General features: G+C 70.0%; 50 protein-coding genes and 3 pseudogenes (1 of these 53 only partly in view). 31 read left to right on the top strand and 22 right to left on the bottom strand.

Features of this window, described 5'->3' with window-relative positions:
- From IE107_RS19100 to IE107_RS19065, 9 genes and pseudogenes are all read left to right on the top strand, one after another.
- Positions 1-343 carry the 3' portion of a TetR/AcrR family transcriptional regulator gene (locus tag IE107_RS19100; protein WP_189545017.1) on the top strand. 266 nt of this gene lie to the left of the window's left edge, so only the last 343 of its 609 coding nucleotides appear in the window; its start codon lies off the left edge, out of view; the stop codon is at positions 341-343.
- 42 nt (positions 344-385) lie between these two features.
- Positions 386-973 carry a mycothiol-dependent nitroreductase Rv2466c family protein gene (locus IE107_RS19095; RefSeq protein WP_189545016.1) on the top strand — a complete coding sequence of 196 codons (588 nt, stop codon included), beginning with the start codon at positions 386-388 and terminating at the stop codon, positions 971-973.
- A gap of 109 nt (positions 974-1,082) precedes the next feature.
- Positions 1,083-1,264: pseudogene (locus tag IE107_RS36155) on the top strand (RidA family protein); the annotation flags it as partial.
- A 64-nt stretch (positions 1,265-1,328) separates the two neighbouring features.
- Positions 1,329-1,997, top strand: a complete 669-nt coding sequence (locus IE107_RS19090; RefSeq protein ID WP_189545015.1) for a class I SAM-dependent methyltransferase — start codon at positions 1,329-1,331, stop codon at positions 1,995-1,997.
- A 210-nt stretch (positions 1,998-2,207) separates the two neighbouring features.
- Positions 2,208-2,417 carry a hypothetical protein gene (locus IE107_RS19085; RefSeq protein ID WP_189545014.1) on the top strand — a complete coding sequence of 70 codons (210 nt, stop codon included), beginning with the start codon at positions 2,208-2,210 and terminating at the stop codon, positions 2,415-2,417.
- Entirely contained in the window at positions 2,414-3,145 is a 732-nt protein-coding gene (locus tag IE107_RS19080) for a restriction endonuclease (protein ID WP_189545013.1), read from the top strand. The genes IE107_RS19085 and IE107_RS19080 overlap by 4 nt, the downstream gene beginning before the upstream one ends.
- A gap of 145 nt (positions 3,146-3,290) precedes the next feature.
- Positions 3,291-3,740, top strand: a complete 450-nt coding sequence (locus IE107_RS19075) for a DUF3592 domain-containing protein (protein WP_189545012.1) — start codon at positions 3,291-3,293, stop codon at positions 3,738-3,740.
- 81 nt (positions 3,741-3,821) lie between these two features.
- Positions 3,822-4,493, top strand: coding sequence for a HEAT repeat domain-containing protein (locus IE107_RS19070; protein ID WP_189545078.1), 672 nt, complete (start codon positions 3,822-3,824; stop codon positions 4,491-4,493).
- A 3-nt stretch (positions 4,494-4,496) separates the two neighbouring features.
- Positions 4,497-5,510, top strand: a complete 1,014-nt coding sequence (locus IE107_RS19065; protein WP_189545011.1) for a MerR family transcriptional regulator — start codon at positions 4,497-4,499, stop codon at positions 5,508-5,510.
- A 14-nt stretch (positions 5,511-5,524) separates the two neighbouring features.
- Here IE107_RS19065 and IE107_RS19060 read toward each other — a convergent pair whose 3' ends face one another.
- The 3 genes from IE107_RS19060 to IE107_RS19050 all read right to left on the bottom strand — a co-directional run bounded on the left by IE107_RS19060 (position 5,525) and on the right by IE107_RS19050 (position 8,781).
- Complete coding sequence (locus IE107_RS19060) at positions 5,525-6,502, bottom strand: alpha/beta fold hydrolase (RefSeq protein WP_189545010.1); 978 nt, start codon at positions 6,500-6,502, stop codon at positions 5,525-5,527.
- Positions 6,503-6,866: 364 nt separating this feature from the next.
- Positions 6,867-8,045 (bottom strand): GDSL-type esterase/lipase family protein, encoded by a 1,179-nt coding sequence (locus IE107_RS19055; protein WP_189545009.1) that lies wholly within the window; start codon positions 8,043-8,045, stop codon positions 6,867-6,869.
- A 109-nt stretch (positions 8,046-8,154) separates the two neighbouring features.
- Entirely contained in the window at positions 8,155-8,781 is a 627-nt protein-coding gene (locus IE107_RS19050) for a TetR/AcrR family transcriptional regulator (protein WP_189545008.1), read from the bottom strand.
- A gap of 141 nt (positions 8,782-8,922) precedes the next feature.
- Here IE107_RS19050 and IE107_RS19045 point away from each other — a divergent pair, with 141 nt between their 5' ends.
- Positions 8,923-10,371: an amidase gene (locus IE107_RS19045; protein ID WP_189545007.1), complete on the top strand. Its 1,449-nt coding sequence runs from the start codon at positions 8,923-8,925 to the stop codon at positions 10,369-10,371.
- 131 nt (positions 10,372-10,502) lie between these two features.
- Here the strand turns inward: IE107_RS19045 and IE107_RS19040 are convergent, their stop codons facing one another.
- The 3 genes from IE107_RS19040 to IE107_RS19030 all read right to left on the bottom strand — a co-directional run bounded on the left by IE107_RS19040 (position 10,503) and on the right by IE107_RS19030 (position 13,937).
- Positions 10,503-11,165, bottom strand: coding sequence for a lysophospholipid acyltransferase family protein (locus tag IE107_RS19040; protein WP_189545006.1), 663 nt, complete (start codon positions 11,163-11,165; stop codon positions 10,503-10,505).
- Positions 11,166-11,442: 277 nt separating this feature from the next.
- A complete protein-coding gene (locus IE107_RS19035; RefSeq protein ID WP_189545005.1) occupies positions 11,443-12,399 on the bottom strand; it encodes an SDR family oxidoreductase in 957 nt (318 codons plus the stop codon).
- Positions 12,400-12,524: 125 nt separating this feature from the next.
- Positions 12,525-13,937 carry an aminopeptidase P family protein gene (locus IE107_RS19030; RefSeq protein WP_189545004.1) on the bottom strand — a complete coding sequence of 471 codons (1,413 nt, stop codon included), beginning with the start codon at positions 13,935-13,937 and terminating at the stop codon, positions 12,525-12,527.
- 212 nt (positions 13,938-14,149) lie between these two features.
- On the opposite strand from IE107_RS19030, the gene IE107_RS19025 reads away from it, so the two are divergent.
- The 3 genes from IE107_RS19025 (at position 14,150) to IE107_RS19015 (ending at position 17,380) form a co-directional block, all read left to right on the top strand.
- Positions 14,150-15,133, top strand: a complete 984-nt coding sequence (locus tag IE107_RS19025) for a helix-turn-helix domain-containing protein (RefSeq protein WP_189545003.1) — start codon at positions 14,150-14,152, stop codon at positions 15,131-15,133.
- Between the two features lie 145 nt (positions 15,134-15,278).
- Positions 15,279-16,052, top strand: coding sequence for a GntR family transcriptional regulator (locus IE107_RS19020; RefSeq protein ID WP_189545002.1), 774 nt, complete (start codon positions 15,279-15,281; stop codon positions 16,050-16,052).
- A 35-nt stretch (positions 16,053-16,087) separates the two neighbouring features.
- On the top strand, positions 16,088-17,380 hold the full coding sequence (locus IE107_RS19015) for an MFS transporter (RefSeq protein ID WP_189545001.1): 1,293 nt from the start codon (positions 16,088-16,090) through the stop codon (positions 17,378-17,380).
- A 244-nt stretch (positions 17,381-17,624) separates the two neighbouring features.
- On the opposite strand, the gene IE107_RS19010 is transcribed toward IE107_RS19015, so the two are convergent.
- Complete coding sequence (locus tag IE107_RS19010; RefSeq protein ID WP_189545000.1) at positions 17,625-18,296, bottom strand: NAD(P)H-binding protein; 672 nt, start codon at positions 18,294-18,296, stop codon at positions 17,625-17,627.
- A 243-nt stretch (positions 18,297-18,539) separates the two neighbouring features.
- Here IE107_RS19010 and IE107_RS19005 point away from each other — a divergent pair, with 243 nt between their 5' ends.
- Entirely contained in the window at positions 18,540-19,694 is a 1,155-nt protein-coding gene (locus IE107_RS19005; protein ID WP_308434242.1) for a cytochrome P450, read from the top strand.
- Between the two features lie 336 nt (positions 19,695-20,030).
- Positions 20,031-21,143 (top strand): ABC transporter substrate-binding protein, encoded by a 1,113-nt coding sequence (locus IE107_RS19000; protein ID WP_189544998.1) that lies wholly within the window; start codon positions 20,031-20,033, stop codon positions 21,141-21,143.
- A 201-nt stretch (positions 21,144-21,344) separates the two neighbouring features.
- Here the strand turns inward: IE107_RS19000 and IE107_RS18995 are convergent, their stop codons facing one another.
- Both IE107_RS18995 and IE107_RS18990 read right to left on the bottom strand, forming a co-directional pair.
- Positions 21,345-21,668, bottom strand: a complete 324-nt coding sequence (locus IE107_RS18995; protein WP_444545018.1) for a mycothiol transferase — start codon at positions 21,666-21,668, stop codon at positions 21,345-21,347.
- Between the two features lie 120 nt (positions 21,669-21,788).
- Positions 21,789-22,727, bottom strand: a complete 939-nt coding sequence (locus IE107_RS18990; RefSeq protein ID WP_189544997.1) for a LysR family transcriptional regulator — start codon at positions 22,725-22,727, stop codon at positions 21,789-21,791.
- A gap of 140 nt (positions 22,728-22,867) precedes the next feature.
- Between IE107_RS18990 and IE107_RS18985 the strand changes: the two genes are divergently transcribed.
- Both IE107_RS18985 and IE107_RS18980 read left to right on the top strand, forming a co-directional pair.
- Complete coding sequence (locus IE107_RS18985) at positions 22,868-24,106, top strand: MFS transporter (RefSeq protein WP_189544996.1); 1,239 nt, start codon at positions 22,868-22,870, stop codon at positions 24,104-24,106.
- Positions 24,107-24,231: 125 nt separating this feature from the next.
- Entirely contained in the window at positions 24,232-24,849 is a 618-nt protein-coding gene (locus IE107_RS18980; protein ID WP_189544995.1) for a cysteine hydrolase family protein, read from the top strand.
- 99 nt (positions 24,850-24,948) lie between these two features.
- On the opposite strand, the gene IE107_RS18975 is transcribed toward IE107_RS18980, so the two are convergent.
- The 6 genes from IE107_RS18975 to IE107_RS18950 form a co-directional block, all read right to left on the bottom strand.
- Positions 24,949-25,902 (bottom strand): HAAS signaling domain-containing protein, encoded by a 954-nt coding sequence (locus IE107_RS18975; protein ID WP_229867081.1) that lies wholly within the window; start codon positions 25,900-25,902, stop codon positions 24,949-24,951.
- Positions 25,899-26,237: a PadR family transcriptional regulator gene (locus IE107_RS18970; protein WP_189544994.1), complete on the bottom strand. Its 339-nt coding sequence runs from the start codon at positions 26,235-26,237 to the stop codon at positions 25,899-25,901. Before IE107_RS18970 ends, IE107_RS18975 begins: the two co-directional genes overlap by 4 nt.
- Positions 26,238-26,277: 40 nt before the next feature.
- Positions 26,278-26,463, bottom strand: a complete 186-nt coding sequence (locus IE107_RS18965; protein ID WP_189544993.1) for a hypothetical protein — start codon at positions 26,461-26,463, stop codon at positions 26,278-26,280.
- 201 nt (positions 26,464-26,664) lie between these two features.
- On the bottom strand, positions 26,665-27,411 hold the full coding sequence (locus tag IE107_RS18960; protein ID WP_189544992.1) for a thioesterase domain-containing protein: 747 nt from the start codon (positions 27,409-27,411) through the stop codon (positions 26,665-26,667).
- A gap of 69 nt (positions 27,412-27,480) precedes the next feature.
- Positions 27,481-28,737: an MFS transporter gene (locus IE107_RS18955; protein ID WP_189544991.1), complete on the bottom strand. Its 1,257-nt coding sequence runs from the start codon at positions 28,735-28,737 to the stop codon at positions 27,481-27,483.
- Positions 28,734-29,348 (bottom strand): ArsR/SmtB family transcription factor, encoded by a 615-nt coding sequence (locus IE107_RS18950; RefSeq protein ID WP_189544990.1) that lies wholly within the window; start codon positions 29,346-29,348, stop codon positions 28,734-28,736. Before IE107_RS18950 ends, IE107_RS18955 begins: the two co-directional genes overlap by 4 nt.
- Positions 29,349-29,569: 221 nt before the next feature.
- On the opposite strand from IE107_RS18950, the gene IE107_RS18945 reads away from it, so the two are divergent.
- A complete protein-coding gene (locus IE107_RS18945) occupies positions 29,570-30,259 on the top strand; it encodes a recombinase family protein (RefSeq protein ID WP_189544989.1) in 690 nt (229 codons plus the stop codon).
- 106 nt (positions 30,260-30,365) lie between these two features.
- On the opposite strand, the pseudogene IE107_RS18940 reads toward IE107_RS18945, so the two are convergent.
- Together IE107_RS18940 and IE107_RS35050 are read right to left on the bottom strand one after the other, a co-directional pair.
- Positions 30,366-31,706, bottom strand: a pseudogene (locus tag IE107_RS18940) (type I polyketide synthase); the annotation flags it as partial.
- A complete protein-coding gene (locus IE107_RS35050; RefSeq protein ID WP_373302462.1) occupies positions 31,598-32,419 on the bottom strand; it encodes an AMP-binding protein in 822 nt (273 codons plus the stop codon). The gene IE107_RS35050 and the pseudogene IE107_RS18940, both read right to left, overlap by 109 nt.
- Between IE107_RS35050 and IE107_RS18935 the strand changes: the two genes are divergently transcribed.
- The 3 genes from IE107_RS18935 to IE107_RS18925 all read left to right on the top strand — a co-directional run bounded on the left by IE107_RS18935 (position 32,418) and on the right by IE107_RS18925 (position 35,683).
- Positions 32,418-32,828, top strand: a complete 411-nt coding sequence (locus IE107_RS18935) for a RidA family protein (RefSeq protein ID WP_189544988.1) — start codon at positions 32,418-32,420, stop codon at positions 32,826-32,828. The genes IE107_RS35050 and IE107_RS18935 overlap by 2 nt on opposite strands.
- A 297-nt stretch (positions 32,829-33,125) precedes the next feature.
- Positions 33,126-33,464 (top strand): hypothetical protein, encoded by a 339-nt coding sequence (locus tag IE107_RS18930; protein WP_229867080.1) that lies wholly within the window; start codon positions 33,126-33,128, stop codon positions 33,462-33,464.
- Positions 33,465-33,631: 167 nt separating this feature from the next.
- On the top strand, positions 33,632-35,683 hold the full coding sequence (locus IE107_RS18925; RefSeq protein ID WP_189544986.1) for a phosphocholine-specific phospholipase C: 2,052 nt from the start codon (positions 33,632-33,634) through the stop codon (positions 35,681-35,683).
- 67 nt (positions 35,684-35,750) lie between these two features.
- Here IE107_RS18925 and IE107_RS18920 read toward each other — a convergent pair whose 3' ends face one another.
- The 3 genes from IE107_RS18920 to IE107_RS18910 all read right to left on the bottom strand — a co-directional run bounded on the left by IE107_RS18920 (position 35,751) and on the right by IE107_RS18910 (position 41,434).
- A complete protein-coding gene (locus tag IE107_RS18920) occupies positions 35,751-39,140 on the bottom strand; it encodes a S8 family peptidase (RefSeq protein ID WP_189544985.1) in 3,390 nt (1,129 codons plus the stop codon).
- A gap of 317 nt (positions 39,141-39,457) precedes the next feature.
- The gene (locus IE107_RS18915; RefSeq protein WP_189544984.1) at positions 39,458-40,486 is read right to left on the bottom strand and encodes a helix-turn-helix domain-containing protein; all 1,029 of its coding nucleotides are present in this window, start codon (positions 40,484-40,486) and stop codon (positions 39,458-39,460) included.
- 309 nt (positions 40,487-40,795) lie between these two features.
- Complete coding sequence (locus IE107_RS18910; RefSeq protein ID WP_189544983.1) at positions 40,796-41,434, bottom strand: LysE family translocator; 639 nt, start codon at positions 41,432-41,434, stop codon at positions 40,796-40,798.
- A gap of 237 nt (positions 41,435-41,671) precedes the next feature.
- On the opposite strand from IE107_RS18910, the gene IE107_RS18905 reads away from it, so the two are divergent.
- Positions 41,672-42,427, top strand: a complete 756-nt coding sequence (locus IE107_RS18905; protein ID WP_189544982.1) for a GNAT family N-acetyltransferase — start codon at positions 41,672-41,674, stop codon at positions 42,425-42,427.
- A 445-nt stretch (positions 42,428-42,872) separates the two neighbouring features.
- Positions 42,873-45,890 (top strand): SpoIIE family protein phosphatase, encoded by a 3,018-nt coding sequence (locus tag IE107_RS18900; RefSeq protein WP_189544981.1) that lies wholly within the window; start codon positions 42,873-42,875, stop codon positions 45,888-45,890.
- 85 nt (positions 45,891-45,975) lie between these two features.
- Here the strand turns inward: IE107_RS18900 and IE107_RS18895 are convergent, their stop codons facing one another.
- Together IE107_RS18895 and IE107_RS18890 are read right to left on the bottom strand one after the other, a co-directional pair.
- Positions 45,976-46,503: a DinB family protein gene (locus IE107_RS18895; RefSeq protein ID WP_189544980.1), complete on the bottom strand. Its 528-nt coding sequence runs from the start codon at positions 46,501-46,503 to the stop codon at positions 45,976-45,978.
- Positions 46,504-46,800: 297 nt separating this feature from the next.
- Positions 46,801-47,907 (bottom strand): hypothetical protein, encoded by a 1,107-nt coding sequence (locus tag IE107_RS18890; RefSeq protein ID WP_189544979.1) that lies wholly within the window; start codon positions 47,905-47,907, stop codon positions 46,801-46,803.
- A 223-nt stretch (positions 47,908-48,130) separates the two neighbouring features.
- On the opposite strand from IE107_RS18890, the gene IE107_RS18885 reads away from it, so the two are divergent.
- The 8 genes and pseudogenes from IE107_RS18885 to IE107_RS35045 form a co-directional block, all read left to right on the top strand.
- Positions 48,131-48,328 carry an acyl-CoA carboxylase subunit epsilon gene (locus IE107_RS18885; RefSeq protein WP_189544978.1) on the top strand — a complete coding sequence of 66 codons (198 nt, stop codon included), beginning with the start codon at positions 48,131-48,133 and terminating at the stop codon, positions 48,326-48,328.
- Positions 48,329-48,461: 133 nt separating this feature from the next.
- Positions 48,462-49,991: an acyl-CoA carboxylase subunit beta gene (locus tag IE107_RS18880; RefSeq protein WP_189544977.1), complete on the top strand. Its 1,530-nt coding sequence runs from the start codon at positions 48,462-48,464 to the stop codon at positions 49,989-49,991.
- Between the two features lie 287 nt (positions 49,992-50,278).
- A complete protein-coding gene (locus IE107_RS18875) occupies positions 50,279-53,227 on the top strand; it encodes an AfsR/SARP family transcriptional regulator (protein WP_189544976.1) in 2,949 nt (982 codons plus the stop codon).
- 117 nt (positions 53,228-53,344) lie between these two features.
- Positions 53,345-54,379 carry a 2,3-diaminopropionate biosynthesis protein SbnB gene (gene sbnB, locus IE107_RS18870; protein WP_189544975.1) on the top strand — a complete coding sequence of 345 codons (1,035 nt, stop codon included), beginning with the start codon at positions 53,345-53,347 and terminating at the stop codon, positions 54,377-54,379.
- A 12-nt stretch (positions 54,380-54,391) separates the two neighbouring features.
- Positions 54,392-55,927, top strand: coding sequence for an anthranilate synthase component I family protein (locus IE107_RS18865; protein ID WP_189544974.1), 1,536 nt, complete (start codon positions 54,392-54,394; stop codon positions 55,925-55,927).
- Positions 55,924-56,553 carry an anthranilate synthase component II gene (locus IE107_RS18860; protein WP_189544973.1) on the top strand — a complete coding sequence of 210 codons (630 nt, stop codon included), beginning with the start codon at positions 55,924-55,926 and terminating at the stop codon, positions 56,551-56,553. Before IE107_RS18865 ends, IE107_RS18860 begins: the two co-directional genes overlap by 4 nt.
- Before the next feature lie 286 nt (positions 56,554-56,839).
- Complete coding sequence (locus IE107_RS18855) at positions 56,840-57,154, top strand: hypothetical protein (protein ID WP_189544972.1); 315 nt, start codon at positions 56,840-56,842, stop codon at positions 57,152-57,154.
- A 20-nt stretch (positions 57,155-57,174) separates the two neighbouring features.
- A pseudogene (locus IE107_RS35045) lies at positions 57,175-57,671 on the top strand (anthranilate phosphoribosyltransferase); the annotation flags it as partial.

Raw genomic sequence — 57,671 nt, 5'->3', positions numbered from 1 at the left:
TGTGGTGGCCGCCCTGGCCTCGGTGAGCGAGGCGATCATGTTCGTCTTCGGTGACCAGTCGCTCCTGCGTGATGTCGTGCCGACCGCCGAACCCGACCCGCCGACACCGCACGACCCGGTGATCGAGCTCATCCGCCGCGGGCAGGCCGAGGGGGTGTTCGACGACCAGCTCTCCGCCGAGTGGATTCAACAGGTTCTGTGGGCGGTGTCCTACACCGCCTTCGAGCAGGTCGAGCAGGGCACCCTTGCCAAGTTCGACCTCACCGCGACCGTGACCCGGACCCTGGAACGGGGAATCACCGCCCGAGCCGGCGAACGGGCGGGATCGGAACCGGAGTTGTGACCGGAAGGACGAGTCCGCAGTCATGACCGAGAGGACGGTGCCGTGACGGGTTGGAGCATCGACCTCTGGCTCGACCCGGCCTGCCCGCTCACCCGCCACACCGCGCGATGGGCAGCGCAGATCGCCGAAGAGGTACCGCTTCGGGTGTGCCGGCACGTCATGAGCCTGGCGGTGCTCAACGAGCACCGCGACGACGACCCCGAGGACGACCCGCACGGCTACCTGTGGGTTCCCGCCCGCGTCGCTGCAGCCGTCCGGACCGAGCACGGGCACGGCGCGCTCGGCGCGTTCTACGACGCACTGTGGACCGAGCCCGGCGGCGCCGAGCGGGAGTGGATCGGGGACATCGGCGAGGCGCTGCACCGCAGCGGCCTGCCCACCGCGCTCGCCGAGGCCGGCACCTCCACCGACTACGACGATGCGCTTCGCGCCTCCCACCACGCCGGCGTCGCCCGCATCGACGCCGAGATCGGCACCCCCGTCCTGGCCGTCACCACACCCGACGGCGATCAGCGGTACCTCTTCGGCCCCGTCCTCGACGCCGTTCCCGCGCGGGCAGACGCTGTCCGTCTCTGGGAAGCCGTCCGCCTGGTGGCCGGCGTCCCGGCGTTCCGAGAAATCAAGACGTGACACAGAGGCCCGTGAGTGATCCCGGCCCCCGAGTGACCCCGTGGCCGACATCCGTTCGGCGCGTTCTCGGAGCCGGTGACAACCGCTTCCGCCGCATCATGCCGATGAACTGCCCGACGCTGTGCGCACGTTCGAGCCCTGCCGGTCGGCCCTTCGCCGCGCCTTCGGCGAGGTGCGTCCGGCCGCCACGATGCTCATGTGCGGCCTCGCCGACCCCGCATGAAGATCGCGATCGAGGTGTACGCACGGCGGGTCACCGCGCAACCGCCCGCGCGGTCGGTCGGGCCGTGAACAACGTCTTGGCGCCGACCGCTGTACCAGCCCCAAGGCCCTTGAAAAGTCCTATGGTTGGCTGATGCACACACACCACATTGACCGCCCGGCCGATCTTGACGTGGTACGTGAGTCCTACGACCGGGTGGCCGACAACTACGCCCACATGGTGGTGACGACGGGGGTCGGTGACATCCGTTGCCACCCATGGCTCAAGGCATCGATCGACGCCTTCGCCGACACCGTGGGCGAGCTCGGGCCTGTCCTGGACGTCGGCTGCGGACCCGGAACGGTGACCGCCTACCTCGCCGAACGCGGACTCGACGTGTCCGGGGTCGATCTCTCTCCTCGCATGATCGAGAACGCGCGCCGCCTTCATCCGCAATGCCGTTTCGGCGTCGCTTCTGCCACCGACCTCGACCTCGGTGAGGCGTCCCTCGGCGGCGTACTCGGGTGGTGGTCACTGTTCAACCTCCCCCGTGACGTCCTTCCTCAGGTTCTCGCCCGGTTCGCGCGTGCGTTGAAGCCGGGCGGGCACTTCATCACCGCAACACACGTGGGCGACGAAGACTTCGTGCGCACCGAGGCCTACGGAGGTGTACCCGTCCGTTGGACGACACACAAATGGCAGCCGGAACAACTCGTGGACCTGATCGAGCGGGCCGGTCTGCGCCCGGTCGCCGAACTCCGGCTCCCGGCGGATGAGCAAACCGGTCCGGGTGTGGTCATCATGGCCGAGCGAGCCGGCTGAGGACCGGACGTCGCAAGAGCCCTGTGCAGTGCCCCACCGCACGGTGGACCCGCGCGGTATTCGGCCAGGCTCGATGGCTTTGTGCCATTCGTCAGCAATTTCCCTCCACCGTCACTGAAGCCCGGCTACACAAGAAGGCCGGGGTGGCGTGCTGTCCTCCCGGCTCGGTGCTTGCTCGGTGAGGGCTGATCGTTGGGGAGGTCTGGTCGGTTGCTGACCATCAACGTGGCGGTGCTGCTCGCAGTCGTCGTGGTCTGGCGGCTGCGGCGGCGTACGGAGGCCCGCAGCCGCTTCGACGAGAAGCTGACCGTCGTCATCGTCCTGGCGCTGGGCATCCTGATCGCACCCACCCCGGCAGGCCAGGGAATCCTGAACTTCCTGGGAGAGCTGACGAGCGGCGTCACGCAGGCCAGCCGATGAGCCCCCGCGCGCGCAAGGGGAGGGCGGCGTCGACCCGGCGCCCGTCGGCTCGGCGCCGTTCCCGGAGGCCGGACAAGCGGCGGCAGCGCGCGGTCGACCGGTTGATCGGCTTCCTCGGGGCCGCAGTTCTGGCCGTCGCCCTCGTGGTGGCCGTCGTCAACTGGCTGCTGGTCCACTGGTGGTTCCTGATCGTCATCGGCGTACTCGCGGTGATGACCGGCGGTGGCTGGGTCCACCGGAAGCGGCAGAGAGCGCGGTGGGAAGCGGTCCGCGCGCAGGGCCTGCGGTACGGGCTCTCCCAACTGGATGCCCTGCACCACTCCCGGTTCGAGGAGGCGGTTCGGGACCTGATGCGCCGTGACGGCTGCCGGGACGCCGTCCGGGTGGGTGGCAGCGGGGACCTGGGCGCGGACGTGAAGGCCACCGATCCGGCCGGGCGGCGCTGGGTGATCCAGTGCAAGCACCGCCGCAACGGCCTGGCCGGCTCCGCGGTCGGCACGCCGGATCTTCAGGTACTCAACGGCACCGCCCGCCAGGTCCACGGCGCCGACATCGCGGTGATCGTGACGAACGGCCGGGTCACCGCGCCGGCCGTGGCCTTCGCCGAGCAGCAGCGGCTGCACGTGGTCGACCGCCACACCCTCGCAGCATGGGCGTCCGGCTCACGCCCCTTGTGGGAACTGCTGCGGGCCGTCCCGCCGCCCCGCAAACCGACTTCCTTCTCGTGAGCAGACACGAGGGACGTGGCGGGCGCGGGGCCCGGCCGCCAGGAGAGGCCGTGGCCCAGGGGACGGGTGGTGGACGGTGAGCGGGCGGTGGTGGTCGTGCCGGTTCGGTGCGTGGGCGCGTCTCACCGGAAAGGCTGTGGGCGGGGTGGCCCTGGCGGCTGCGGCGGCGTTTCTCGTCGTCCTGGGGTACGGGTTCGTCCGTGGGGGAATCGACGGGCTGAACGACGCCTCCGCGGTCGCCGCGCGGGGACGGTCGGTCGACGGGGTCGTCGTGGCGAAGGAAAAGGTGGCCGGCCCCCAGGGAAGCCGCTTCAAGCGGATCGAAGTCCGTTTCACCACGGGCGACGGGAGGTCGTACCAGTTCTGGGAAGGCGGCGACGCGGACGTCGGTGACACCATCCGCGTCCACTACGAGCTGGGGCGTCCCGAGACGGCGAGCACCGGCTCCGTGACGAGCAACAGGGTGGGGTACGGCATGCTGGTCCTGCTCGGGCTGGCGCTGGTGATCCTCATGCCGCTCCTGGTGGTCAGGCTCGTCCGGGAAGGTCTCCGCGACATTCGGCGAGCGGCGCGGAAACGGTCGGCCGCAGGATGATGCCTGGCCGTCTCAAGGCCTGGCTCCGCTTGACCTTGACACAGTGACAAGCACTTCACTGTGGCCGAGGAGGCGATCCTGATGATCATGCCGAAAGAGAAAACGAGGACGACGCGAGCGCTCCAGGGGCTGGAGAACAACAGCTCGTCGGTCCGGCTGCAGGCGGCGCTGGCGGTCGGCACGACCCCCGACCCGGGGTTCATCGGCAAGCTCATCGAGCGATGCGCTGTCGAACCCGAGTTCTACGTGCGCGAAATGCTGACGTGGGCACTGACCCGCCACGCGGCATCGATGACGGTCCCGGTGCTTCTCGACGAAGTCCGTTCGGAGCGTGCGCAGGCACGCAGCCAGGCGTTGCACACGCTGTCCAAGATCGGGGATCGGCAGGCCTGGCCGGTGATCACGCCGGCGCTGCTGTCCGATGCCGACGACGAAGTGGCCCGGAGCGCCTGGCGGGCAGCGGTCGTACTGGTGCCCGAAGGTGAGGAGTACGAGTTGGCCGTAGTGTTGGCGACGCAGCTCGGACGCGGCGAACGCGAGACGCAGCTGAGCCTCAGCCGGGCGCTGATCGCACTCGGGGAGGCGATGTTGCCGGCACTGGGCGCCGCGACGACGGATCTCGACCCTCGCGTGCGCGCGCACGCGATCGCCACGGAACGGCTGTGGCGCGACCCGGATGCCGGATTCGAGTTCGCGATCGAGGAGGCGAAGCGCATCGTGGCCCTCGGCGGGGCAGGCGAGGAGGGGCGGTAGGCCGTGTTGATCGGTGATGTCGCGCGGCGGTCCGGGGTCAGCGCCCGCATGCTCAGGCACTACGAATCGCTCGGCCTGGTGCGGCCGACGGGCCGTACCGAGTCCGGCTACCGGGAGTACTCCAGCAAGGACATCGGGCGCATCTTCCACATCGAGAGCCTGCGGTCATTGGGGCTGTCGCTGCGCGACGTCGGACGCGCGCTCGATGACCCCGGCTTCGCGCCCGCGGAGCTCGTCGACGACCTCATCCGTCAGACGCGAGAGCGCATCGCGGCGGAGACGGAGCTGCTCACGCGGCTCCGTCGGATCGGTGCCGCGGAACCCTCGGGCTGGGATGACGTCCTCCAAGTCGTCGCGCTCCTCCAGGCGTTGGGGTCGAAGAGCGCGGGAGCGCGGCAGCGCGCGGCCCTGTCCGCGGCAGACGAGGCCCCCGTGCCGGTGGAAGCACTGGTCGAGGCCGTGCTGAGCGAGTCGGACCCGAACGTCGCCGGAGCCCTTCGTTGGGCTCTGGCGCAATCGGGCGAGGACGGGCCGGCACTGCTGGCGGAGGGCCTCGGCTCACCCGCGGCCGAGGTGCGCAAGCGTGCCGTCCTGTCCATCGCCGAGATTCCGGGCGACGCGGCCACCACGCTGCTGAAGGACGCCCTCACGCACTCCGACATCGTGGTCCGCAGGCACGCGGCTCTGGCGCTCGGGGCACGTGGAGCAGCTGACGCGGTGCCGATGCTCATCGAGATGATCGTCGAGGAGAGTGAGGGGAGCAACGACGTCGACGCAGCCGATGCACTGAGCGCGCTGGCGAGTGATCCCGCGTTGGAGGAGCGGATCGCTACCGGGCTCGTCGACTGCCTCGTCCACGGCACCATGGGATCGTCCGCACGTCGACGGCTGACACAGGCGCTCGCGGAAATCCCCGGGATCCGGGCGTCGCGTGCCCTCGCGGATCTGTCCCATGACGAAGACCGTGCCGTTGCGCTGACTGCCACATATGTTCTCAAGCTGCGCGAGTCACGGTAGCGGAACGAGTGGCCTCAGCAAGGCAGCGCGGCCAGCCAGTCGGTGAGGATCCGGTTGACCTCGGCGGGGCGCTCCTGCTGGATCCAGTGGCCGCAGCCGTCGAGGATGTGGGAGGAGACCAGACCCGGCAGCGTGACCGGGTAGGCGTGGATCGCGTCGGCCAGCCAGGTCGTGGAGGCGTCCAGACCGCCGCCGACGAACAGCGAGGGCTGGGTGACGGGGGCGCCGTCGAAGGCGGCGAGATCCTCCCAGTCGCGATCCATGTTCCGGTAGCGGTTCAGCGCGCCGGTCAGACCGGTGCGTTCGAACTCAGCGGCGTAGAAGTCGAGTTGCTGCTCACCGAGCCAGCCGGGCAGTCGACCGCCGGGAAACCGGTCGCGCAAGGTCCCGCCCCTGCTCACGAAGTGCGGGTCCGGAGCGTCGGCCGCGGGCATGGTGTCGGCGGACAGAGCCGCGTAGAAGCCTGCGAGCCAGCCGCGTACATCGGGTTCGATCTCGGCTTCGGCACGGCCGGGCTCCTGGAAGTACGAGACGTAGAACTCCTCGTCCCCGCCCATCCCGGCGAAGACGCTGGTCGGGCGCGGGCCGCCGGGCGGGGTGTAGGGAACGCTCAGCAATCCCACCGCGCGGAAGACCTCCGGCCTGAGCAGAGCGGAGTGCGCGGCGATGGTGGCGCCCCAGTCGTGGCCGACGACCACCGCCGGCTCCTCGCCCATGGCGTGCACCACCGCGACGTTGTCCTCCACGAGATCGAGCATCCGGTACGCGTGTGCCGCAGTGGGCTTGGAGGAGCGGCCGTAGCCGCGCACGTCGATGGCGACCGCCCGGTATCCCGCCGCTGCCAGGACCGGCAACTGATGGCGCCAGGAGTACCAGGACTCCGGGAAGCCGTGGATGAGCAACACCAGTGGCCCGGTTCCCTGTTCGGCGAGGTGGATCCGGCCTCCCGGCGTAGAAACAGAACGTTGCGTGATCTCCGAATGCTGTGCCATGCGTCTCCTCCAGGACCGCTGCTGTACGCCAGGACCGGCCCCTGCGCCGTGCCGTGGCTCTGCACCGATCATGCGCGAGACACCGTAAAAGGAACGAGTCCGTTTGCTGATTCAGCAAGTCTGGCCCGTGAGGCCGCGCAGGCTGCACTTCGGCCGTCGGGCGCCGAGCAGCAGCCTGTCCGAGCCGGCCAGGATCGAGGACGGGGCCGCCCGGCAAACGGGCGGCCCCGTCCTGCGGGTCGGGGCCTGGGGCCGGATGACGTACCGGCTGTTGCCTCGATGCGGAGCCGGGTGAGATACCGATGCGGTGTCTCGCCGGTGGGCCCCTCGACCGACCTGGCACCAGCAGGTCAGCCGGTCCCGGTCAGCCGTTCCCGGTTGCGAAAGGGCCGCCTTCGCCGAACGCCAGCCGCCCGAAGTTCTCGCCGATGCGGCGGTGTCCCGCCGGATCGGGATGGACCTCGTCGGGCAGCGGGAATTCGGCGTAATCCTTCTCGCCGTACAGGTCACGGCCGTCGAGGTAGTGCAGATTCGGGTCGTCGGCCGCCCGCTGCTCCACGATCCGGGCGAGTTCGTCGCGGATGATGCTGAGGGTCAGGCGCCCGGCGGCGCGTTCGGCAGGATCGCCCGTGGCCCTGAACCGCAAGGTCCCCTTGTCGAAGTCGGGCGCGAGGGGGCCGGGCGTGTCCTCCTGGACCGGGCACAGGAGGGGGGAGACGACCAGCAGCGGCGCGGTCGGATGCCCCTCGCGGATGGTGTCGAGGAAGCCGTGGACCGCGGGTATGAAGGCGCGCAGGCGCATGACGTCGCTGTTGACGACATTGATGCCGATTTTGACGCTGATCAGGTCCGCGGGGGCGTCCCGCATCGCTCGGGCGGTGAACGGGTCGAGCAGCGCGCTGCCGCCGAACCCCAGGTTGACGAGCTCCACTTGACCCTGGGCGGCTGCCAGGGCAGGCCAGATGGCGGTCGGACGAGTGGCGTTCGAGCCGTGGCTGATGGAACTGCCGTGGTGCAGCCACACCCTGCGCCCGCTGTCCGGCGCCTTCTCGATGGGCGCGTCGGTGCGCAGGGCGATCAGTTCGGTGATCTCCGTATGCGGGAGCCAGATCTCGACAGCTTTGTCACCTTCCGGGAGACCGACGAACCGGGCGGTGCCGGAAGGCCCCTCCGACAGCTCGGAGGACTGGGTGACCATGTCGGTGATCGTGCGTACGTTTCCGCCGGCCACCGTGGCCCGGGCGGCGAGACGGCCATCGACCAGCAGGTCGTACACGCCGTCCGCGGGGGCAGGGAATCCTCGGTAGACGCGCTTGGTGGGCAGCGTGTCCAGTTCGATCGTGGTCGCCCGGGTGCGGAAGACCAGCCGCACACCGGAGGGCTGGGCCTCGGCCACGGACAGCCGGTCGTCCGGGATCTGCCGACGCGCCCGAGCGGGCAGCCGATGCGGCAGCAGGCCGTGCGCGGTCTCCTCCACGTCGAGGAAGCCGCGCAGGAGGTCCGCGGTGACGGGTGTGGTGATCGTGTCGTGTTCGGTGTTCATGACCTCAGCCTGTTGATCAGGATTTCCGGAAGTTCATATGCGCCGGTGCGCGGCGGGGCGGAGCGTCCTCGGCGGTGCGGAAATCGCCGTCCGCCCGGCCGCCCACCGCTCAGTCGGTGCTCGCCCCGGATGCGCCGGGGGAGGGGCGGTGGCGGTCAACGACCCCTTCGACGATTCTCATCAGTCGGTCCCCCGCCTGATCGATGCTCCCGTTCTGCGTGCTGACCTGTGCGCCTTCGAGTACGAAGGTGATCTCGGCCGCGGCCTGCTCGGGGTCGGTCAGCCCGGCCTCGGCGCACATGCCGACCAGCCTGCGGGTCTGGCGGGCCTTGTGCTCCTCGATCACTTGCCGGGCCGGATGGGAGCGATCGGGCAGCTCGGCGATGGAGTTGATGAACGGGCAGCCCCGGTGCGAGATCTCCGGCAGTCCATCGGCGATGAAGCGGGCCAGGCCCAGGATCTGCTCCCGGGGCCGGCCGGGGTGCGCGGCCTCGACCCGGTCGAAGGCCGCCTGGTAGTCGGCGGCGACGATCCGCAGCCACTCCGCGACCAGCGCGTCCTTGGTTTCGAAGTGCCGGTAGATCGCCATCTTGGTGGTCTCGGCCTTCTCGGCGATCGCCTGGACGCCCACCCGCCGGATTCCCTCGCTCTGGAAGAGCTCCTCCGCCGCGTCCAGGATGCGCTCACGAGGCGGCAGTTTCGCCACCCTGCTCGGCCTGCTGACGGTCGATGCCATGACTGCTCCGTGACGTCCGGTCGGTAGGAGCCTCCCACCGTCTGCTACGGTACCAGTCCGTTCCATGTGATACCGATGGGTATCGTTGGGTACTGAACGGTATCGCTACGGGTATCGCTCTTCTTTCCGTCGGGAGTGACAGTGAGGATTGCCGAGTACGTGAGTTTCGACGCGGTCGGGCTCGCCGAGCTGGTGGCCAGGGGCGAGGTGACGCCCGCCGAAGTGGAAGCAGCTGCACGCGAGGCCGCGCAGGCGGTCGATCCGCAGATCAACGCCATCGTGGAGACATGGCCGGCCGACGACGGGCCCGACCCGGGCAGCACGCCACTGGCCGGGGTCCCCTTCCTGATCAAGGACATCGCGGTCGCCATGGCCGGGAGGCGAACGGAGCTGGGCAGCCGTCTCGCGGCCGGCAACGTCGCCGGAGCCGACTCCTCCCTGATGCAGCGCTTCCGCCGCGCCGGCCTCGTGACGTTCGGGCGTACCGCGACACCGGAGATGGCCTACAGCATCACGACCGAACCCGAGCTGTACGGCCCGACCCGCAACCCGTGGGACCTCCGGCGGAGCGCGGGCGGATCCAGCGGGGGCGCGGGCGCGGCGGTCGCCGCCGGGGTGGTCCCGATCGCACACGCCACCGACGCCGTCGGCTCGCTCCGTATCCCCGCCGCGTACAACGGCCTCTTCGGGTTGAAGCCGACCCGTGGCCGGATCTCCATGGGCCCCGACGCCGACGAAGTCTTCAACGGCTTGGCCGTGCACGGCAGCGTCAGCCGCACCGTTCGCGACAGTGCGGCCCTGCTCGACCAGATCCGCGGCCCGGAACCGGGTGATTCCTACTTCGCCCAGCAGCCCTCCCGGCCCTACGCGCAGGAAGTCACGCGCCACCCGGGCGCGTTGCGGATCGGCGTTCTCACCCAGCCATGGGGCGGACGCCGCACCACCGCGCCCGTGGCCGAGGCTCTCACCCGCACCGTGCGACTGCTCGAATCCCTCGGCCACCAGGTGGAGGAGGCCGAGGTCGAACTCGGGGCCGACTGGGAGGAGTTCGTCCTGGCCGGTGCCCGTCTGCTGACCGCGAATCTCTCGGCCTCGCTCGACGAGCTGGCTACCGCCTTCGACCGGCCCGTCGACTCCTCGACCCTTGAGCCGGTGACCCTCGCCGGCTACCACTACGGGCAGCGGGTCAGCGGCCCCCAGTTCGTCACCGCCCTCGCGATCCGGAACCGGGTCGCCCGAAGCCTGGCCCGGTACTTCGACGCGTACGACGTACTGCTCACGCCGACCCTGCCGGAGCTTCCCGTGCCCTTGGGCGCCTATGCCGAGGGTGCGGAGACGCTCGACGGCCTCGGCTGGATCGATCGCGTCAACGACCGCTCGCCCTTCACCATGCCGTTCAACGTCGCGGGCACGCCCGCCATGTCCGTGCCGGTGACGGCCGACGCCGGAACGGGGCTCCCGATCGGTATGCAGTTCGCCGCCGGTCACGGGCGCGAAGACCGCCTCTTCCGCCTCGCCGGACAACTCGAACAGGCCAGCCCGTGGTCGGGCCGTACTCCCACGGTGTGGGCAGGACACCGGACGGGCTGAGGAGTGCTCGGGGAAAGAGCTCCTGCTCGCCGACGGGGGAGGTGGAGCGGTCGGCGTGAACGGCCTCCACCGCGAGCAGACCCACAGCGGCGTCCCCCGTCGAGTCGATGACCATGCGGCGAGCGCGGCGACTATGCGGCGAGCGCGGCGGGCTCGCCGAGGTGCGCGGCCGCCGTACGCCATGCCGTGGTCACCGCGGTGCGGGCTCGCGCGGTGCGTGCTGCGGTGTCTCCGGTCAGGGTCAGCGGCGCGGCCACGTGGACGTGCAGGTCCGGCCGGCGCAAGGGCGCTGTTGCCAGGCCGGCGAGCTGCTTCACCACCCCGCCGGAGGTGATCCGCCGCGCCCCGGCCTGGCCGACCGGCACGATGGGAGCCCCGGTGCGCTCGGCGAGCCGGGCCAGGCCGCTGCGGAAGCTGCCGGGGGCCGCCTCCGCGGCGTCCTTGCGGCGGGGCAGGCCGCCTTCGGCGTAGATGAGCAGGCACCTGCCGTGCGCGAGGGCGTCGGCGGCGAGGTCGAGCGCGGACGCGGCCCGCCGGTCGCCGCGGTGTACGGGAATGTGCCCTTCGCGGGCGAGAGCACGGCCGAGCACGGGGACGCGCCACAGGCCCGCGGCCGCCATGACGACCGGTTCGACGCCGAGACGATGCAGGGCGGCGATCACGACGGCGGGGTCGGCGAGGGACGTGTGGTTCGCGGAGATGATGCTGCCCGGTGCGAGTTCGCAGTCTGGGTCGGTGGTCACCGACAGGCGGCCGAAGGCGGGCAACAGGATGTCGGCGATGCGGCTGAGCACGGAGCGGTCTCCCGGTCTCGACGGTTTTGACCCTCATCGTCGGTGACGGGGCGCCGTCCGGACCTGAGTCGCCGTACTCATCATCCCGCCCCCGCTGTGCCCGGCCCGGCGCCGGGCACAGCGGGATCGCCGGGGCGCAGCGCGGGCGCCCGGCGAGGCGGCGGGCCCGGCGCAAGGCCAGGTGGAGGCGCGGAGGCGCTGGTTTCGGTGGGCCTGCGCGCCCGCTTCCCCTGGGCTGCGCAGGCGATCGCCGTCCTGCACGGCGCGGGGCCGGGGATCAGCGGTAGTCGTCCGGGGAGTCGTCCTTGCCGCCGTACGTGACGTCCTCGAAGTACGCCCAGGCATCCGGTCGGCTGCCGTCGATGTCCCGTACGCCGTAGGTCCTGGCGAGCTCTGCGCTGGAGGTGGACTTCCCGTTCCAGCGGACCCGGTCCGGGTCGGCGGCGAGTGCGGCGACCGCGCGGGCGAGGTAGTGCGGCGATTCGGCGATCGCGAAGCCCGGTTCCTGGGCGATGGCGTCGCGCCAGTTCTCCTCGCTCACGCCGAAGTGGGCGAGCATCTGTTCCGAGCGCAGGAAGCCCGGTGTGACGGCGACCGCCGTCCCTCCGTACTCCGCCAGTTCCTCGCCCAGCCCGAAGGCGATCCGGATCGGGGCGTTCTTCGCGAGGTCGTAGTAGAGGTTCTCGCGGTAGCGGCGGTTGGAGACCGCCGTGCCGTCGGTGACCTCCACGTGCAGGGGAGCGGCGGAGCGGACCAGGAGCGGAAGGGCGAGGGCCGCGGTGATCACGTGCGAGCGCACCCCGAGCTCCAGGATGCGCAGGCCGTCGGCGAGCGGCGTCTCCCAGCTCTTCTTGCCGAAGACGGAGCCGACGAGCAGGTGCTCGCCGCCCCAGAGATCGTTGACCAGGATGTCGAGCCGTCCCTGTTCGCGGTCGATCCGCTCGACGAGGGCGCGTACCCGGTCCTCGTCCAGGTGATCGGTGGGGACGGCGACACCGGTGCCGCCGGCCGCTGAGACCAGTTCCGCGGTCTCCTCGATGGTCTCCGTGGTCCGGCCGACCTCGCTGGCGTTCTCACGGGTGGTGCGGCCGGTGACGTAGACGGTGGCGCCGGCGCGGCCGAGCTCGACGGCGAGGGCGCGCCCCGCGCCGCGGGTGGCCCCGGCGACGAGCGCGATCCGGTCGGCGAGCGGGCCGCTTCGACCGTTGTGCTGGGTGTTCGTGTCCTCGTTCATGGCGCTACCGTGCACGTTAAAGGCGACAGATCATGTCGTCTTTTCGTCCCGGGTTTTTCGGTCTGTTCTGTTGGAGCCCGCGGCAGGCACGCCCGGTGCCTGCCGCGACGCCGTGGCCCGCGAAGTCAGCCCGCGAACCGGGCCATCCACGCCTCGACCTCGTCCGCCGACCTCGGCAGGCCCGCCGACAGGTTCTCGTGACCGTCCTCGGTGACGACCAGGTCGTCCTCGATCCGGACGCCGATGCCCCGCCACTCCTCGGGCACGGTGAGGTCGTCCGGCTGGAAGTACAGGCCGGGCTCCACGGTGAGCACCATGCCCGGCTCCAGCACGCCGTCGACGTAGTCCTCGTTCCTGGCCTGCGCGCAGTCGTGGACGTCCAGGCCGAGCATGTGACCGGTGCCCGCCATGGTGAAGCGGCGCTGGAGGCCGAGCTCGTACGCACGCTCGGCCGGGCCCTCGATGAAGCCCCACTCGACCAGCCGGGCCGCCAGGTGGCGCTGGGACGCCTCGTGGAAGTCCCGGTACGCGGCGCCCGGCTTGACCGCAGCCATACCGGCTTCCTGCGCCTCGTACACCGCGTCGTAGACCTTGCGCTGCAGGGGCGTGAACGTACCGCTGATCGGAAGCGTGCGCGTGACATCGGCGGTGTAGAGGGTGTGCGTCTCCACGCCCGCGTCGAGCAGGAGCAGTTCCCCCGGGCGTACCGGACCGTCGTTGTCCGTCCAGTGCATGATCGTGGCGTGTTCGCCGGCGGCGCAGATCGAGCCGTAACCGACGGCCTTGCCCTCCAGGCGTGCGCGGCGGAAGAACGTGCCCTCGATCCACCGCTCGGACGACGCGATCGCCGTGGAGAGGTCACCGATCACATCGGTGAATCCACGCACCGTGGAGTCCACGGCCTTGCGGAGCTCGGCGATCTCCCAGTCGTCCTTGACGAGGCGCAGATCACTGAGTGCCTCTTCGAGTTCGGCGTCACGCTCCTCCTCGGTGGTGACGGCGGCTTCCAGGGACGGGTCGATGCCGCGGACTATCCGGGTCGGCGCGCCGGAGGAGGCGCTCAGGTCGGCGGCCGCCGTACGGACGTCCCGGCAGGGCAGACCGAGCACGAGCTCCGACTCTGCCAGGGAGCGGCGCCGGCCCATCCACAGCTCCGCCGTGGAGCCGGTCCAGAACTCGTTGTTGTCCCGGCTGTCCCGCGGCAGCTGGTAGCAGTAGGCGTCATGGCCGCCGTCCGCGCGGGGTTCGAGGACGAGAGCGCCGTCCCGGGCCTGGTCCCCGGTCATGTGCACGTAGCCCGAGTACGCCCGGAACGGGTAGGTGTCGTCGTTGGAACGGACCTTGAGATTCCCCGAAGGGACGACGAGGCGCTCGCCGGGGAAACGCGCGGAGAGCGCGGCGCGGCGGCGCTCGGCGTACGGGGCCTGCTCGTCGGGCCGCAGGTCGTGCCGCTCGGTGTCCGCCCACCCCGTCCGCATCAGAGCGGACAGTTCCTCGGAGATCCCTGAGTAGAGACCGTTCTTGCGGCCTTTCGCCACGGTGTACACCTTCTTCCGGGTGGGTTCCCTGAGTGGCGAGGGCCGGAGCGATCCACGGACGGCCTTGCTCCCGGTGCGGCTGGGGCGCCCTCGCTGCCGCCGTTCGGTGGCGGCTTCCGGACGGTACTCCGCGCCGACCGCGCTCGGTTCCCAGGAGTGCCATTGGCACGGATCGGCCACAACGCTGACCGGCGTCGTCGACAATGAGGCATATGGCGAACGTGAAACTCGGCGAGGCCCTCCGGCTTCTGGGAATCGATCACGCGGCGAGCCGGGTCTATCTGGCGCTGCTCGAACTGGCGCCCGCTCCGCTGAGCCGGATCGAGGCCGCGTCCGGTCTGGACGGCGCGGAACTGGCCGAGGCGTACGGTGCGCTCGTCGACGCCGGTCTGGCCAGTGCCGCCGAGGAAGGCGGGGACATGGTGGCGCCGGTTCCGCCCACCGCGGGCCTGGAGATCCTCGCCCGGCACCGGGCGGCCGAGATCGAGGAGTCGCGCATCACCGTCGGGGGCGCCTTCGAGTCCTTCCGGCGGCAGCGGCTCGCCGCGTACAACGACCATCTCGTCGAGGTCGTCACGGGCGAGGCCATCGGCCCCAGGATGCGTCACGCCTGGGCGAGCGCCCGGGATCAGATCCGGCAGTTCGAGTCACCGCCGTACTTCCCCCTGCCCGGATCCACGGACGACGCGCTGGCCACGCTCGCCCGCGGTGTGACGCAGCGTGTCGTGTACTCGCGGGAGTCGCTGGAGCACCCGGGCCACCTGACGGACGCCATCGAACCGTGCATCAAGGCCGGCGAACAGGCCAGAGTGCTGCCGTCGGTGCCGGTCAAACTCGTGATCATCGACGAGGCGTACGCGCTTGTGTCGTTGTCCATCAAAGAGGCCGACGTACACAACACCATGCTGGTCGTGCAGCCGTGCGGCCTGCTCTCCGCTCTCGTCGCGCTGTTCGAGCAGTCCTGGCAGAGCGCCCTGCCGTTCCACGGCCGCACCACACGGCCGGGCGGTCTGCCACCCGCCGACCGCCGACTGCTGTGGCTCCTCGCGGGCGGCGCGAGCGACGACGTCATCGCCCGCGAGCTGGGAATCAGCCGCCGCACACTGTTTCGCCGCCTGCAGATCCTGATGGCCCAGCTGGGCGCCGCGAACCGCTTCCAGATGGCCTTGCAGGCACAGCGCTCCGGATGGCTGTGACCGGCACGGGCACGGTGTCACGGACCTCCGCAGACGCATGAGCGCCGAGCGTATTTCTACTCCAGCAGCTTTTGCCGGGTGAAGTAGCTTCCCAGTGCCCTGGGAGCGACCAGCTGCCGCAGTGCGGAGAACCGGAGGAACACCCATGCCCCGAGAGGCGCCGTACCTCGCAGTGACCGATGTGCTGCGCGCACGGATTCTCGCGGGAGAGTGGGGGATCGGGGAGCGTCTGCCGTCCCGGGCACGGCTCGCCGAGGAGTACGGGGTCGGACGCAACGTCATGCAGAGGGCCATGGACCGTTTGATCGTCGACGGTCTTCTCGAGGGACGCGCCGGATCGGGTACGTACGTCCGTGTGCCGCGTGAGCGCCTGCGGCTGGTCCGCTCGCGGCACCGTGAGCGCCGGGAGGATTCCTCTGCCCGGCCCGACAGAAGGGAACGGGGCAGGGCCGACGCCTGGGATTCGCACAGTCAGGTGCGGGTCCCCGCCCCCGAGGCGGTGGCCGAGCGGCTCGCCATCGGCCCCGGAGATCTCTGCGTCAACACGCATTACGAGTTCCTCGCCGACGGGCAACCCGTCCAGCTTTCCGAATCCTGGGAGCCGATGGCGATCACGGATGGAACGCCGATCGTGCTGCCCGAGATGGGCCCCCTGGCCGGGAAGGGTGTGGTCGAGCGCATGCGCTCCATCGGCGTGGTCATCTCGACCGTGGTCGAGGTGCCGCGGCCGGCTCGTGCCACCCAGGTGCAGGCGAACCTCCTGGGGATCAGCGTGGGGGACCTCGTGCTGCAGATCGAGCGGACCATCTACGACACGGACGGCCGACCGGTGGAAACGGCCGACATGGTCATTCCGGACGTACGCCGGGAAGTTGTCTACGAGTTCGGAGTCGACCAGCCGCAGCCGTTGAAGCCATGAGCGAGGGAACGCACAGTCAACAGGATGGTGTTCGAATGCCGAATTCTTCCCGGCTCGGTCTCCTGCGTGATCGGGACTTCGGACGATTGTTTGCCGCCACTGCCCTCGGACAGCTGGGCGACCGCATCATCTTTCTGGCCTTGCCCCTCGCTGCCATCGCGGCATTGCATGCCGATGAGTTCCAGGTAGGCCTGCTGACCGCGATGACTGCGGCAGGATCGCTCCTGGTCGGGCTGCCGGCGGGCGCCTGGGTGGACCGCATGCGGAAAAGATCGGTGATGATCAGCGCTGATCTCGTGCGCGCACTGGTCCTCCTGACGATACCGGTGGCGTGGTGGGCGGGCCTTCTCTCCATCTGGTGCCTCTACGCAGTGGCCTTGGTCCATGGGGTGTTGACCGTGTTCTTCGATGTCGCGTACGTCAGCTATCTCCCGCACCTGGTGGGACGCGGAAATCTCGTGGAAGGGAACTCGAAGCTGTCGGCAATGCGCTCGGTGACCAGTATCGGCGGACCGACGGTGGCAGGGCCGCTGGTCGGCCTGATCGGAGCCCCCGCGACGCTTTTGGTGAGTTCGGCCGGGATGGCCATGTCGGGGGTGCTCGCGATCACCATCCGGAAACGTGAAAAGAAGCCGGAGCCGAGTGAGCGCCGTGAATTGGGCCGAGAGATCAAGGAGGGGCTGACGTTCGTTCTGAAACATCCCGCACTGCGTGCGATGATGTTCGGGGATGCGGTATTCAACCTCTTCCTGGTCATGTATCAAAGCATGTTGCTGGTCTTCCTGGAGCGGGAGACAGGCCTCCAGCCCTTCGGTATCGGCCTCATTCTTTCGGGAATGGGGTGCGGCGCCTTGCTGGGCGCGCTGTTGGCAACCGCGGTCTCCGAGCGGGTGGGGCAAGGTCCGGTCATCTGGCTCGCGCCGCTTCTCACCTGTCCGTTGGCCGCCCTCATGCCATGGGCGCGACCGGGTTGGAGCGTGTGTGCGGCTGCTGTGGGGCTCGCGGCTCTCTCGCTGGGCGGAGTCGTCCGCGTGGTGTCCCAGTCGAGCTTCCAACAGGCCATGACGCCGGATCGCCTTCTGGGCCGGATGAGCGCGACGACTCGATTCGTGTCCTGGGGAGGCATCCCGCTGGGCGGAATATTGGGCGGAGCCTCGGGTTCCGTGTTCGGGGCGGCGGGCACCCTGTGGATCGGTGCGGCCGGTATGACCTTGAGCGTCCTCCCCAACTTCCTGTCACCCCTTCGAACCATGCGTACCCTGCCCACGGAAGCGTCCCCGAGCCCGCGCATCGGGGCTGGGGATCAGTCGGCCAGGGCCTTTCGTTGACGAGAGGCCCTCAACGGATCGTCATGCGTCGAGAGCCCCCAGCCGGTGCGCGATGGCCGCGGTCTCCCCTCGGCCTGAAGCGCCCAGCTTGGCCAGGATGTTGAAGACACACCTCGCTCCGTCACGCGGCGCGGACGTAGCGCTCGCGGATGCCGGTGCCGGGGGCGCCGTCGGCGGCGGCACGGGCCGCCTCCGCGGCCCGCTCGGACAACCCGCACGTACCGAGGGAGAAAGGCCGGTCCGGTCAGGGGTCGAGGGGGTCGGCGAGGGCGGCGACCGCTTCGTCGACGGGAGTGTCGCCGGAGACGAGTTCCAGCGTCCGGCCCGCTGTGGCCGGGGCGTTGAGCAGGGCGACGAGGACGGCGGCCGTGTCCGCGCGGTCCACCTCGCCCATGCCGGTGGCGGCGGCGAGACGGACCAGGCCGGTGCCGGGGCCGTCGCGGAACCATGCGGGCCGCAGCACGGTGCAGTCCAGGGAGGGCCGGGACAGCAGGTTCTCGTCGGCCTCGCCCTTGGCCCTGAGGTATCTCTCGACGAGCGGGTCCTTCGGATAGTGGCTGTGGGGATCGGCTCCCATGGAGGAGAGCATGACGTAGCGGCGGACTCCTACGAGTTGCGCCGCGTCGGCGAGGGCGAGGGCCGAGTCGCGGTCGACCGGGCTGGCCCGGTCGGGGGTCTCGCCCAGCCCCGCACCGGCTGCGTAGAGCACCGCGTCCGCACCGGTGAGCAGTCCGGCGAACTGCTCGACCGTGGCTGTCGCCAGGTCCAGGAGGACCGGTACCGCCCCGGCGGCCCGGACGTCGGCCGCCTGTTCCGGGCGGCGGATGAGTCCGGAGACCCGTCTTCCTCGGGCCGTGAGCAGACGGGACACTGCGAGGGCGACCCGGCCGTGACCGCCGGCGACAACAACATGCACAACACTCACAGTAGCCGTGTGTACACTGCGTGTTCAAGTGGCGCCGGGATGGCGATCCGTCCGCGCACCCCGCGGCGTCCGGGGCAGGATGACGCCGAGGCGAGCACCGTCCGCTCCTCTGCCGGCGGCCACTGCCCCACCCCCGATGCAGCCCGTCACGCGATCGGCGTACACGGACGGACCCCGACACCGTCGATGCGGTGCCACTGGCCGCCACCCGGCAGGAGGACCATGATCGCCCACGTGAAGCTCCCTCCCCTGCACCGGCTGACATTCGCCGACCCCGGTCCGCCCCGGCGCACAACACTGCCCGGCGGCAGCCCTGCCTGGCACTTCACCCGCTACGACGACGTCCGTCAGGTGCTGGCCGACGACCGGTTCGTCCGAGCCCTGCTGCCCGCGACGGCCACCTCGCCCCTCACCGACACCCCCGACGCCATGGCCAAGCAGGACGGCGCCGGGCACCTGCGGCTGCGCCACACCGCCAAAGGCACCTTCACCCCTCGCGGGATCGGCCGGGTGACGCCCATGGTCGCCGAGGTCACCGACCGGCTCGTCGCCGGCCTCGTCGAGCAGGGGCCACCCACGGACCTCGTCGACCACTACACCCGCCCCCTGCCCATCGCGGTCATGAACAAGCTGCTGGGGGTCCACGACGTGGACGATGCGCAGTTGCTGCGCTGGACCGAGCTCGCCTTCCCCGAACCCTCGGTCCCCGAAGGTGAAATCGCTGAGGCCGCACGGGAGTTCACCGAATTCGCCGTCCGTCTCATGGCCGAACGCCGACGCACCCCGGGCCCGGACCTGATCAGCACCCTCGTGCGGACCGCCGACCACGAAGGCGACATCCCCGAATCCTCACTCGTCAACTTCGTCACCACCCTCGTGGTGGCCGGCTACGACACCACCATGACCATGCTGGGCAACGCCCTCCTCTACCTCCTGGACGAACGCCCCCAGGACTGGGCCCGCCTGGGCTCCGACGAGGCCGCCGCCGGGGTACTGGCCGATCGCCTGACACACCTGATCCCGCTCAACGACCCCGCGAAACAAACCAACCCGCTGCGCGCGACCGAAGACCTGGAGGTCGGAAGGGTGGCCATCCGGGCCGGAGACCTCGTCACCCTCGACCGCGGCGCGGCCAACCGCGACCCCGCAGCCTTCCCCGGCGACCCCTTCGCCGACCTGTTCGCCCCACTGGAGCACCCCACCCTCGCCTTCGGCGGAGGACAGCACTACTGCCTGGGTGCCTCCCTGGCCCGTACGGAACTCCGCCTCGCGCTGCACCGACTGGCCACCCGGCTCCCCGGCCTGCGCCTGACCGTGCCGGTCGACGCCGTTGAGTGGCGCGCGAGTGCGCTCACCCGGAGCCCGCGGTACCTGCCCGTGACCTGGTAGCCGCCTCGCCGGCCCCGAGCCCCGCCGAGGGCGTCGTCGATGCGGCGGCGGAACCGCGTTCACAGTCGGGGGCAGGCGGACCGAGAGGATCGAAAAGCGCAGGTCACGCCCCACATCCGCACCTCCTGGAGCGGGAGGTGCGGAAGGGTGCCCGGCCCGGCAGCTCAGCGAACAAATAATCGGTTGCCCACGGGTGATGGTGGTGGATCGAATGACCGGCATGATCACCCGGGCACGCCCGCCGCGGCGAGACGTGATGAACGCGAACCGCCGGCCCCGGCCGACGTGCGATCAGGGTGAGCCGCGAACGCAATGTCCCAGGGGGGACGTCACTTGATGAACACGACACCGTCGCCGTCCGGAGCGGAGCGCCCGGACGAGCCGTCCGTCCGCCTGGGCGCTCTCGTCCCGCTGACGCGGCCCGGGTGGGTCGGGGCGGGCCGGCACCTGCTCCCCGGACTCGACCTGGCCGTTCGCGAGGTCAACGACGCCGGCGGGATCGACGGCAGGCCACTGGAGTTGGTCGTACGGGACACCGCGGCCGATCCGGAGCGGGCCGCGGCGGCCGTGGACGAACTGGCCGGTCTGGGCGTGGCGGCCGTGGTGGGCGAGTACCACAGCGTCGTCGCCCGTGCCGCCGCCGCTCGGGCCGATGCCCTCGGTGTGCCGTTCCTCTGTTCGTCCGCGGTGCTCGACGCGCTCACCGAGGAGCCGACGGAGTGGGTCGCGCGCCTGGCCCCGGCCCAGTCCCGCGGCTGGCGGATCTACGCGGACTTCCTCCTCGATGCGGGCCGACGCCGGATCGCCGTGGCGACCCAGCCGAGCGTCTACTGGGCGTCCGGGACCCGCATCCTGCGGAACCACCTCGCTTCCCGCGGCGGCACTGTCGTCGAACTCGACACGAACGCGCTCACCCCCGAGGCCCTGTGCGACGCGCTCGTCGACCACGGTGCAACGGCGCTCCTCCTGCTGGCCGGCCATCCGGAGCCGGCGGTCCCGATCGTCAGGGCCGTCCGGGGCGACCAGCGGCTCGCCGAGATCCTGATCGGCGCTCCGGCCGGACAACCGGAGTTCGCCGAATGGGCCGCGGCGCTGGGCGAGGACGGCGCCGGGATCCCGTTCCTTCGCTACCTGCCCGAGCGCCTCGGTCCGCTCGGCGAACGCGTCGGGAAGGAGCTTCGCGAGCGGCTGGGCGAAACGCCCTCCTTCGTCGCCTTCGAGGGCTGGGACACCGTCGCCGTCCTCGCCGCGGTGCTGCGTTCCCACGGCACGGATCGTGCGGCCATCGCCGAGTCATGGCCGCACGTGGCGATCGAGGGCACCCGTGGACCGATCCGGTTCTCCCGCACACCGGGCATCAGCGTTCGGCAATGGACTTGGGCACCGATCCAAGTCGTTGACCGTGACCCGGCGGAACCCGATCGCTTCCGGGTCCTCCACGCCGGCTGAGAGAGCACGGAACTCCCACTGCCCGGACCTGTCCGTGGCCATGGCCCGTCCGGTAGGACACCTTCCTGGTGAGCGTCGCGTTCTGCGGCGGCATGCCACCAGCCCGGTGGAGATGTGCCGATGACTTCGGAGGTGGGCTGGTCGGGATGGAGTCGGCGCGGCCGCAGCGCGCGACGCGGACCGGCCTGGCTCGCCCCTGCGTCACACCCCGACGGCTCCGTCGATCCGTTCGCGTATCAGGTCGGCGTGTCCGTTGTGGCGGGCGTACTCCTCGATCATGTGGATGAGCACCCACCTCAGGGAGACCACTCCTCGCCAGGCGTCACGTCCCTGGACGTCGAGGTGAGGGGCCCCGGCAGCGAACGTGCGCGCGAAGGCCACCTCGTCCTGCCAGGCTTCCCAGGAAGCGGCGACTTCAGGGGCAGGAACCGCGCCGTCGAAGTCGCCCTCGGAGGCATCGATGGAGGAGAAGCGCAGTTCAACGTCGTGCCCAGCAAGCACGGCCCGGAACCAGCGGCGCTCCACGTCGGCGAGGTGCCGGACCAGGCCGAGCAGCGAGGCAGCAGCCTCGGCGACAGAGGCCGGGACGGCGGCCGACCTCGGGACGCGCGGTGCCGCTCCCGACGATCGTGGGCGCGGCTGCGTTCAGCGTGGAACCACCCAGCGCGGCACCCAGGTCCCGGCGGCGTCGTGGCCTGCTGTTGTGGCAGCGAGGTGGGCGCGGAGGGTCGCCAGCGCCGGGTGGGGGTTGTCGCGGTGCCAGAGGAGCGAGTGCGGGTAGACGGGCGTCGGGTCGGTCACCGGGATGCGGCGCAGGCCGTGGTCGGCGGGCCAGATGAGGCGGGTGTGCTCGCCCATGAAGGTGGCCAGGGCCGGGGTGTCGGCGATGGTGTCGAGAAGTGCGTCGGAGCCGAAGTTGGGGCCGGTCGCCTCGATGGTGAGATTGAACTCGGCGACGAGGTCGTCGTAGTAGGCGCCCCACTCGGTACCGGGGACGATGCCGGGCATCCAGATCCGGTGCCCGGCGAGCTGAGCGACGGTCACCGACCGGGCGCCCGCCAGCGCGTGGGCGGGGCCGGTGAGGAGCTGGAGCGGCTCATCGATCACCCGGACGGACTCGATGTCCTCGGGAAGGGGCCGGCCGGGCGCGGCGACGGCGCGGAAGGACGCATCGATCGCACCGGAGCGGATGGCGGCGACGGCCGCCTCGATTTCGAACAGCATCACCACGTCGAGGTCGATCCCGGGGTGCGCGTGGTGGAAGCCGCGCATCAGGCCCGACGCCGCGCCGCGCGAGTTGATCACGTCGACGCGCAGTGGGCGGTGACCGGTGCGTACGGATGCGACCGCGCGCTCGGCGACGCGCAGCAGTTCGCGCGCGTGGGGCAGGAACGCCTGCCCGTCGATGGTGGGCTCGGAGCCGCGCCGCGGTGTGCGGGTGAACAGCCGCACACCGAGGTCACGCTCCAGCGCGGCGATGCGCTTGGAGACAGCCTGCTGGGTGATCGACAGGTCGGCGGCGGCCTTCTGGAACTGGCCGGCTTCCGCGACGGCGACGAAGGTGCGTACGGCTTCGAGATCCATGCCGACCGACCTTAGTCAACAACGGATGGTTGTGAATAGCTGGCAGGGCGGTTGTTTGACCTGCTGTTCTCCTGCCCGCTTAGCTCTCACCGGCCAACGTCGGCTTGTTCAGGTGGGACGTCGAGGGGAGCGCGCCGAGCATGATGGGCAGGACACGGTTGGGTCGGCAGTTCGGCTGGCTGTGGGCGGCATATGCGGTGAGCGCGTACGGGTCCGGGCTGGGGTTCGGGGCATTGCCGCTGATCGCCGTGCTGGTGTTGCACGCCGGCCCCGCCGAGGTGTCGGCGCTGTCCGCGGTGGGCCCCGCGGTGGGCGCGCTGATCGCGGTGCCGCTCGCGCCGTGGGTGGAGTTTCGGCGCAAGCGCCCGGTCATGATCGCGATGGACCTGACCCGCTTTGCGGCCATGGCCACGATCCCGGTCGCCTATGCCTTCGGTCGGCTCGGTTTCGTCCAACTGCTCGTGATCTCGGTCGTGGTCGCCGCGGCCAAGATCGCGTTCAACGCGGCCAGTGGCGCCTACCTCAAGGCCCTCGTCCGGCCGGACGACCTGCTCGTGGCCAACGCGCGGTTTGAGTCCACGAACTGGAGCTCCATCGCGGTAGGGCCACCGCTGGGCGGGGCGGCGATCGGCCTGTTCGGGCCGGTCACCACCGTGGTGGCCGACGCGCTCAGCTACCTGTTCTCCGCGCTGGGCATCACCGCGATCGGTGGTCGGGAAGAGGCGCCGCAGACAACCGGCAAGAGCCCGGTCCGGGCGGGCGCGTTGCTCGACGGGTGGCGACACATCCTGGGCCATCCCGGTTTGCGGGCGCTCTACCTCAATCAGATGCTCGTCGCCGGTCTGATCATGGCCACCGAGCCGCTGCTGGCCGTGCTCCTGCTTCGCCGACTGGGGTTCCCGCCCTGGCAGTACGGCCTCGCCTTCGCCGCCCCCTGTGTCGGCGGGCTCATCGGCTCCCGGCTGGCCCGCCGTGTCGTGGCCCGCTACGGCCGGCCATGGGTCTTCCGGACCGTCGGCACCCTGCGTGCCGTCTGGCTGATCGGCCTGGCCTTCGTCGGTCCCGGCATCGTCGGCCTCGTCACCGTGATGGCCGTCGAGCTGGCGATCATCATCAACATGAGCCTGTACACCCCCGTGCTCGCCACCTACCGGCTCGAACACACGCCCAAGCATCTCGTCGCCCGCACCCTGTCGGCCTGGTCGATCGGCCAGCAGGCGGCCGTCGCCGTCTGCACCGCGCTCGGCGGGCTGCTCGCCGACGTCACCAGCCCACGTACCGCTCTCACAGTCGCGGGACTGCTCATCCTGGCCACCCCGCTCCTGCTTCCCCGACACGACCAGATGTCGCAGTACGAGCCGGAACCGTCCGTCCCGTAGCCACTCGTCGCACCCCGCAACTCACCGCTGAAGCCCGCGGGCCGCAGCTGGTCCGCCGGTGCGCGTCCGCGCCGACCAGGCACACAGCTACCACCAGGCACACCACCAGCAAGGAGAACACTCGCGTGAACACCGCTCCCGCACTTGACCCCGCGCGCACCGCTCTGCTCGTCATGGACTACCAGCCCGCGATGCTGGCCGTCCTGCCCGAAGGCGAGGACCGCGAGACCCTGCTCGGTCGCATGGCAGAGGCCATCGCCGATGTCCGTGCGAAGGGCGGCACCATCGTCTACGTACGTGCCGGCTTCACCGAGTCCGACTGGGACGCGATCCCTGCTGCCAACAAGTCCTTCGCTCCGCTGGCCCGGCACCGTGCCATGCACCACGAGGACGCTGCCACTGCCATCCACGAGCGCCTGGCTCCTCAGGACGGCGACATCGGCGTGCGCAAGATCCGCTACGGCGGCATGTCCACCACCGACCTCGACCGGCAGCTGCGTGAGCGCGGCATCACCACTCTGGTCGTCTCCGGCATCAGTACCAGCGGCGTCGTCCTGTCCACCGTCCTCGACGCGGCCGACCGCGACTACCGGCTCTACGTCCTGTCCGACGGCGTCGCCGACCCGGACACCGAAGTCCACAACCTCCTGCTCCACCGAGTTCTCCCCTCCCGGGCCCACATCATCGACACCGTCGAGCTGCACGCCCTGCTCCGGACCGGCCGGCTCGAACCACGAGCCTGATGAGCGCCGGCGGCAGGTCCGGGACCACCTGGATGTTCGCGCAGGGCGGGGGGCCGGGTCCGGGCGGCGGGCCGGTCGGACCCGGCAACCGCCGTGGATTCAGTCCCGCGCCTCGCGGAACCGCTTCACCACCTCGTGCGTGCTCACCGCCAGGACCCCTACCGCCGCGACGGTGTAGAGGGACTGCGGGGCCTGCCAGCCACCGTTGGCGTCGGACAGGAAGGCCGGGTTGAACAGCTCCTGCCGATGCAGGATCCATACCAGCGGCAGTGCGAAGGCCGCCTCGGCGGCGATGCTCCAGGCCGCCAGTGTCCGTGTCCATACCCGAACCGCCCGGATCGCGTCGAGCGTCACGAGGCCGACGAGTCCGGCCAGGACCGGCCAGATCCACCCCGACCACAGACCCGGGTCGAGCACGTCGAGGCGTGTGCCGTCGTCGGTCTGGTACGGCTGCGCGGTGTGCTGCCAGACGATCAGGGCGATCAGCAGCGCGTGCCACACCACCCGGGCGTAGACCGCCGCACTGCGTTCCTTGGGCGCGCTGCGGTCGGGCAGGTCGTCGGGCGTCCAGGTCCGGCCGGCCGCGCCGGGCCGCTTGCCGGACCGCTCGATCAGGGCGAACACCACGGTGAGCCAGGCAATCATCTGGGCGCCGACGGTGAGCACCGCCTCGACGGCCCCACCGATCACCTCGCCGACCCCTTGGCCGTCCAGGATGTCGAGCGCCGCGCCCAGGGCGGTGACCACCGGCAGCACGGTGGCCAGCAGGACCGTGAGGATCCGTACGTACGTCGGGTAGAGATCGGGCCCGATCAGTGCGAGCGGCCGGTCCGCGTACCGGGCGGCGAGCCGGATCGGGTCGCCCATCTCGGTGAGCACCTCGCGCTCGACGGTCTCCGGATCGGCCGGGCCGCGGGCCTCGACGGTGTCGGCGATGGTGGCGTGCAGCTCGTCGGCCACGTCGCCGCGCTGGTCGGCCGGGATGCGCCGGACGACTTCCGCCACGTAACGATCGGTCAGCGTGCCGGTGCCGGACGCATGCAGCTTGTTCAACGGTCCCCCTTGGTCAGACGTGATATCGAGGCGCCGAGTTCCTGCCATTCGCGCAGCAGTCCGGTGCGGACCCGGGCGCCCTCGGGGCTGACCCGGTAGAACTTGCGCGGTCTGGACTCGTCGGTGTTCCACTCGCTGATGAGCAGCCCCTGTTTCTCCAGGCGGCGCAGCAGCGGATAGAGGGTGTTGCCGTCGACGGCGATCCCGGCATCGCCGAGCGTTTCCAGGAGCGCGTAGCCGTACTGCGGCTCCTCCAGGAGTGCCAGGCAGGCCAGGACGACTGTGCCGCGGCGTAGCTCCTGGGCCTGGCTGAGGATCAGTTCATCGGTGCCCACGCACGACACAATACTGTGTGCCGCACACTAATGTCACGCGTCACCATGGGGAGGCGTTGACCAGCTCTGCGACCGCTGATCCGGTGTCGGGGCACAGCGCGTGATACGTACGGACCTTGCCGCGCACCAAGGGACGCGCGCCGAAGAGGGCGAGCGGCGGGGTGGGTTGTTCGTCGGCAGTCGTCGGGGCGGGGCTCGGGGAATCACCTGGGACGCGCCTGCTCAAGGGCCGGACAGCTCCTGCGCCGACGGCCGGTCAGCCGCGGCGGCCTGCGCCGGTGGTTGCCGCAGAGGGCGGCCTCGGGACAAGTGCCCCGCGCAGTGCCGGAGCGACGCACTGTACGGTTCCGGGAACGCGCTCCGCCCGATGCGGGGTGCGTGGGACGGAGCCGGCCACGCCCGTACGAGTGCCTCTCCCGGGACGTCCTCAGAACCGGCTGCCGAGCCACTGGTGGATGGCGAGTGCGGTGGTACGGGCGTGTTCCTCCAGCATGGTGAAGTGGTTCCCCGGCACGGTGATCTCCGCGTGCGGCAGGCTCCAGTCCGGGGCGGGTCCGGTGCCGGGCAGCAGGTCCCGGGCGCGTACGTACAGGGTGGGGCAGGAGAGCGGCGCGGGTTTCCAGTCACGGAAGAGCTCGAAGTATCCGGCCATGGCGGTGAGCCGGTCGGGCTCCGCGGAGGCGAACTCCGCCGCCCGGCGCAGCATGTCCGACGTCATCGCGGAGAGCGCCTCTCCCCGGTCGCCGTGACCGGGGGGATAGGTGTCCACCAGGACGACGGCCGCCGGGGCGGCACCCTCGGACTCCAGCCGCTCGGCCACGGCGTGGGCCACCCAGCCACCGGCCGACCGCCCCAGCAGTACCACGGGGCCTTCGGCCGCGGCCGTGCGGACGGCGGCGACCTGGGCTGCGACGAGAGCGTCCGGTGTGGCGGGCAACGCCTCTCGGGGCTCGAACCCCGGGTGCCGCACCGCGGAGACCGGACGCAGGCCTCGCAGTCCGGCACCGAGGCGTGCGTACTCCTGCGGTCCGGACAGCGCGCTGAGTGCGGGGGAGCAGACCAGCCAGGCCCCCGCGCCGCCCGCCGCGAGCACGACGGGTTCGCGCGTCGCACGGGGCGCCCCGGCGCTGTCGAAGACCGGGCGCAGACGCGCGGCGACGGTGAGGAGCACCATGCCGTCCCAGGTCCGCCCCCGGGCGCACGCGGTACGGAAGAGCGCGCCCAGGGAGTCGGTCCAGTCCTGTCACGGGCCAGCCGGCGATGCGGGCCTGGGCGGGTGGAGTTCGGCGCGTCGTATCAGGGGGACAGAGAGGCCGAGCGCTGCGGCAAGCAGGCTGATCGCACCGCATCCGATGAAGAACACCTCCGCTCCCCACAGGGCCACCGTGATGCCGACGGCAGGGAAAAGCACGGGCGCAAGGCCCAGCGTGCACAGAGTCGTGACCGAGGTGACCCGTCCGAGGTAGCGGGGGTCTGTCTCCGTCTGGACGAACGCGCCGGTCACGGTAGTCGTGAACCCGCTGGTCAGTCCGATCGAGGAGCCGAACATGACGGCGATGGGCAGTGAGGGCGCGTGCCCCAAGGCGACCGCTCCCACAGCGGTGACGAGCAGCGCGCCACACATCGCCAGCCCGGCGCGCGGTATCCGGGTCGAGACTGTGAGCAGCAAGGCCGAAGCTGCGGCTCCGACGCTGAACGCGCTCGCGATCCACCCCATGCCCGAGGCGCCCCAGCCGCGTTCGTCGGCCAGGAGCACCAGGCCGGTGGCGACCGGGCCGCTGAAGCACATCTCGCTCAGCCCGATCACCGTGACCAGCGGGGCGAGCATCCGGTGCCGACGGACGTATCGCAAACCGTCACGCAGTTCATGCCAGGCGGAGCCGCGCTGAGATACCTCCGTTAAAGAAGTAGTCCGCAGGGTGAGCAGAGTGACGAGCGAGAGAGCGAAGAGTGCGCCTGCGGCTGTGAACGCACCGGCCGTACCGCCGATCACCAGCACGGCTCCCGCCAGGAGGGGGCCGACGGCATTGCTCAGCCGGATCGACAACCCGCGCATCCCCTGGACCCGCGCGAGCTGCTCAGGTGCCGTAATACGTGGCGGGAGCGCGCCCACCGCTGGCATGAATACCGCGTCCACCACGCCGAAGATCAACGCAACCGCGGCCAGCAGCCACACGCTCGGGGACGCCAGCATGACTGCCGCGGCGGCGGCAAGGATCACCGCGCAGCGAACCGCGTCGCTGACGACAGCAACCCGGCGCGGCCCGAACCGGTCGGCCACCACACCACCGCCGAGCATGAGCACCGCACGGGGAAGAGCTCCGGCAGAGACCACCAGGCCCACCTGCGACGGCCCGCCAGCGCGTGCGGCCGCCCAGGACAGGGCGAGAAAGTACACAACGTCGCCAGTGACCGAGGCCGTGTAAGCGGTAAGCCAGCGCAGAACGTTGACGTCCCGGTAGGCGGGCCGCGCGGACGCAGCTATGCCGTGCGCGTTCACGCCTCACCGGCCAACGGCAGCGCCGTGCCAGGCACCGGAAACGCCTGCACTTGCAGCGCTACCGGAGAGGACCCTTCAGGCGCCTCACTCTCTTCATGCCGATATCGCGAGATCACCTCAAAGATCTCGGCCCGCATCCGGTCCACGTCGCCCGGGGTCAAGTACAGAAGGAAGTCGCCGTAGGTAGTGACGTCGAGCCACTCCTGAGAGAGCAGCGGCACCTCGTGCGCAGCCCTGCGCAGACGATCCGCAGCGGCAAGGGCGACCGCATGTGTGTACGCGCGTCCGGCCTCGCGCTGCTCCGCAGGCGCGGCCGCGGGATCGTGGATCGACTGGCGATGGGCGGATTTCCACCACCGCTCGCGCCCGGTGCCACGGTCCGGCTCCTCCACGATGAGCCCGCCCGAGGCAAGGCGGCGCAGGTGATAGCTCGCCGCGCCAGGGTTGATGCCGAGCTCGTCGGAGATCCGGGTGGCAGTGGACGGACCACGCTCTCGCAGCAGGGTGAGGACGTTCAAGCGCAACGGGTGAGCGAGCACGCGCAAGTCAGCGGTGTCGAGTTCGATGTCCCGTCCTGAGGACTCAGGGGATGCAGCAGAGGAAGCGACCATGCGCAGAGCGTAGACCTACAACAGTTGTTTCAAAAGAGTTGTTGTGAAGCGTTCCAAGTTCCGACGTAGCCCCTCGGGTTCAGAAATCGACCGGTTGATGAGCAAGATCGGTAAGCGGCGCCGCGCGGCCGGATCAGCACTGGATCATGCCCATAAAACGGTGCCAGAAAGTCGATGTGCTCAAGAACTTGAGGGGCACCCTTTTCTGTACGATCTGGCAGGTGCAACCACTCCAGGATGACGACACCGCCGATCTCCTCGCCCTTGTACCGGCCGTACGGACCGGCGGCCTCGTGGGATACGCACGCGTGTCCACCAAGGGGCAGTTGCTCGACCGGCAGATCCACGCACTCACCGAGGCGGGATGCATCCGAATCTTCGCCGACAAGAAGTCCGGCAAGAACGCCGACCGCGAGGAGCTGTGGAAGGCCCTCGACTTCCTGCGCGAGGGCGACACGCTCGTCGTCCCGTCGCTGGACCGGCTCGGCCGCTCCATCCAGGACCTCATCGCGATCGTGTCCGGCTTGCGTAAGCGCGGCATCGGGTTCACCTCGCTGCACGAGGCGCTCGACACGACCACGCCCGGCGGACGCCTGGTCTTCCACGTGTTCGCGGCCCTGGCGGAGTTCATCCGCGAACTCATTGTGCAGGGCACCAACGAGGGCCTGGATGCCGCCCGCGCCCGCGGCGCCAGGCTCGGCCGCCCGCCGGCGATGACCGAGGAGCAGGTACGTCACGCCCGCGACCTACTCGCCCGCCCGGAGAACACCGTCACCTCGATCGCCAAGCTCCTCGGCGTCTCCCGCAACACCATCTACAACTACGTGCCCGAACTCAAGGGTGGTCGCCTCGCGCTCGCTGAGGCGACCAAGACGGCGGAACTGCCCCGGCCCTCCAGGTCAGAGGACTGACCACCGCCGTTTGCGGCTGGTGACAGCGTTCTTACCGGCACCCCGACACGGTCCTTCGCGGCCCCGCCGTCCGCCGCGGCACCTCGCGATGCGGCCTCCCCGCCCCCGGAGCCTCTTCGAGCACCACATGGGCGTTGGTGCCGCTGATCCCGAACGACGCCACCCCCGCCCGACGGGGACGATCAGTCGCAGGCCACCCCATCGCCCCGGTCAGCAGCGCGATCCGCTCCGACGACCAGTCGACACGGGGCGTCGGCTCGTCGGCGTGCAAGGTACGCGGCAGCACACCGTGCCGCATCGCCTGCACCATCTTGATCACACCGGCCACCCCGGCAGCGGCCTGGGTATGACCGATGTTCGACTTCACCGAGCCCAACCGGAGGGGACGCTGCCGGGCGTGGCGCCCGTACGTCGCGAAGAAGGCCTCCGCCTCGATGACGTCCCCCAGCCGGGTGCCGGTGCCGTGCGCCTCCACGGCGTCGACGTCCCCGGGATTCAGCCCCGCGTCCGCGAGCGCCTGCCGGATCACCCGCTGCTGCGCAGGCCCGTGCGGTGCGGTCAGCCCATTGCTCGCCCCGTCCTGGTTCACCGCCGAGCCGCGCACCACGGCCAGTACCGGAAGCCCGGCACGGCGCGCCTCGGACAACCGGCTCAGCAGCAGCATGCCGGCACCCTCGGCCCACCCCGTGCCGTCGGCCAACGCGCCGAACGCCTTGCAGCGGCCGTCCGGCGCCAGCGCCCGCTGGCGGCTGAACTCCACGAACGACGAGGGCCCCGACATCACCGTGGCACCACCGGCCAACGCGAATGCACACTCACCCCGGCGCAGCGCCTGGGCCGCCAGATGCAGGGCCACCAGGGACGAGGAACACGCCGTGTCCATGGTGAGGGCCGGACCTTCGAGGCCGAAGGCGTACGCGATACGGCCCGAGGCGACGCTTCCGGCGTTGCCGAGGCCGAGGTACCCCTCGACCTGCTCGGGCGTCCTGGTCAGACCGCGCGCGTAGTCGCTGTACATCAGCCCGACGTACACCCCGGTCGCCGAGCCGCGCAGGCTACCGGGGACGAGACCGGCGTACTCGAAAGCCTCCCACGCCACTTCGAGCAGCAGCCGGTGTTGCGGGTCCATGGCCAGCGCCTCGCGGGGCGAGATGCCGAAGAAGCCGGGGTCGAAGCGGTCCACACCGGAGAGGAATCCCCCCTCGCGCACATACGTCCGGCCGGGCCGCCCGGGGTCCGGGTCGTACAGCGCCCGGACGTCCCAGCCCCGGTCGGTGGGGAAGGGACCGATGGCGTCCCTCCCGTCGGCCACCAGCCGCCACAGCTCCTCCGGAGAGGTCACCTCTCCGGGATAGCGAGGCCCGTCGCGACCGGCGAGAGGCGGTTGCGCTGGCTGGACAGGACGCCCTTGGGCGCGCCGGAGGAGCCCGAGGTGTAGAGCAGCCAGGCCACTTCGTCCAGTGCGAGATCGTCCCGGGCCGGTGTCCGCGGCTCCGTACCCGCCAATTCCTCGAACCGCAGAACGCCGCCCGCGCCCGCGCCCGCAGCCCCGCCGTCCCCGTCCGCCTCATCCACGCGGTCCGCGTACGAAGCCGAGTCCCCGGCCTCGTCCTCGGCGCCGCCTTCGGCCACCACCACGGTCAACCCGGGTCGCAACGGCAGCGTTCGCCGCCGCATCAGGCAGGCGTCATCGGTGATGAGCATCCGTGCCCCGCTGTCGTCCAGCAGACGGGTCAGCTCCTCCTCCGAATTCCCGGGGTCCAGAGGTACGCCCACGCCGCTCGCCCGGGTGATGGCGAGCAGGCTCTCGACCGCCTCGACACGGTTGCCGAGCAGTACGGCCACCCGGTCACCGCGTACCACGCCGAGTCCGGCCAGGTGACCGGCCAGCCGTGCGGTCCTCCGCTCCAGCTCCCGGTAGGTCACACGCCTGAAGCGGTCCTCGAAACAGACCTTGTCCCCGAGCCGCCGGGCGTGGTGCCCGAGCAGTTCCGGCAGTGGTTCGACGATGTCGGCGTGCCTGCCCACCGCGTGACCCCCTTGAGACGACCCGCCGTTGAGGACGACGGCACGGTGCACCAGGTTGCCTCCCGGCGAGCTGCGTACGAGGGGGAAAATCGCGATGCGCGTCGGCAGCATGCTGACCAGACTCGCGGGCATGACAGCGAAGATCACCCGCATCAATCCCGAACAGTTGCATGAAACGCCCGGCTACCACCACATCACCGTGGTGGAGACCGGCCGGACCGCATACCTGGCGGGGCAGTGCCCGCTCGACCGGAACGGTTCACTCGTCGGCACGGGCTCCGTCGAAGCGCAGATCGATCAGGTCGTCGCGAACGCGCTCGCTGCGCTGGGAGCGGTGAATGCCCAACCGCAGCAGGTGGTGCGTTCGGTGATCTATGTACGGAGCGACGACACAGATGTCCTGGGCATCGCATGGCATCGGCTCATCGGCTCAGCCCTCGGGCCGGCCTTCGCATCCGCCAGCACGCTCCTGGGTGTCGCGCAGCTGGGCTTCGAGGGGCAGTTGGTCGAGGTGGACCTTACTGTCGCGCTGCCTGACTGATCCGCTTCGTCGCAGACATGTACCCCTGGTCGGCGGGCAGGACGAAGCGTTCCACGCGGCTCGCCGTGCGCCTCGGCTGCCGGTCGTCGTTGTGATCGGCTCTTGGCCTAGGCTGAGCCAATGTCCGAAACAGGCAGACCACCGAGCGGCTGGGGTGTGGAAGAGCCCGGCGCTGATGGAGGGTTGCCCGCAACCTTGCACATCGCCGGGCTTGCGTTGAGACGGATGGAGAGTCCTCCGTCGCTGGCATGCTGGACCGGCTGCTTCCCGCGGCCGGCAGACACGGACCCGGCCGGGGTGAGCGTGGTGACCGAGCCGGCCGCCCCGCCGGACGAGCGCACCCTCCGACTCGCTCACGACGTAGTGAGCCGTTTCGACGTCTTCGTCGACCAAGCCCTGGAGTACTGCCGCACCCGGCTCCGGGAACGACACTTTGAACTCACGGCCGAGGAACTGAGCTGGCTGGACCTCCCGGAGTTGCCCCTGGCAGCTCCTGAAGCGACGGTGTGGGCCGACCGGACCTGGGCAGTCCGCTTCGCCGAGAGCCGGTTCCGAATGGCGGACCCCTACGGAATCCTCGTGACCTTCAACGGAACAGAGCCTGTCGACGTCCAGGGCATCGATGACGAGCAGTGAACCGCTCGTTGCACCATCGCGAACAAGCGGACGTTCCTGGGGCGTGGCCCACATTTTGCGCGACCGTCACCTCAGCCCACTTCCCCGAGCCTGGTTCCTCTTGAATACTCCCGTTGCCCCTCTCCATGGACGGGCATCACCGAAGCAACAGGAGGACTCCCCACACCATGACCGGAATCAATCGGCGTCGCTTCCTCCAAATCGCCGGAGCCACCACGGGGTTCGCCGCCCTGTCCGGCTCCATCGACCGCGCCGCCGCCATCCCGGCGGCGCGCCGCAGCGGAACCGTTCAGGACATCGAACACATCGTCGTCCTCATGCAGGAGAACCGTTCCTTCGACCACTACTTCGGGTCGATGAAGGGCGTCCGGGGCTTCGGAGACCCCCGTCCGGTGACACTGCCCAGCGGCAAACCCGTATGGCACCAGTCGAGCTTCGGCAAGGAAACCCTGCCCTACCACCCGGACGCCGACGACCTGGGCATGCAGTTCATCGCGGGCCTCGACCACGACTGGGCCGGCGGACACTACGCGTTCAACAACGGCAAGTACGACAACTGGATACCCGCCAAGGGCACCGGCACCATGGCGTACCTGACACGGGACGACATCCCGTTCCACTACGCACTCGCCGACAAGTTCACCATCTGCGACGATTACCACTGCTCGTTCATGGGGGCGACCGACCCGAACCGCTACTACATGCTCTCCGGCCACGTCGGCAACGACGGCACCGGCGGCGGCCCGGTCCTGGGCAACCAGGAAGCGGGCTACGGCTGGACGACATACGCCGAACGCCTTGAGAAGGCAGGCATCTCCTGGAAGGTGTACCAGGACATCGGCGACGGCCTCGACGCGGCCGGCGGCTGGGGCTGGATCAACGACGCATACCGCGGCAACTACGGCGACAACTCCCTGCTGTACTTCAACAACTACCGCAACGCCAAGCCCGGCGAGCCTTTGTACGAGAAGGCCCGCACCGGCACGAACGTCAAGGCAGGAGACGGATACTTCGACATCCTCGAAGCCGACGTCAAGGCCGGAAGGCTGCCGCAGATCTCCTGGATCGCCGCCCCCGAGGCGTTCTCCGAGCACCCCAACTGGCCGGCCAACTACGGCGCTTGGTACATCTCGCACGTCCTTGACGCACTCACCTCGAACCCTGACGTATGGAGCAGGACCGCCCTGTTCATCACGTACGACGAGAACGACGGCTACTTCGACCACGTCGTGCCGCCCTACCCGCCGGCCTCCGCCAACCAGGGGCTGTCCACCGTCGACACCACGCTCGACCACTACAAGGGCAGTATCGGGTACGCGGCAGGCCCCTACGGCCTCGGACAACGTGTCCCGATGATCGTCGTCTCGCCATGGTCCACCGGCGGATACGTCTGCTCCGAGACCTTCGACCACACCTCGATCCTGCGCTTCATGGAGAACCGGTTCGGAGTGCAGGAGACCAACATCTCCCCATGGCGGCGCGCCATCTGCGGCGACCTCACCTCCGCCTTCGACTTCTCCCTCAAGGTCACGGACCCGGCGGACCTGCCGGACACCGCGGGCTATGCCCCGCCGGACCGCGACCGCCACAACAGCTACGTACCGAGGCCACCCGCCCAGGGCGCCCTGCCCCGGCAGGAGGCCGGAGCCCGGCCGAGCCGTCCGCTCTCCTACGCTCCCTACGTCGACGGGGCCGCGGACCTCACCACCGGCAAGTACAAGCTGACGTTCAGCGCGGGAGACAAGGCGGGCGCCGCCTTCCAGGTGCGCTCGCAGAAGCGCACCGATGGCCCGTGGACGTACACAGCGGCAGCCGGGAAGCCCGTCTCGGACAGCTGGAACTCGTTCTACTCCGGCGGAAGTTACGACCTCACGGCCCACGGCCCGAACGGCTTCCTGCGCGCCTTCAGGGGCAACAACAAGGCCGCCGAGCCGGAGGTGACGGCACGCCACGACGCCGGCAACCTCAAGCTCACCCTGACCAACCCGTCGACCGCCGACGCACACCTCACTGTGACCAACGCCTACGGCGGCGGGCGCCAGACCTTCACGGTCCGTGCCGGCGCCACGGTCGAGCAGAGCATCGACCTGCGCGCCACCAAGCGCTGGTACGACCTGACGGTCGTCATCGAGGGCAACACCGGATACCTGCGGCGCCTGGCCGGGCACGTCGAGAACGGTCGAGCGGGCGTGAGCGACCCGGGTATCGCGACTGTGTGAGATCCGCGTGCCACTGGCCGGGCGGTCCCCACCCCGTTGGGGGAGACCGCCCGGCCGGGCCGTGTGGTTACCGTACGTCGTAGGCGCGGGTGATGGTCTGGGTGACCGCGTTGCCGTTGGCGTCGGTGAAGGTGGCCTTCGTCATGACCTGCTTGCCGGCTGCGCCGGTGTGGTCGAGGACGGCCGTCCACTTGCCGTCCTGCTGCTCGGTCGGCGCCTGGGTCCAAGTGGCGCCGCCGTCGTAGGAGTAGGACAGCGAGGCCGCTGTGACCGTGCCCGGGGTGTACCCGGCGTGGCCCTCGACCGACAGGCCGACCTTGATGCCGCTCTGCGCGGGCAGGGTGTTCATACCATCCACCGGCAGGTCATACGCCGGGAAGAGGACCGGCAGGCCGCGCGAGTAGACGTTCGGCTCCCGATGGGAGCGGAAGCTCCAGGTGGTGGTGACGGCGTTGGAGCGCAGCCAGTTCCGGTCCGAGGAGGGGATCTTCTCCAGGTTCTGGGTGAGCTCGTACGCGGAGTCCTCGTCCGGCACCTTGAACACGTCGTACGGCCAGGCGCTGCGGGCGATCTGCTCACCGTTGCGCTTCAGCACCAGGTTGCCGAGGTCGCCGAACGACCCGCCGTAGGACCAGTGGTCGCCGGAGGCGTCGAGCCAGAGCGCGGTCTGGATGCCGATCAGGTCGCCCTGCCTCTCGGCGGTCAGCATCAGCTTGCCGTCGGCGTCGCGTGGTGCGGCCGGCCGCAGGGGGCCGCCGTACCACTCCTCGGCCCTTCGCTGTCCGGCCCGGTAGGTGCGCTCGTGGTCTTCCATGAACGCGGCGAACGGGAAGCTGGTCATCGCGGCGTGGTACCAGGCGTCGTCGCCGGTCGTGTAGTAGGCGGTGCGGGTACTGGGCACATGGACCGTGCCGTACGGGCTCACGGGTACGTAGTTGCCGCTGCTCCCGGAGGGGCGGATGAACATCGCGTCGATGTAGTCGGCCTCCCTGCCCATGGCGTTCCACGTCTCGTTGACCTGGGCCAGCTTGGAGTCCTTGGGCTGGTAGACCCGGTCGGAGTCCAGCGGGCCCTGGATCGGGAACGACAGGTTGTAGACGTAGGGCGAGCCGCCCTCGGAGCCGGTCGCGCGCCAGGTGGGCCGGAACTCGAAGGTGCCGTTCCTGGCACGTCCGTCGACGTCTGCGTAGAACTTCTGGACGGTGTTGCCGGACATGAGCGATCCGGATACCTGCCAGGTGTCGTCCCACGCGCGGGCGTAGCTGAATGTGGTGTTGTTCACCTTCGAGGGGCGGTCGGTGCGCAGGCTCAGCCGGTGGGCCTTGCGGGCGTCGAGGACGACGGTGGTGTCATGGGTGATCCGCAGCTGCGGCTTTGCGAGGTAACCGACCGACTCGGGCGCGTTGTTCGCGTCGTACGTCGCCACGAAGCTGCTGAGGGAATAGTCACCCGGGCGCACGCTGTACGTCTGCTCGGCCGCGCCGTTGTTGTTGCGGCGCTCGCCCTTGTCGGTGTCGAGGCTGACCAGGTCCAGGGAGGAGGGGCCGGCCGCGGGCTTGCCGTTGCGGTCGATGACCTTGACCCGGAGGGTGACCGTCTCCGGCTGGACGTGGAGAGTGACGGGCACGGAGACGTGCACATCGCCGCCGGTGGCCAGGATCCGGCCGGTGACAGCGCCGTACTGGTCGGCCTTGAGGCGGGCGGTGGGGTCGATCCGCAGCGGCACCTGAGCGGTGGCCCCCGCGGGGACGGTCACCTTGCCCTGTTCCAGCTTGATGATGCCGGAGTTGACGTCGCTGCCGTCGTTGCCGTGCACACCACTGACCTTCAGACTCAGGGTCAGATCGCGGCTGCTGGTGTTGGTGAAGGGCACCTGGACGGTGGTGCGGTCCGAGGCGTCCTGCGGCCAGTTGTAGCTGCCGGCCTGGACGGCGGGTGCGGAGAGCACCTTCTGGTTCACCGCGCCGAACACGTCGAGGACACCGGCTCCGGTCTCGTCGGCGTCGGCGATCTTGCCGCCGGTGCGGGCGGAGGAGACCAGGGCTTCCTTGATCTGCTGCGCGGTCCAGTCCGGGTGGGCCTGGCGGACGATGGCCGCGGCGCCCGCGACATGCGGGGTGGCCATGGAAGTGCCGGACATCGTCCGGTAGGCGTAGACGCCGCGGCCGCCCGCGCTGGCCGCCGAGATATCGACGCCGGGGGCGGCGATCTCGGGCTTGAGAGTGTGGGTGACGGCCACCGGACCGCGGCTGGAGAACCACGCGGTGGTGTCGTCGCGGTCGACGGCGCCGACGGTCAGCACGCCGGGCACGCAGCCGGGCGAGGAGACGGTCTCGGTGCCCGGGCCGATATTGCCGGCGGCCACGACGAACAGGGTGTGGTTGTTCTGCGAGAGCTGCTGTGTGGCCTGGGACAGCGGGTCGTTGCAGTCGCCGATCGCGGAGCTGCCGAGGCTCATGGAGACGACGTCGGCCTCCTGGTCGACAGCCCACTGCATACCCGCGATGATCCAGGAGTCCAGGCCGTAGCCCTGGTCGCTGAGGACCTTGCCGACGAGCAGGGAGGTACCAGGGGCGACGCCCTTCTTGCGGCCGTCACTGGCCGCTCCGGACCCGCCGACCGTGGAAGCGGTGTGGGTGCCGTGGCCCTGCCGGTCGTCGGTGGTCTTGGAGTCCGTGAAGTTCTTGGAACCGGCGACCCGGTTCACCAGGTCCGGGTGCTCGGCGTCCGCCCCCGTGTCCAGCACGGCGACCTTGGTGCCCTTGCCGTCGTAACCGGCCGCCCAGGCCTCCGGCGCGTGCACCTGCGCAGTGGACCGGTCCAGCGTGGCCTTGACCTTGCCGTCCAGCCACAGCTTCTTCACCGAGGAGCCGGAACGCGACCGGGGGCTGGTGATGTCCTGCCAGAAGGCGGCGGCAGTGTCCTTGCCCGTCTTGAGCGCGACACCGTTCACAGCCGGAAGGCTCAGACCGCGCTCGGCCCCACGAGGAGCCGCCGGTGCGCCGACGGCGACGCTCACGCCGCTCCGGTAGGTGGCGATGAGCGGCAGAGCGTCGGTGTGCGTGTCGTCGTATCCCTGGCGGATGAGCCCGGTGACGTTGAACAACTGCTCATCGACCTTGCCCTCGGCGATCGCCTGGGAGGCATCTTCCGGGTAGACGTAGAGGTCCTTGCCCATCTGGTAGGTCTGGACCATCGGCTGCGTGCCGTCCTTGCGGGGCAGCACGGCCGCCGAGCTGTGGCCCGACGTGTCCGTGGTCACGAGCACCTTGTCGCCGGTGACGAGCGTGACCGTCACCTGCTTGCCACCCGGTGCTGTGGTCCCGCTGCCGATGATGGGCCTCTTGCCCGAGGTCCCCTCGGGTGGCGTATCCGCCGCCCCGGAAGGTGCAACTGCGGTGACGGCCAGGACAGCGGCGGTTGCCGAGCCCAAGGCCATACGGGTTATGGAACGCATGAATCTCCTCGTCAATGCGGTGAACATGCCGTGCTGCGGCGGCAGCATGGCAGACGTGCACAGCGCGTGGGGGATGCCGGGAGTGGCGGGTTTCCCCCATGACGGGACTCCGTCACGAGGTCAGAGCAACCGGTCCGCGGACTCGGTGAAGACCTCGGAGGCGGGCCGGGAGGCATCCGGTCGGCTCGACGGCGAAGCAGCCGGGCCCACCAGGAGTCGGCAACGCCCCCTCGCGGAGAGCCACCGGCTGATTGGCGGTGTTCCCGCGGGAGGGGCACCAGTTGACGTATTTCCTCCGCCCTCGGGCCGACGGAAAATCAAAGCCAGCCCGCACGTGCGGCGTGCCACCCGAGCTGCAAGCGCGAGTCCGCTCCGGCAAGGTCCATCAGACGACGTGTTCTCCGCTCCACAGTGCGTATGGAGAGACCGAGTTGGGAAGCGGCCCGGCGGTCGGAGAATCCTGCCAGCAACAAGGCGAGGACTTCGAGCTCCCCCGTGGTCGGCTGCTGATCGGCTTTCGGCTCCGCATGTATGCCCGTCGAGGTGGTGTGCAGGGGCCGGGCCTGGGCCCACTCTGTCTCGAAGAGATGGACGAGAGCTGTCAGCAGACCGCTGCGGTGCACCACGATCGCGCTCGGCTCGGCGCCGGAGCCCGCCACGTCCAGTGGCACCATGGCGCGCTCCCGGTCCGAGACGACCATCTTCAGTGGCAGCGAGTCGACCAGGCGAAGCTCAAGACCTGCCGTGATGGCCTCCCGCATATCCCTCGCCACGTCAGGACCGTCGAAGTAGTCCCTGGCAGCCACGACCCGGAAGTCCACTCCGCGATCCAGCACGGTACGCTCCGACAGGTCGGTGTCCGCGCGCGGCACCGCGACGGGCGCGCCGACGAGGAAGACGAGCAGCTCCCGCTGGGCGCCGTGCTGCAGTTGATGGAACCGGTGGGCAACCTGCTTCGTACCGGTGACCACTTCGACGACACCGCCTGCGGACTGTACGGCAGTGTCGCGGTACTGCTCGATGAGCACGGAGAATGCGCTCTCGGCCCGGTGCAGCGCGTTGCGTTGTTCGACCAGGAAGGGAGCCAGGGCCACAGAAGGCGGGGTGAGCCGGTAGCGGACGAACTGAGCCCCGGTCTGTTGTCCGGCAGGGCCGGACTCCTTGCGGTCCGGCTGGTCGGCGACCGACACCAAACCGCTCGTCTCCATGTCTGCCAGGATGCGGGCGATCTCGGCCGCCGCGATCCCGGTCTGCCGGGCGAGCTCGTGCGCGGAGGCCGTCGGCTGGGCCATCAGCGCCGTATAGACGGCTTCCTCGGCCGGCCCCAGCCCCAGCGCCTCCAGCATTCGGTCCTCCTCACGGGGCAACTGCGGCGTCCGGTCCTTGCCGCAGCTCGCACGGACCGAGCGGAATCGTTTCCTCCGAACCCTATCCCGCTGCCCAGGCCACCGGTCCTCCGCTTCTTTCGCGGCCGTGGCCGACGAAGGCCCTCGGCGCGTGGTGCCCGGACGAATGCATCCAGGTCGCCGGATTCCGCACATGTGGGCAGGCATGTCGGCGTGCTCCTGGACGAGGCCGCCCGCCCTTGCTCAACCACCATCAAGGAAGCCGTCGCCGGTGGATGAGTACTGACCGGCCGTTCCTCCGATGCGGGATCAGTCCTTGCGTCCCGTAGCGGCGACGGTGACACCGAGGCCGATCATCGTGAGCCCGCCGATTCCTCCGACCAGAGAGAGCCGCTGGGGCGAGCGGGCGAACCAGTCCCGTCCTGTTGCCGCGATCAGTCCCCACACGCTGTCGCAGGCCAGTGCGATGATGTTGAAGACCAGCCCGAGCAGCAGCATCTGAACCACGACGTGTCCCTGGGCGCGGTCGACGAACTGCGGCAGCACTGCGGCGAAGAACACCATGGTCTTCGGGTTGGCCACACCGACCGCGAACCCCTCCCACAGCGTGCGGAGGCCGCCCCGCATGGGCTTGTCGGCGGTGAACGCGGCCTGCAACGAGCCACGTTGCCGCCACGCCTTGACGCCGAGATGGACCAAGTAGGCGGCACCGGCCAGTTTCAGGACCGTGAAGACCAGGACCGAGCGTTCCACGATGGTCCCGACCCCGAGAGCCACCGCCACGATGAGCACGTAGGCACCCACCGTGTTGCCCACGACTGTGGTCAGTGCAGCGCGGCGTCCCTGAGCCAGCGCCCGCCCGATCACGAAGAGCACGCTTGGCCCGGGGACCACGATCAGCAGGAACGACATGGCTGCGAAAGCGAGACAGCGGTCAGCAGACACCATGAAGCCAATGGAAGCACGGGCCGGGTCCGCCCCACAGCCCCATTTCTGCGCAGAGACCCGGAGCACCGGTCCGGGGCCAAGTCCACAGCACCGTAGGCTCATCACGCAGCTGCGCGTGAGTGGGTTCTTGCTGTCGCAGGTGTTTCCGCGGCAGTCTGGTGCCGCACCGGCGCATGGTGGCCTCTGTTCCGCAGGAAACCAGTCGTGAAGGGCCGTGGGGGCCGACACGATACGGCCATGACTACTGATCTCTTGCTCGGCCGAGCCCGGGAGCTGTGGATCGAGCTGGCGGGGGCGCCGGCGGAGTTCCCTCCCTCAGGAGGAATGAGTGTTGCGGTTTCCCCCGGCTCGGCGATGTGCCCGCCGTTGTGGACGGGGGCCGTGGTCCTCGGCGACGCCGGCATGGTCACCGCGCCGAGTGCCCAGGTCGCCGAACTGGTTGAGGGTGCCGTGCGGAAGTTGTCCCCCGAGGGGCTCGTCGATGTGGAGCGCTTGCGCGAGTTGCTGCCCGTCCTCGATGTACTCGGGCCGGCTTCTCTCTTCTACCTCGACCGGGACGGCTTCCTTCCTGTGCGGGGAGATGCCGCTGTCGAGGAGGTGACGGGCGTCGACGACGAACTGGCGACGTTTCTGACCTGCGCTGGTGAAGAGGACGTCGGCGAGAGTGGCATGGAGGACATCACTTCTCCTGCCTTCGTCCTCCGGGACGGCGGAGAGGTGGTTGCCACCGCTGGATACCGAGTTTGGCCGCAGGCGGTGGCTCACCTGAGTGTGCTCGTTGCGCCGGTCTGTCGGGGCCGTAGGCTGGCGCGAGTTGTGGCATCTGCCGCTGTGACTCATGCGCTGGCCGCCGGGTTGCTTCCGCAGTGGAGAGCACGGTCGAATCCGTCAAAGCGTGTGGCTCTTGCGTTGGGCTTCCGGGAGTTGGGTGTCCAGCTCAGTATTCGTGTAGGGGAGGGCGACGAGCGACGAGGGCGAGCGAGGCGCGGGTGAGCGCCCGCACGCGCCTTTCGTGCTGCTCGGCCGCGCTCGAAGACGCTCTGTTCCGGCTCCGTGCGCCGCACCGCGACGCACGAGCCTGGAGTCGCACCGCGGCGCAGGAGCTTGCCGGAGCCTGATCGGCGGCGTCGGCATTGGTTCCGTTTCGCGGCCGGGGTTGCCCGGCCGAGGGAGGGCCGGCCTCGGCCGGGAAGGCCACGGTGGTCGCCGACCGCAAGCACCCGTCGGCCCTCCTGTGGTCCTCCCCTTCGACAGTGCCCCGCACGGAGAGTGACGAACTGGCCGTCGTCCGGTACCCGGAAAGGCACCGGAATCCATCGCATTCCAAATCAACTCGGCCTGGGTTCCGCGTTTCTGCTGACTCCGGCACGCCCCGGGCCAGAAGGGGCGCCCGGCGCGGCTTGGCTCCGAATGTCACAGAAACGATAAAATCCGCACTATGAACGCACGGCTGGCCTTGCTCAGCACGGTGGCTCCCGGTGTCACGGAAAGTGAAGTATTCCGGCTGGCACTCCAGCACGCCATGGGCGAGCTGGGCGCGCTCGGCGGAACGGTTCATCTTCGTGGTCCGATGTCCGCGCTGCGCCTGGTGTCGACGGTAGGTCTTCCTCCCGGCCTCACCCGCTCCTGGGAGATCATCGACCAGGAGGCCCCGCTGCCTCACACCCGCGTCCTGCGGCAGGGCACGGGCGTATGGGTGCCGTCGAAGACCACCGGGCCCGCCGCGCAGGCCGGGCAGGCCGGTCCCGCGGGGTCTCGGGCCGCGACGGCCGATGTCGCATGGCCCGGTACCGGCCTGGCCGCAGTGCCGTTGTCCGGCGGGGGCCGCAGCATCGGCGTGCTCGCGGTACTGACGGGCGACCGGGGCGAACCCACACCGAAGCAGTGGGACTTCCTGCGGGACCTGGTCGCCTGGACCGAGGAACGCATCGGCCAGGCACCGCCACCGTCCGGTCCCCACCGAACCGAACACCATGGTGAGCGCCTCAGGCAGGAGGCCCTGAGGGAGATCAGGGTCGGATCGTGGGACTGGAACATCCAAACCGACGAGCTGAGCATGGACGAGGCGGCCCTGGAGCTCTACATCGCCACACCCGCCGATTTCACCGGCAGGATGGAGGACTGGATGCGGGCCATCCATGCCGACGACCTGGCACCCGCGCTGGCGGCTGCGGAGCGTGCGATCCGCGACCATTCCGTGTTCGAGGCCGAGTACCGGGTGCGGCGCGCGGACGGCACGTACCGCTGGGCACAGACCCGGGGCAGAGTGGCCTACGACGAGAAGGGCGATCCCCTCCGCATGACCGGCGTGGGATGGGAGAGCCGTGAGCATCCCGCCCATGACGCACTCGGCCGGGCCCTGCGCCACATGAGCGACGGTTTCCTGGCGGTGGACGACGAATGGCGGATCACCTTCGCCAACCTGGAGGCGGAACGCGCGCTGGGCTGCTCCGAGGAGGAACTGCTCGGGCGTCTGTTGTGGGAGCCGCCCGCCATGCGGCAGGTTCCGGACCTGGAGACCCGCTGCCGGCAGGCCGCGGCCGAGGAGAAGCCCTCCGGTTTCGATGTGCGCATGCCGGACAGCGGACGGAGCTACCACCTGCGGCTGGTACCCGGGTCCGACGGCCGAACCGTCTACTTCGCGGACGTCACCGAGCAGCGGCGCATGCAGGAGGAGCGGAAGGAGTCCGAGCGCGCCGCGGCCGAGCGAGCGGCCCACATCACGGAACTGACCACGGCGCTCGCCAAGGCGACGACCTCGCAGGACGTGGTGGACGCCGTCGCCTGGCGGGTGCTCCCGCCGTTCTCGGCCACCGGACTCCTGGTGCAGGCCGTCGAGGACGACCGGCTTCGCAATGTCGGAGCGTTCGGTTACCCGGACGACTTCCTCGCAGCCATCGACGGCCACCCCCGGGCGCCGGACGAGCCACCCTGGAGCACGATCCTGTCCGGGACGCCCCTGTTCGTGTCGACGAGGCGCGAGCTCGCCGCGTACGGGCCCGAACTCGCCCACCTGAGCGAGCTGTCCACCAAACAGGCATGGGCGTTCCTGCCGCTGACCGCGTCCGGCCGTACGTTCGGGGTGTGCGTCCTTGCCTTCGACCGCCCGCGCCGCCTCACCTCCGAGGAACGCATCCTGCTGACCACGATCAGCGCCCTTGTCTCACAGGCCCTGGAGCGGGCCCGGCTCTACGACGCCGAGCACACCCGGTCCCGCGAACTCCAGCGCAGCCTGCTGCCCCGGGACCTGCCGACGCTGCCGGAGTGCACGGCCGCCGCACGTTATCTCCCTGCCGGACAGGGCATGGACGTGGGAGGCGACTGGTACGACATCATCCCGCTCTCCGGCGGTCAGGTCGCCCTGGTCGTCGGCGACGTCATGGGCCACGGCCTGCCCGAGGCGGCCACGATGGGCCGTCTGCGTACCGCCGTCCACACCCTGGCCGACCTCGAACTGCCCCCGGACGAGATCATGGGACACCTCAACCACATCGTCGGCGGCATGGGCGAGGAGTCGTACGTCACCTGCCTGTACGCGCTCTACGACTCCACCACACAGGTCTGCTCCATTGCCCGCGCGGGGCACCCACCGCCTGCAATGGTCCACCCCGACGGCTCGGTGCACTTTCCGCAGCTGTCCGCCGACCCCCCGCTGGGCGCCGCGGAGCCACCCTTCGAGACGGTCGAGGTGAGGGTGCCCGAAGGAAGCCTGCTCGTGCTCTACACCGACGGGCTGGTCGAGTCGGCGAACCGGGAGATCGACCAGGGCATGACCAGGCTGGCCCAACTCCTGGGCACGGCCCACGAGAAGGGCACCGACGCGGACCTGGAGCGCCTGTGTGACACCGTGACGGCCGGCCTGCTCCCGGCCGAGCACCGGACGACCGACGACGCGGCGCTCCTCATCGCCCGTCTGCATGCCCTGGCAGGCGACAGCATGGCCTCCTGGCAGCTCCCCGAGGGGCCGAAGGCAGCAGGACTGGCCCGCCGACACGTCCGTGAGCAGCTCTCCGCCTGGGGCCTCGACAACCTGACACCCACCACGGAACTCCTGGCCAGCGAGATGGTCGGCAACGTCGTGCGCCACGCCAAGGGACCGGTCCGTCTCCGCCTGCTCCGTGCCGCCGAACTGATCTGCGAGGTCTTCGACGGCAGCCTGACGATGCCTCGCATTCGCCGGGCCAAGGAAACCGACGAGGGAGGCCGCGGTCTTCAGTTGGTGAATGCGCTCTCCCAGCGGTGGGGCGCGCGGTACACGCGGACCGGGAAGTGCATCTGGGCCGAACAGGCCCTGCGCGGCCCGGACGGTCAGCGGCACGGGGCGAACGATGCGCTGGGCCTGGCGTTCCTGAACGCCGAGGGGATCGAGGAAGATCTGGAAGGTCTGGCCTACGAGATCCAGGAGCGCCAGGAGCGCGACGAGGGCGTGGAAGGTCAGGGCGGGGACGGCCGTTAGCCTCGCCTCATCGGTTGTTGCGAGTGGACGTCAGGAGACCGGGCGGGGGTGGTGCGGCTAGGCGGGCGGCGACGTGCCATACGCCTTACGTCCCGGCGGCTCCGTCGACACGCTCTCGGATCAGATCGGCATGGCCGTTGTGACGCGCGTATTCCTCGATCATGTGAACCATGATCCAGCGCAGGGAGACTCCCTCATCGCCTACATGGCCGGCCTCCTGCTCGGACAGGTGACCGGAGTCGTCCAGCGACGCGGTGGCGATGAGCTCGCGACCGCGAGCAATTTCTGTCTGCCAGGCAGTCATCGCCTCTTCGAGCCCTCGGCCGGGATGAAGGGCAAAGCCGTCGCCATTGTCTTCCCCGAACACCGGAGGCAGGGCCTGGCCCGCAAACACACGCTGGAACCAGTTGCGTTCCACCTCGGCCAGGTGCTGGACGAGGCCCAGCAACGTCATCGGCGACGGCGGCGCCGATGCCAGCCGTAGTTGCTCGTCTTCGAGGCCCGAACACTTGAGGGCGAGAGTCGCGCGGTGAAAGTCCAGCCATGTTTCCAGCATGGCCCGTTCATCAGCATGCGCAGGCGGGATCGGACGTCCATCCGGTGTCATCTTCATGACCGTACCTTCCCAGACGCCGCCCTATCACTACGGCAGCCTTCGCCGACGACGAAAACGTAGCCCTGCGCCCCCAGGAAGTGTGCACTCCGGACTGAGCCATTGACGACATCCGAGACCGAGACCCCAACTCCTCGGAGACCTCGATCCGACTCCGGCTCCGCTCGCGATCCCCGACCGGCTAGTCGACCGAACCGGTAGCCGACGGTGGTACCTCGACGACGAAGAACAGGAAGTCGGGCTTGGCCGAAAGATCACGGACGATGACGGCTGGCAGCGGCGCCGTCTGCCGGCCGGCTAGAACAGGCCGCTGACCCTGTGCTGCGTGACGTTCTCGAGGATCTCGCGGAGCCACGGGCTGCGGACGGCCGGCAGCCGGACCAGGGCGTGCTGAAACGCTCTTTGGTCGGCTCGGAAGGGGTGAGGGGGGCGTGACGGGAGCGGGTCGTCGTGGAGAACGTCGTCGAGCAGAGGGCCCGACGTGGGAACCGGCGGACGCGGCTGAGGGAAGGCCAGCCACAGCCACATCCCGAACGGCAGAGGTACCGGGTATGCCGACGCGGCCGGGCCGACAGGGGCCCAGGTCCGACCCGTCTGCGGATGGACCGGTACGAGGAGAATGTCGGCGTCCGCGTCGGGGGCGGGCAGTTCTGGTCCGGCCAGGACGGCGCGCCGCTCCTGCGGACCTGCGGGCAGCAGGGTGTCGAGGGCGCGTTGGAACACTTCCTCGGTCAGGCCGTTCGGGACGGTCACCTGCTGTCCCCCGGAAGCCGCCAGCAGGTGGGCGAGCGCCCGGCCTGCTCCCGCCTCCCATTGCGGGCTCCACGACCAGTTGTGGTTCGATCCAAGCCGCGACCCCCACGAGACAACCGGCTCGAACGGGGGTGTGCTCGCTTCCTCCTCCACCAGTTCCTGCCAGGAGAGCGGTCCGGCGTCGGCGCCGTCGACGAGGAGGCGGTGCACGGAGTCCGGGGCGAGCCACATCGCCTGCCAGAGCGAGCAGTCGTCGATCCTGGTCGCCACGGGCAGGCCGCACGCCTCGCAGATTGTGTTGGGGCCGTCGGCCCCGTCCAGGCCGCAGCAGGCGCCGCCGCGCTCCTCGGGGATCAGGCGGGTGCCGCGGATGTCTCCGGGGGCGATGACGATCGCGCCGGGCACACCGTCGGACAGCGCGTGGACCGGTGCGTAGACACCGCGGGCGGCTGCCTCGTCCGGATCGATCTCCTCCCACTTGCGCCACGGTGGCCCCGAGGGCTCCGGGTTCACGGCGAAGGTCCCCGACTCCATGAGCACCGGGAGCTGGACCCCGTTCCCGTACTTCTGATGGGCGTGGGCCGGAAGGGAGACCTGGGACAACGGGGCGGTCAACTCGGCGCCGCACCCTGCACACACGAAAACGAACAAAGGCCCTCCGATCGGGAAACAGAGGCATCGTCGCAGCTCAGTGGCGGCCGGCCAACGTGATTTCGTTACGACGCGGCGCCGGTGTGCTCAGCGAGCCGGGCCGGACGTGCCGCTCTTCTCGCTCCGGCATAGGAGCCGCGTAGTCCCGCGCAAGGAATTCGTTGTCCGCTGAGGGGCCGTGGGGTTCTCCGTCGTGAACTTCCCGGAGGTGAAGGAGGATGACATGGGCAGTCCGGACAGCTCCGGGATCGCGCTGAGTGTCGAGCGGGGGCAGGCCACCGACGAGGAACTTGCCGCGCTCACCGTGGTGTTGCTCGCGCTGCAGGGCCGACGGGAGGAACCGCCGGAGAGACAGACCGTCGCCGGGTCGCGGTGGTGGCGGCACGCGAACCGGTACAACGCCCCGCTCAGCTGGCAGTGAGGGAATCGCCATGACGACGACGATCGATCCCTCCGCGAATGCTGCGGGTACCGCGAATGTTGTGAGTGCCGGGCGTGCTGCGAACACCGCGGGTGCCGCCGCGCCCGCCCAGGCTGATGTCCGGGGGCGCGTCATGGAACTGCACGCCCTGCGTGAGCTGGCCCGCAGCGGGCCGAGCGAGAGAGCCACCGCGGCCCAGCACGCCAAGGGCAAGCTGACCGCGCACGAGCGCCTGGCGCTCCTCTTCGACGAGGGCACCTTCTGTGAGGTCGAGCAGTTGCGGCGGCACCGTGCCACCGGCTTCGGCCTGGAGGACAAGAGGCCGTATACCGACGGGGTCGTCACCGGCTGGGGGCTCGTGGACGGGCGGACCGTCTTCGCCTTCGCGCACGACTTCCGGATCTTCGGCGGTGCGCTGGGCGAGGCCCATGCCACGAAGATCCACAAGATCATGGACATGGCCATCTCGGCCGGTGCCCCGCTGGTGTCGCTGAACGACGGCGCGGGTGCCCGTATCCAGGAGGGCGTGTCCGCGCTCGCGGGGTACGGCGGGATCTTCCAGCGCAACACGCGGGCCTCGGGTGTGATTCCGCAGATCAGTGTGATGCTCGGCCCGTGCGCGGGCGGTGCGGCCTACAGCCCGGCGCTGACCGACTTCGTGTTCATGGTCCGTGAGACCTCGCAGATGTTCATCACCGGACCGGACGTGGTCAAGGCGGTGACCGGCGAGGAGATCACCCAGAACGGGCTCGGCGGCGCCGATGTGCACGCGGAGACCTCGGGCGTCGCGCACTTCGCGTACGACGACGAGGAGACCTGCATCGCCGAGGTCCGCTACCTGATCGGCATGCTGCCCTCCAACAACCGGCAGGACCCGCCCGTCCAGCCCACGCAGGACCCCGCGGACCGGCGCAACGACGCTCTTCTCGACCTCGTCCCCCTGGACGGCAACCGCCCGTACGACATGCGCCAGGTCATCGAGGAGCTCGTCGACGACGGCGACCACCTGGAGGTCCACGAGCGCTGGGCCCGCAACATCGTCTGTGCCCTGGCACGGATGGACGGCCAGGTCGTCGGCATCGTCGCCAACCAGCCCCGGTCGCTGGCCGGGGTGCTGGACATCGGGGCGTCCGAGAAAGCGGCCCGGTTCGTGCAGATGTGCGACGCCTTCAACATTCCCCTCATCACGCTCCTGGACGTGCCCGGCTTCCTGCCCGGCGTCGACCAGGAGCACGGCGGGATCATCCGGCACGGCGCGAAGCTGCTCTACGCGTACTGCAACGCGACCGTGCCACGGATCTCCCTCATCCTGCGCAAGGCGTACGGCGGTGCCTACATCGTCATGGACTCCCAGTCGATCGGCGCGGACCTGACGTTCGCCTGGCCCACCAACGAGATCGCGGTGATGGGCGCCGAAGGTGCCGCGAACGTCATCTTCCGTCGGCAGATCGCCGACGCCGAGGACCCGGAAGCCATGCGGAAGCGCATGGTCGAGGAGTACAAGGCCGAACTCATGCACCCGTACTACGCGGCCGAGCGCGGCCTCGTGGACCACGTCATCGACCCGGCCGAAACCCGGGAGGTTCTCGTCAAGTCCCTGGCGATGCTCCGCAACAAGCACGCCGACCTGCCGTCCCGCAAACACGGAAACCCCCCGCAGTAGACGACGGCGCCGGGGCGCGGCTCGCGAGATCCTGCCGCGCCTTCGCCGGCCGCTTTTCCGCCCGTGGCGAAGCTGATCGGAACCATGCGGATGTGACCGCATATGACAGGTAACCGGTCCGGAGTGATACGCCCGTGCCCGGCCCCGGAAACCAGCCACCGAGAGTTCGCCGCCGATCACCCGTATCGAACTCCTGGACGGGTAATGTGACCCCGGAATGCCTCGGGGTGGGGGGAAACGGAGGCCCGGTGGGGGAACGGTTCGTATTCAAAATCCTTGGCCCACTCATGGTGACGTCGGGTGAGCGAAAGGTGGTCATCGGCGGGGCGCGTCAACGGACCACGCTCGCTCTGCTGTTGCTCAATCCCGGCCGGACCGTGCCGGTGGACACACTGGTGCACGAGGTGTGGAACGGGAACCCGCCCGCCACCGCCCGTACCCAGATCGCCATCGTCATCGCCGCGCTCCGCAAGACGTTCAAGGCGCAGGGCGCGACCGACGACACCATCGTGACCGCACATCCGGGATACCTTCTCGACGCCGAGAGCCACTACATCGACTCGGTGGAGTTCACCGACCTCGTCGCCCAGGCGGAGACCGCGACGCGCGAGCATCGCCTGGAGGACGCGGCGAGCGGCTACCGGCGCGCCCTCGACCTGTGGCGCGGGCCCGCGCTCGCGGGAGTGTCCGGGCTGCTCGTCGAGGAGGAGGCCAACCGCCTCGGCGAGTACCGGCTCAACGCGTACGACGACGCCACAGCCGTCCAGCTGGCGTTGGGGCGCCACTACGAGCTGCTGCCCGAACTCGGCGGCGTCGTACAGGAGAACCCGCTGCGAGAGCGGACCCGGTACCACCAGATGCTCGCCCAGTACCGGGCGGGCCGGCGCGCCGAGGCCATGGAGTCCTACCGGGAGGCGCGCGAGCAGTTCATCGAGGAGCTCGGGCTCGAACCGGGCCCGGACCTCCAGGAACTGCACGATCTGATCCTGCGCGACGACCCGTCGTTGAGCCCGGCCGACGGACCGCACTCCATCGCGGCCGAGGCAGCGGCACCCGAGGTCGTCGTTGTCCCCTCCGAACTGCCGCCCGACGTACCGGGTTTCACCGGCCGCGAGGCCGAACTCGCGGCCCTGGACGCGCTGATGATCAAGTCCGGCGGAGCGCTCCAGACGCCCACCGTCGGCCTGATCACCGGTGTTGCCGGGGTCGGCAAGTCCGGCCTCGCCCTGCGCTGGGCGCACCGGGCCGCGGACGACTACCCGGACGGGCGGCTCTTCGCGGACCTGCGCGGTTACGACGAGCAGCACGAGCCCGCGTCCGTCGCCGATGTCCTCGGCCGCTTCCTGCGCTCGCTCGGCGTGCCGGGGCAGCAGATCCCGGAGGCCCTGGAGGAGCGGATCGCGCTCTACCGCAGCCTGCTCACCGAACGCCGCGCACTGATCGTCCTGGACAATGTGCGTACTCATGCCCAGGTCGCCCCGCTGTTGCCGGGCAGTGGCGCCAGCTGCGTGGTCGTCACCAGCCGCGACCAGCTGGAGCAATTGGTGACCTGGCCGCAAGAGGCCCGCGTCCACCTGGGCGTCCTGCCGCCCGACGCGGCCGTCGAACTCGTCGCCAAGATCGCCGGTGAGGAGCGGATCGCCGCCCGCACGGACGCGACCCGCCTGGTCGAGCTCTGCGACCGGCTGCCGCTCGCCCTGCGCATCGCGGCCGCGCGCCTCGCGTCCAAACCGCACTGGTCGGTACGGCACATGGTGGCGAGACTCAGTGACGAGCGGCGCAGGCTCGACGAGCTGAGCCAGGGAGGGTCCCGGGTACGGGCCGGGTTCGAGCTCAGCTACCGCTACCTCTCCACCGACGCGGCCCGTCTCTACCGGCGCCTCGGCCTCGCCGACGTACCGGACTTCACGTCCTGGGTGGCCGCCGCCCTGCTCGACGTGGACGTGATAGACGCGGAACTGCTCCTGGAGGACCTGGTGGACACCCAGTTCCTGGAGGTCGTGGGCGTCGACGCGACCGGCCGGCTGCGCTACCGCTTCCAGACCCTGCTGCGTCTGTACGCGAGGGAGCGCGCCCGGGACGAGGAGCCGGAGGAGGCCTGGCAGGGCGCCTGCCGCCGGGTCTTCCGTACCGCCCTGGCCATTGCCCGCGAGGCCCATCGCCGGGAGAGCGGCGGGGAGTTCGGCGTCGTGCACAGTGGCACCGAACTGGGCACCATCGACACGGACCTGCTGGCGGAGCTGCTCGCGGACCCGCTGGCCTGGTTCGAGGCGGAGCGGCTCTGCCTGGTGGGCATGGTCGAGCAGGCGGCTCGGATGGGCATGGCCGATCTCGCCTGGGATCTCACGGGCTCCGCATCCGTGCTCTTCGAGACGCGCAGCTACGTGGAGAACTGGCACAGCTGCGCCGTGCACGCCCTGGACGCGGCCCGGGCCGCCGACGACCGCCTGGGCCAGGCGGTCATGCTGCACCACATCGGTGCCGCCGCGCTGATGCGGCAGAGCATGGACGAGGCGAAGGCACGCTCCGAGGAGGCGCTGGAGCTGTACGGCGACATGGACGAGCGGTTGGGCCGGGCCCTGGTCCTGCGGAACCTCGCGGTCGTCCACCGCCTCCAGGGCGACCCCGACGCGGCGGCCGGCCGCCTGCGCGGGGCCCTGCCCATCTTCCGCGAGGCCGGTGACCTGTCGTCGGAGTCGTCCGTCCTCCAGAACATGGCCCAGCTGGAGCTGGACCGGGGCAACTACGAGGCCAGCCTCGGGCACGCCCGGGACGCGGTGCGGGTCGCGGAGTCCATGGAGCCCGGCGCCTCGCGCAGCCTCGCCCAGTGCCTGTACCGGCTGGGCAGCGCACAGCTCCTGTCCGGGCGGGCGGAGGAGGCCGAGGAGTCGTACCTGCGCGTGGAGGAGCTGTCCCGGGCGAAGGCCGACACCCACGGCCTCGCGCACGCCCTGTACGGACTCGGCCAGGCCCGCGTGGCGCTCGGCGCGCTCGAATCCGCCGAGACCGCGTACGTCCAGGGGCGCAGGGTCGCCCGCGGGCTCGGCAGCCCCGTGGTCGAGGGGTCGATCCGGCTGAAGCTCGGCGTACTCCTGCGGGAGCTGGGCAGGGAGGAGGAGGCGCGGGCCGAACTCCTGGGCGCCAAGGAGCTGTTCACCCGCAGGGGGGCCACGCACTGGCAGGAGGAGGTCGCCCGGGAGCTCAGCGGCTCCCCGGAGGTGGGGCTCGGCGAGTAGAAGGGAGCCGAGCGGGGCGGCGGGCGGGCCCCGCTTAATCCGGCGATATCACGCCGATAAGGCGTATGCCTAGCTTCGTCACAGAGATTCAGTTTCCCGAGAGCTGTGGAGTCTGTGATGCCGCCTACCCCCGGGGTGCCGTCGTTCGCCGTGATCCCCGGCGCGCACGTGCACCGAGTCCTCGACGGCCGGCACGAGGAAGTGGTCCGGCTGATCGAGTCGGCCTACCGCGTGCACGGCGGTGGTGACACGGTCAACCCGCCGTCCTATTTCCTGCGCTTCCCCGACCGCCCCACCTCACGCATCATCGCCCTGCCCGCCTCCCTCGGCGGAGACGCACCCGTCGACGGCATCAAATGGATCTCCAGCTTCCCCGAGAACGTGGCGGCCGGGATACCCAGGGCCTCCGCCGTGCTCGTCCTCAACGATCCGGCGACCGGCTACCCGCTGGCCTGTCTGGAGAGTTCCATCATCAGCGCCGCCCGCACCGCCGCCTCGGCGGCGCTCGCCGCGGACAGGCTCACCGAAGGGCGTGACCGGCCACGCCGGATCGGCTTCTTCGGTACCGGTCTGATCGCCCGGTTCATCCACCAGTACCTCGTGGGCACCGGCTGGAGCTTCGAGAAGACCGGGGTGTACGACCTGTCGGACGAACACGCCCGGGGTTTCGCCGAACACCTGGAGCGCGAGGGCGACAACGGTACGGTCACCCTGCACACCGGCCCCGAACAGCTGATCCGCTCCAGCGACGTCATCGTCTTCGCCACCGTCGCAGCGGCCCCGCACGTCACCGACCCCGGATGGTTCACCCACAATCCGCTGGTCCTGCACGTGTCGTTGCGCGACCTGTCGCCCCAGGTGATCCTCGCGGCCACCAACGTCGTCGACGACATCGACCACTGCCTCAAGGCGGAAACCTCCCCGCACCTGGCCGAACAGCTCTGCGGAAACCGGGAGTTCATCGACGGCACCCTGTACGACGTGCTCACCGGCGACCTGAAGATTCCCGGCGACCGGCCCGTTGTCTTCTCGCCCTTCGGGCTCGGCGTCCTGGACCTCGCGGTCGGCAGACACATCTACGACACCCTGCACGCCGACGGCGAACTCGCCGTCGTGGACGGCTTCTTCCACGAGATGCGCCGATACGGCTGAGATGAGACGACCGTGACCACTCTGCTCGACAGCCCGCCCCGGCCCGCAGGGCCCGGCCAGGCCCCCATCACCGTACGTGTGGAGGAGACCGCCCTCGCCCCGCACGAACCGCTCGCCCTGTACGCCGCACTGCGCGAGCAGTCGGCGCACGACGTCTTCCTGCTGGAGAGCCGCGAGGGCCCCGGACAGTCCCCCGGAGCCACCGTCGTCGGCCACGGACTGCTCGCCGAGATCCGGCTGTTCGGCGACCGGATCTTTGTCGACGGCGTTGACCCACTCGTCGCCGCGGCCCTCACGGCCGCCGACGGACTCGGCCTCACCCCCAGACCCGGCAATGAACGCGGTCTCCTCCACGGCGACCAGGTCTGGCAGCTGCTGCGCGCGGTCCAGGACCTTTTCACCGTGGAGACGGACCGACCCCGGGACAGCTACGCCTTCGGATTCCTCGCCACCTTCGGCTACGGCTCCGCCTGGCACATGGAGACGCTGCCCGACCGGGGCGACCGCGACGACGGCGAACCCGACATCGTGCTCGGCCTGTTCCGCGAGACCGTCTGGTACGGCCCGGAACCGGGCGCCGTGCGCAGGCTCACCGCGCGCAGCGACGCCTTCCCCGGCCCGGTGCCCTTCGATCTGACCGAGGAGACCGTCGCGGCGGTCGCCGCCGCCGGCCGGGTCCCCGAAGTCCTGCCCGAGGCGCCCCGGCCGCACTCCGTACGGGACACCTGCGACGAGCGGACATTCCTTGCGCGGGCCCGGCGCTGCCTGGAGCACATCGGCGTCGGCGACATCTACCAGATCCAGATCGGCCACCGCATCGACGTCGAATCGTCCCTCGAACCCTTCGAGGTCTACCGGCGGCTGCGCGGCCGCAACCCGTCCCCGTACATGTACCTCGTCCCGCGCGACGGGCGTACCGTCATCGGAGCCAGCCCCGAAGTGCTCTTCCGCACCGAGGGCGGCAAGGTCGTCATGCGGCCCATCGCCGGGACGGCACCGCGCACCGGCGACCCCGCGGTGGACGAGCCCCGGGTCGCCCGGCTCGTCGCCGACGAGAAGGAGCGGGCCGAGCACGTCATGCTCGTCGACCTGTGCCGCAACGACATCGGCCGGGTCTGCCTGCCCGGCACGCTGGAGGCACGGGAGCTGATGACGGTCGAGACGTACTCGCACGTCTTCCATCTCGTCTCCACCGTCGAGGGCACCCTCGCCCCCGAGGACGACACCTGGTCCGTGCTGCGCGCGACCTTCCCGGCGGGCACCGTCACCGGCGCACCCAAGATCCGCGCCATGGAGATCATCGAGGAGCTGGAGAGCGAGCCGCGCGGCATGTACGCGGGCGCCGTCGGCCTCGTCGACCTGCGCGGCTGGAGCCAACTCGCCCTGTGCATCCGCACGATCGTGCACAACGGCCGCAGCGGCACCTACTCCACCCAGAGCTGCGCGGGCATCGTCGCCGACTCGTCCCCCGGGGCCGAGTGGCGGGAGACCCTGCACAAGATGGGCGCGGCCTACTGGGCGCTGACCGGTGAGGAGCTGCTGCCGTGAAGGTCCTGCTCGTCGACGCGTACGACAGCTTCACCCACATCATCGACCAGTACCTGCGCACCCTGGGCGCCGACACCGAAGTCGTGCGGTCGCACACCCGCACCCCGCAGCAGCTCGCCGGACTCCGCCCCGACGCGGTCGTCCTCGGCCCCGGGCCCGGCCACGCGGCCGACTCGGGGCACGTCGAGCTGGTGCACACCTTCGCCGGATCCGTGCCGCTGCTCGGCATCTGCCTCGGCCACCAGGCGATCTGCCTGGCGTACGGAGGCCGGGTCACGGTCGCCGAGCGGCTCAAGCACGGTAAGACCAGCCTCGTGCGCCACGACGACGCCGGGGTGTTCGAGGGGCTGGAGCCGGTGATGACGGCCACGCGCTACCACTCGCTGATCGCCGACGAACCACTGCCGCCCCCGCTGATCGCCACCGCGCACGCCCAGGACGACGGCTACGTGATGGGGTTGCGGCACCGCACGCTCGCCGTGGAGGGGGTGCAGTTCCATCCCGAGTCCATCACCACCGTCGGCGGCCTGCGGCTCCTTGACAACTTCCTGACGGCCGCCCGTCGGGCCGGTCCCGCGCGGGAGGAGACCGGCATGCGGAACTCGCGCGCCGGGTCGGTCGGGTAATGAATTTCCTTGCGTTTCCGGGGCGTACGAACCTCGTTCGGCAGGCCGTCGGTTTATTGGGGAATCGGCTTTGGATCAACTCCCTCGACGGTATGTGAGCGCCCCGGTCTCGCCCTCTCGTGTGGCTGGAATACCCCGGTCCGGATGGGGCTGAGCAGCAGGTATATCAATTTTATTGCCGGGTCGTAGGGGTGGAAGTCCTGGCGATAATGATTCGAAACCGGTCCTTCCTAATGTTCTGGATGTCGGAACGAGCCGCAGCAGTTCATATGGGGGGAAATAAATCATGAAGCTCAAGGCGATCAACGAGAAGATCCAGAAGACCGTCGTCATGACGCTCGCCGGTGCGGCGATATTCGCCACCGTGCAGACCGTCTCGGAGGCCGGCCGGGAGGACCGCGGCAGCTCCTACGCCACCGCCTCCGCCCTGCTGGACGACCCGTGGCACCCGAGCCCCGTGACTGCTGCCGCCCTGCTGGACGACCCGTGGCACCCGAGCCCCGTGACTGCTGCCGCCCTGCTGGACGACCCGTGGCACCCGAGCCCCGCGGCCGCCACCATCCCGTTGGACGATCCGTGGCACCCGGCGCTGAGCGCCTGACCCGAAGAAGGAGAAGACCAGTGAGCGCCACGACACCGGAACAGGACCGCTCCTGGCCCCCGTTGCTGGGGCAGGTGCTCGACGGCCGGGATCTGACCGCCGTCGACACCGCCTGGGTGATGGACCAGGTGATGCGGGGCCGGGCGACCGACGCGCAGATCGCCGGATTCCTGGTGGCCCTGCGGGCCAAGGGCGAGACCGTGGGCGAGCTCGAAGGGCTCGTGCACGGCATGCTGGCCCATGCCGTACACATCGACGTGCCGGGGAGGACCGTCGACGTGGTGGGCACCGGGGGCGATGGGGCACGCACGGTCAACATCTCCACGATGTCCGCGATCGTCGCGGCAGGAGCGGGGGCACGGGTCGTCAAGCACGGCAACCGTGCGGCGAGTTCGGCCTCCGGCTCCGCCGACGTCCTGGAGGCGCTGGGGGTCACCCTGCGGCTGCCGCCCGAGCGGATCGCCGCCGTGGTCGACGAGGCCGGCATCACCTTCTGCTTCGCGCCGGACTTCCATCC

Origin of the sequence: Streptomyces gelaticus (assembly GCF_014649535.1) — a bacterium.
Lineage (GTDB): Bacteria > Actinomycetota > Actinomycetes > Streptomycetales > Streptomycetaceae > Streptomyces > Streptomyces gelaticus.
Note: the sequence above shows the minus strand (reverse complement) of the source record. Positions and strands in the feature narration are given on the sequence as shown.

What these genes read in the sequence shown, in the direction of transcription:
- IE107_RS19055 (WP_189545009.1), bottom strand. Translation starts at nt 8,045, where the DNA reads ATGAACACCGAACACGACACGATCACCACACCCGTCACCGCGGACCTC.
- IE107_RS19020 (WP_189545002.1), top strand. Translation starts at nt 15,279, where the DNA reads ATGCCCCGAGAGGCGCCGTACCTCGCAGTGACCGATGTGCTGCGCGCA.
- IE107_RS18905 (WP_189544982.1), top strand. Translation starts at nt 41,672, where the DNA reads ATGACTACTGATCTCTTGCTCGGCCGAGCCCGGGAGCTGTGGATCGAG.
- IE107_RS19000 (WP_189544998.1), top strand. Translation starts at nt 20,031, where the DNA reads ATGAACACGACACCGTCGCCGTCCGGAGCGGAGCGCCCGGACGAGCCG.
- IE107_RS19035 (WP_189545005.1), bottom strand. Translation starts at nt 12,399, where the DNA reads ATGAACGAGGACACGAACACCCAGCACAACGGTCGAAGCGGCCCGCTC.
- sbnB (WP_189544975.1), top strand. Translation starts at nt 53,345, where the DNA reads ATGCCGCCTACCCCCGGGGTGCCGTCGTTCGCCGTGATCCCCGGCGCG.
- IE107_RS19025 (WP_189545003.1), top strand. Translation starts at nt 14,150, where the DNA reads ATGGCGAACGTGAAACTCGGCGAGGCCCTCCGGCTTCTGGGAATCGAT.
- IE107_RS18990 (WP_189544997.1), bottom strand. Translation starts at nt 22,727, where the DNA reads ATGGATCTCGAAGCCGTACGCACCTTCGTCGCCGTCGCGGAAGCCGGC.
- IE107_RS35050 (WP_373302462.1), bottom strand. Translation starts at nt 32,419, where the DNA reads ATGCCCGCGAGTCTGGTCAGCATGCTGCCGACGCGCATCGCGATTTTC.
- IE107_RS18880 (WP_189544977.1), top strand. Translation starts at nt 48,462, where the DNA reads ATGGAACTGCACGCCCTGCGTGAGCTGGCCCGCAGCGGGCCGAGCGAG.
- IE107_RS18950 (WP_189544990.1), bottom strand. Translation starts at nt 29,348, where the DNA reads ATGGTCGCTTCCTCTGCTGCATCCCCTGAGTCCTCAGGACGGGACATC.
- IE107_RS18925 (WP_189544986.1), top strand. Translation starts at nt 33,632, where the DNA reads ATGACCGGAATCAATCGGCGTCGCTTCCTCCAAATCGCCGGAGCCACC.
- IE107_RS19090 (WP_189545015.1), top strand. Translation starts at nt 1,329, where the DNA reads ATGCACACACACCACATTGACCGCCCGGCCGATCTTGACGTGGTACGT.
- IE107_RS18920 (WP_189544985.1), bottom strand. Translation starts at nt 39,140, where the DNA reads ATGCGTTCCATAACCCGTATGGCCTTGGGCTCGGCAACCGCCGCTGTC.
- IE107_RS18885 (WP_189544978.1), top strand. Translation starts at nt 48,131, where the DNA reads ATGGGCAGTCCGGACAGCTCCGGGATCGCGCTGAGTGTCGAGCGGGGG.
- IE107_RS18895 (WP_189544980.1), bottom strand. Translation starts at nt 46,503, where the DNA reads ATGAAGATGACACCGGATGGACGTCCGATCCCGCCTGCGCATGCTGAT.
- IE107_RS18915 (WP_189544984.1), bottom strand. Translation starts at nt 40,486, where the DNA reads ATGCTGGAGGCGCTGGGGCTGGGGCCGGCCGAGGAAGCCGTCTATACG.
- IE107_RS19050 (WP_189545008.1), bottom strand. Translation starts at nt 8,781, where the DNA reads ATGGCATCGACCGTCAGCAGGCCGAGCAGGGTGGCGAAACTGCCGCCT.
- IE107_RS19060 (WP_189545010.1), bottom strand. Translation starts at nt 6,502, where the DNA reads ATGGCACAGCATTCGGAGATCACGCAACGTTCTGTTTCTACGCCGGGA.
- IE107_RS19080 (WP_189545013.1), top strand. Translation starts at nt 2,414, where the DNA reads ATGAGCCCCCGCGCGCGCAAGGGGAGGGCGGCGTCGACCCGGCGCCCG.
- IE107_RS19015 (WP_189545001.1), top strand. Translation starts at nt 16,088, where the DNA reads ATGCCGAATTCTTCCCGGCTCGGTCTCCTGCGTGATCGGGACTTCGGA.
- IE107_RS18985 (WP_189544996.1), top strand. Translation starts at nt 22,868, where the DNA reads ATGATGGGCAGGACACGGTTGGGTCGGCAGTTCGGCTGGCTGTGGGCG.
- IE107_RS18935 (WP_189544988.1), top strand. Translation starts at nt 32,418, where the DNA reads ATGACAGCGAAGATCACCCGCATCAATCCCGAACAGTTGCATGAAACG.
- IE107_RS18960 (WP_189544992.1), bottom strand. Translation starts at nt 27,411, where the DNA reads ATGGTGCTCCTCACCGTCGCCGCGCGTCTGCGCCCGGTCTTCGACAGC.
- IE107_RS18875 (WP_189544976.1), top strand. Translation starts at nt 50,279, where the DNA reads ATGGTGACGTCGGGTGAGCGAAAGGTGGTCATCGGCGGGGCGCGTCAA.
- IE107_RS18855 (WP_189544972.1), top strand. Translation starts at nt 56,840, where the DNA reads ATGAAGCTCAAGGCGATCAACGAGAAGATCCAGAAGACCGTCGTCATG.
- IE107_RS18910 (WP_189544983.1), bottom strand. Translation starts at nt 41,434, where the DNA reads ATGGTGTCTGCTGACCGCTGTCTCGCTTTCGCAGCCATGTCGTTCCTG.
- IE107_RS19070 (WP_189545078.1), top strand. Translation starts at nt 3,822, where the DNA reads ATGATCATGCCGAAAGAGAAAACGAGGACGACGCGAGCGCTCCAGGGG.
- IE107_RS18900 (WP_189544981.1), top strand. Translation starts at nt 42,873, where the DNA reads ATGAACGCACGGCTGGCCTTGCTCAGCACGGTGGCTCCCGGTGTCACG.